The 57438-nt window shown below is 73.0% G+C and carries 49 protein-coding genes and 1 tRNA gene (1 of these 50 only partly in view); 35 read left to right on the forward strand and 15 right to left on the reverse strand.

The features are described from left to right. From ACZ4NB_RS14265 to ACZ4NB_RS14315, 11 genes are all read left to right on the forward strand, one after another. A partial coding sequence (locus ACZ4NB_RS14265) for an ABC transporter ATP-binding protein (RefSeq protein WP_467661285.1) occupies window positions 1-336 on the forward strand: 336 nt, incomplete at its 5' end. A gap of 449 nt (window positions 337-785) precedes the next feature. Next, window positions 786-1688, forward strand: a complete 903-nt coding sequence (gene hpnC, locus ACZ4NB_RS14270; protein WP_467661716.1) for a squalene synthase HpnC — start codon at window positions 786-788, stop codon at window positions 1686-1688. Then, the gene (gene hpnD / locus ACZ4NB_RS14275; protein WP_467661287.1) at window positions 1685-2638 is read left to right on the forward strand and encodes a presqualene diphosphate synthase HpnD; all 954 of its coding nucleotides are present in this window, start codon (window positions 1685-1687) and stop codon (window positions 2636-2638) included. The genes hpnC and hpnD overlap by 4 nt, the downstream gene beginning before the upstream one ends. Before the next feature lie 100 nt (window positions 2639-2738). Beyond that, on the forward strand, window positions 2739-4166 hold the full coding sequence (gene hpnE / locus ACZ4NB_RS14280; RefSeq protein ID WP_467661288.1) for a hydroxysqualene dehydroxylase HpnE: 1428 nt from the start codon (window positions 2739-2741) through the stop codon (window positions 4164-4166). A 53-nt stretch (window positions 4167-4219) separates the two neighbouring features. Continuing rightward, window positions 4220-5284, forward strand: coding sequence for a polyprenyl synthetase family protein (locus tag ACZ4NB_RS14285; RefSeq protein WP_467661290.1), 1065 nt, complete (start codon window positions 4220-4222; stop codon window positions 5282-5284). Between the two features lie 107 nt (window positions 5285-5391). Further along, a complete protein-coding gene (shc, locus tag ACZ4NB_RS14290; RefSeq protein ID WP_467661292.1) occupies window positions 5392-7410 on the forward strand; it encodes a squalene--hopene cyclase in 2019 nt (672 codons plus the stop codon). Continuing rightward, window positions 7410-8075: a phosphorylase family protein gene (locus tag ACZ4NB_RS14295; RefSeq protein WP_467661294.1), complete on the forward strand. Its 666-nt coding sequence runs from the start codon at window positions 7410-7412 to the stop codon at window positions 8073-8075. Before shc ends, ACZ4NB_RS14295 begins: the two co-directional genes overlap by 1 nt. A gap of 5 nt (window positions 8076-8080) precedes the next feature. Further along, window positions 8081-9106, forward strand: a complete 1026-nt coding sequence (hpnH, locus tag ACZ4NB_RS14300) for an adenosyl-hopene transferase HpnH (protein ID WP_467661296.1) — start codon at window positions 8081-8083, stop codon at window positions 9104-9106. Window positions 9107-9181: 75 nt separating this feature from the next. Next, window positions 9182-11062: a 1-deoxy-D-xylulose-5-phosphate synthase gene (gene dxs / locus ACZ4NB_RS14305; RefSeq protein ID WP_467661297.1), complete on the forward strand. Its 1881-nt coding sequence runs from the start codon at window positions 9182-9184 to the stop codon at window positions 11060-11062. After that, a complete protein-coding gene (locus ACZ4NB_RS14310; protein ID WP_467661299.1) occupies window positions 11059-12441 on the forward strand; it encodes an aspartate aminotransferase family protein in 1383 nt (460 codons plus the stop codon). Before dxs ends, ACZ4NB_RS14310 begins: the two co-directional genes overlap by 4 nt. Before the next feature lie 19 nt (window positions 12442-12460). Further along, complete coding sequence (locus ACZ4NB_RS14315) at window positions 12461-13627, forward strand: serpin family protein (protein WP_467661301.1); 1167 nt, start codon at window positions 12461-12463, stop codon at window positions 13625-13627. A gap of 87 nt (window positions 13628-13714) precedes the next feature. Here the strand turns inward: ACZ4NB_RS14315 and ACZ4NB_RS14320 are convergent, their stop codons facing one another. Further along, on the reverse strand, window positions 13715-14521 hold the full coding sequence (locus tag ACZ4NB_RS14320; RefSeq protein WP_467661303.1) for a tyrosine-protein phosphatase: 807 nt from the start codon (window positions 14519-14521) through the stop codon (window positions 13715-13717). A 250-nt stretch (window positions 14522-14771) separates the two neighbouring features. Between ACZ4NB_RS14320 and ACZ4NB_RS14325 the strand changes: the two genes are divergently transcribed. Further along, complete coding sequence (locus tag ACZ4NB_RS14325; RefSeq protein ID WP_467661305.1) at window positions 14772-15614, forward strand: SGNH/GDSL hydrolase family protein; 843 nt, start codon at window positions 14772-14774, stop codon at window positions 15612-15614. Between the two features lie 70 nt (window positions 15615-15684). On the opposite strand, the gene ACZ4NB_RS14330 is transcribed toward ACZ4NB_RS14325, so the two are convergent. Then, window positions 15685-16179, reverse strand: a complete 495-nt coding sequence (locus tag ACZ4NB_RS14330) for an ATP-binding protein (protein WP_467661307.1) — start codon at window positions 16177-16179, stop codon at window positions 15685-15687. A gap of 110 nt (window positions 16180-16289) precedes the next feature. Between ACZ4NB_RS14330 and ACZ4NB_RS14335 the strand changes: the two genes are divergently transcribed. Genes ACZ4NB_RS14335 through ACZ4NB_RS14345 form a run of 3 tightly spaced genes read left to right on the forward strand, consistent with a single transcriptional unit; the run spans window position 16290 to window position 18344 of the window. Then, on the forward strand, window positions 16290-17156 hold the full coding sequence (locus tag ACZ4NB_RS14335) for a helix-turn-helix domain-containing protein (RefSeq protein WP_467661309.1): 867 nt from the start codon (window positions 16290-16292) through the stop codon (window positions 17154-17156). Between the two features lie 7 nt (window positions 17157-17163). Then, window positions 17164-17442 carry a DUF397 domain-containing protein gene (locus ACZ4NB_RS14340; protein ID WP_393500283.1) on the forward strand — a complete coding sequence of 93 codons (279 nt, stop codon included), beginning with the start codon at window positions 17164-17166 and terminating at the stop codon, window positions 17440-17442. Beyond that, a complete protein-coding gene (locus tag ACZ4NB_RS14345) occupies window positions 17439-18344 on the forward strand; it encodes an SAM-dependent methyltransferase (protein ID WP_467661311.1) in 906 nt (301 codons plus the stop codon). The genes ACZ4NB_RS14340 and ACZ4NB_RS14345 overlap by 4 nt, the downstream gene beginning before the upstream one ends. Window positions 18345-18392: 48 nt before the next feature. On the opposite strand, the gene ACZ4NB_RS14350 is transcribed toward ACZ4NB_RS14345, so the two are convergent. Next, on the reverse strand, window positions 18393-19412 hold the full coding sequence (locus ACZ4NB_RS14350; protein WP_467661313.1) for a carbohydrate kinase family protein: 1020 nt from the start codon (window positions 19410-19412) through the stop codon (window positions 18393-18395). Window positions 19413-19619: 207 nt separating this feature from the next. Here ACZ4NB_RS14350 and ACZ4NB_RS14355 point away from each other — a divergent pair, with 207 nt between their 5' ends. From ACZ4NB_RS14355 to ACZ4NB_RS14390, 8 genes are all read left to right on the forward strand, one after another. Further along, entirely contained in the window at window positions 19620-21026 is a 1407-nt protein-coding gene (locus ACZ4NB_RS14355; RefSeq protein ID WP_467661315.1) for an NAD(P)/FAD-dependent oxidoreductase, read from the forward strand. A gap of 64 nt (window positions 21027-21090) precedes the next feature. Then, window positions 21091-21936 (forward strand): GNAT family N-acetyltransferase, encoded by an 846-nt coding sequence (locus ACZ4NB_RS14360; protein ID WP_467661317.1) that lies wholly within the window; start codon window positions 21091-21093, stop codon window positions 21934-21936. 307 nt (window positions 21937-22243) lie between these two features. Then, window positions 22244-23482: an MBL fold metallo-hydrolase gene (locus ACZ4NB_RS14365; RefSeq protein WP_467661319.1), complete on the forward strand. Its 1239-nt coding sequence runs from the start codon at window positions 22244-22246 to the stop codon at window positions 23480-23482. Window positions 23483-23638: 156 nt separating this feature from the next. Further along, window positions 23639-25681, forward strand: coding sequence for a sensor histidine kinase (locus ACZ4NB_RS14370; protein ID WP_467661321.1), 2043 nt, complete (start codon window positions 23639-23641; stop codon window positions 25679-25681). Then, the gene (locus tag ACZ4NB_RS14375; RefSeq protein WP_467661323.1) at window positions 25671-26114 is read left to right on the forward strand and encodes a roadblock/LC7 domain-containing protein; all 444 of its coding nucleotides are present in this window, start codon (window positions 25671-25673) and stop codon (window positions 26112-26114) included. Before ACZ4NB_RS14370 ends, ACZ4NB_RS14375 begins: the two co-directional genes overlap by 11 nt. Next, on the forward strand, window positions 26111-26512 hold the full coding sequence (locus tag ACZ4NB_RS14380; protein ID WP_467661325.1) for a DUF742 domain-containing protein: 402 nt from the start codon (window positions 26111-26113) through the stop codon (window positions 26510-26512). Before ACZ4NB_RS14375 ends, ACZ4NB_RS14380 begins: the two co-directional genes overlap by 4 nt. Next, entirely contained in the window at window positions 26490-27107 is a 618-nt protein-coding gene (locus ACZ4NB_RS14385; protein ID WP_467661327.1) for a GTP-binding protein, read from the forward strand. The genes ACZ4NB_RS14380 and ACZ4NB_RS14385 overlap by 23 nt, the downstream gene beginning before the upstream one ends. Next, window positions 27104-27709, forward strand: a complete 606-nt coding sequence (locus tag ACZ4NB_RS14390; RefSeq protein WP_467661329.1) for a GAF domain-containing protein — start codon at window positions 27104-27106, stop codon at window positions 27707-27709. The genes ACZ4NB_RS14385 and ACZ4NB_RS14390 overlap by 4 nt, the downstream gene beginning before the upstream one ends. 63 nt (window positions 27710-27772) lie before the next feature. Here the strand turns inward: ACZ4NB_RS14390 and ACZ4NB_RS14395 are convergent, their stop codons facing one another. Beyond that, window positions 27773-29092, reverse strand: a complete 1320-nt coding sequence (locus ACZ4NB_RS14395; RefSeq protein WP_467661331.1) for an acyl-CoA dehydrogenase family protein — start codon at window positions 29090-29092, stop codon at window positions 27773-27775. A gap of 289 nt (window positions 29093-29381) precedes the next feature. After that, window positions 29382-32615 (reverse strand): amidohydrolase family protein, encoded by a 3234-nt coding sequence (locus ACZ4NB_RS14400; RefSeq protein WP_467661333.1) that lies wholly within the window; start codon window positions 32613-32615, stop codon window positions 29382-29384. A 179-nt stretch (window positions 32616-32794) separates the two neighbouring features. Here ACZ4NB_RS14400 and ACZ4NB_RS14405 point away from each other — a divergent pair, with 179 nt between their 5' ends. Further along, window positions 32795-33709, forward strand: a complete 915-nt coding sequence (locus ACZ4NB_RS14405; protein ID WP_467661335.1) for an alpha/beta fold hydrolase — start codon at window positions 32795-32797, stop codon at window positions 33707-33709. A 58-nt stretch (window positions 33710-33767) separates the two neighbouring features. Here ACZ4NB_RS14405 and ACZ4NB_RS14410 read toward each other — a convergent pair whose 3' ends face one another. The 3 genes from ACZ4NB_RS14410 to ACZ4NB_RS14420 all read right to left on the reverse strand — a co-directional run bounded on the left by ACZ4NB_RS14410 (window position 33768) and on the right by ACZ4NB_RS14420 (window position 35848). Continuing rightward, window positions 33768-34667: a transketolase family protein gene (locus tag ACZ4NB_RS14410; RefSeq protein ID WP_467661337.1), complete on the reverse strand. Its 900-nt coding sequence runs from the start codon at window positions 34665-34667 to the stop codon at window positions 33768-33770. A gap of 80 nt (window positions 34668-34747) precedes the next feature. Continuing rightward, window positions 34748-35470 carry a transketolase gene (locus ACZ4NB_RS14415; RefSeq protein WP_467661339.1) on the reverse strand — a complete coding sequence of 241 codons (723 nt, stop codon included), beginning with the start codon at window positions 35468-35470 and terminating at the stop codon, window positions 34748-34750. 84 nt (window positions 35471-35554) lie between these two features. Further along, window positions 35555-35848, reverse strand: coding sequence for a YiaA/YiaB family inner membrane protein (locus ACZ4NB_RS14420; RefSeq protein ID WP_393500240.1), 294 nt, complete (start codon window positions 35846-35848; stop codon window positions 35555-35557). A gap of 165 nt (window positions 35849-36013) precedes the next feature. Here ACZ4NB_RS14420 and ACZ4NB_RS14425 point away from each other — a divergent pair. From ACZ4NB_RS14425 to ACZ4NB_RS14450, 6 genes are all read left to right on the forward strand, one after another. Then, window positions 36014-36090, forward strand: a tRNA-Pro gene (locus ACZ4NB_RS14425). Between the two features lie 334 nt (window positions 36091-36424). Further along, window positions 36425-36913, forward strand: coding sequence for a helix-turn-helix domain-containing protein (locus ACZ4NB_RS14430; RefSeq protein ID WP_384429594.1), 489 nt, complete (start codon window positions 36425-36427; stop codon window positions 36911-36913). A 79-nt stretch (window positions 36914-36992) separates the two neighbouring features. Next, a complete protein-coding gene (locus ACZ4NB_RS14435) occupies window positions 36993-37604 on the forward strand; it encodes a hypothetical protein (protein ID WP_467661718.1) in 612 nt (203 codons plus the stop codon). After that, entirely contained in the window at window positions 37597-38817 is a 1221-nt protein-coding gene (locus ACZ4NB_RS14440) for an MAB_1171c family putative transporter (protein ID WP_467661340.1), read from the forward strand. The genes ACZ4NB_RS14435 and ACZ4NB_RS14440 overlap by 8 nt, the downstream gene beginning before the upstream one ends. 188 nt (window positions 38818-39005) lie before the next feature. After that, complete coding sequence (locus ACZ4NB_RS14445) at window positions 39006-40232, forward strand: cytochrome P450 family protein (RefSeq protein ID WP_467661342.1); 1227 nt, start codon at window positions 39006-39008, stop codon at window positions 40230-40232. A gap of 208 nt (window positions 40233-40440) precedes the next feature. After that, a complete protein-coding gene (locus ACZ4NB_RS14450; protein ID WP_467661344.1) occupies window positions 40441-41565 on the forward strand; it encodes a D-alanyl-D-alanine carboxypeptidase family protein in 1125 nt (374 codons plus the stop codon). Between the two features lie 36 nt (window positions 41566-41601). On the opposite strand, the gene ACZ4NB_RS14455 is transcribed toward ACZ4NB_RS14450, so the two are convergent. The 5 genes from ACZ4NB_RS14455 to ACZ4NB_RS14475 all read right to left on the reverse strand — a co-directional run bounded on the left by ACZ4NB_RS14455 (window position 41602) and on the right by ACZ4NB_RS14475 (window position 46108). Next, window positions 41602-42144, reverse strand: a complete 543-nt coding sequence (locus tag ACZ4NB_RS14455; protein ID WP_467661345.1) for a DUF309 domain-containing protein — start codon at window positions 42142-42144, stop codon at window positions 41602-41604. A gap of 62 nt (window positions 42145-42206) precedes the next feature. Then, complete coding sequence (locus tag ACZ4NB_RS14460) at window positions 42207-43274, reverse strand: TolB family protein (RefSeq protein ID WP_467661347.1); 1068 nt, start codon at window positions 43272-43274, stop codon at window positions 42207-42209. Next, window positions 43271-44611 carry an MFS transporter gene (locus ACZ4NB_RS14465; RefSeq protein WP_467661348.1) on the reverse strand — a complete coding sequence of 447 codons (1341 nt, stop codon included), beginning with the start codon at window positions 44609-44611 and terminating at the stop codon, window positions 43271-43273. Before ACZ4NB_RS14465 ends, ACZ4NB_RS14460 begins: the two co-directional genes overlap by 4 nt. Window positions 44612-44643: 32 nt before the next feature. After that, window positions 44644-45627: a metallophosphoesterase family protein gene (locus ACZ4NB_RS14470; RefSeq protein WP_467661350.1), complete on the reverse strand. Its 984-nt coding sequence runs from the start codon at window positions 45625-45627 to the stop codon at window positions 44644-44646. Between the two features lie 148 nt (window positions 45628-45775). After that, entirely contained in the window at window positions 45776-46108 is a 333-nt protein-coding gene (locus tag ACZ4NB_RS14475) for a DUF427 domain-containing protein (protein ID WP_467661351.1), read from the reverse strand. A gap of 217 nt (window positions 46109-46325) precedes the next feature. Here ACZ4NB_RS14475 and ACZ4NB_RS14480 point away from each other — a divergent pair, with 217 nt between their 5' ends. The 4 genes from ACZ4NB_RS14480 to ACZ4NB_RS14495 all read left to right on the forward strand — a co-directional run bounded on the left by ACZ4NB_RS14480 (window position 46326) and on the right by ACZ4NB_RS14495 (window position 52382). Further along, window positions 46326-48389, forward strand: coding sequence for a SpoIIE family protein phosphatase (locus ACZ4NB_RS14480; RefSeq protein WP_467661352.1), 2064 nt, complete (start codon window positions 46326-46328; stop codon window positions 48387-48389). Between the two features lie 81 nt (window positions 48390-48470). Then, complete coding sequence (locus ACZ4NB_RS14485; protein WP_467661354.1) at window positions 48471-49871, forward strand: glutamine synthetase family protein; 1401 nt, start codon at window positions 48471-48473, stop codon at window positions 49869-49871. Beyond that, window positions 49871-51019, forward strand: a complete 1149-nt coding sequence (locus ACZ4NB_RS14490; protein WP_467661355.1) for an amidohydrolase family protein — start codon at window positions 49871-49873, stop codon at window positions 51017-51019. Before ACZ4NB_RS14485 ends, ACZ4NB_RS14490 begins: the two co-directional genes overlap by 1 nt. 73 nt (window positions 51020-51092) lie before the next feature. After that, window positions 51093-52382, forward strand: a complete 1290-nt coding sequence (locus ACZ4NB_RS14495; RefSeq protein ID WP_467661357.1) for an MFS transporter — start codon at window positions 51093-51095, stop codon at window positions 52380-52382. Between the two features lie 447 nt (window positions 52383-52829). Here the strand turns inward: ACZ4NB_RS14495 and ACZ4NB_RS14500 are convergent, their stop codons facing one another. Together ACZ4NB_RS14500 and ACZ4NB_RS14505 are read right to left on the reverse strand one after the other, a co-directional pair. Beyond that, a complete protein-coding gene (locus ACZ4NB_RS14500) occupies window positions 52830-54371 on the reverse strand; it encodes a M81 family metallopeptidase (RefSeq protein ID WP_467661358.1) in 1542 nt (513 codons plus the stop codon). Window positions 54372-54496: 125 nt separating this feature from the next. Further along, complete coding sequence (locus ACZ4NB_RS14505) at window positions 54497-55645, reverse strand: ROK family protein (RefSeq protein WP_467661360.1); 1149 nt, start codon at window positions 55643-55645, stop codon at window positions 54497-54499. Window positions 55646-55890: 245 nt separating this feature from the next. Here ACZ4NB_RS14505 and ACZ4NB_RS14510 point away from each other — a divergent pair, with 245 nt between their 5' ends. Then, on the forward strand, window positions 55891-57438 hold the 5' portion of the coding sequence (locus tag ACZ4NB_RS14510) for a peptide ABC transporter substrate-binding protein (protein WP_467661361.1). 207 nt of this gene lie beyond the right edge of the window; the window shows 1548 of its 1755 coding nt (coding positions 1-1548); it begins with the start codon at window positions 55891-55893; its stop codon lies off the right edge, out of view.

A 57438-nucleotide genomic window follows, 5' to 3' on the forward strand; every position in this document is an offset into this window, starting at 1 on the left:
ATCAACGAGAAGGGCGACTTCATCTCGCTGCCGATGCGCACCTACTCCTCCGGTATGGCCGCCCGGCTGCGGTTCTCCATCGCCGCCGCCAAGGACCACGACGTGCTGATGATCGACGAGGCCCTGGCCACCGGCGACCGCGCCTTCCAAAAGCGCTCCGAGGCCCGCATCCGCGAGCTGCGCAAGGAAGCCGGCACGGTCTTCCTGGTCAGCCACAACAACAAGTCCATCCGCGACACCTGCGACCGGGTCCTGTGGCTGGAACGCGGCGAACTGCTGATGGACGGCCCCACCGACGAGGTCATCAAGGCGTACGAGAAGGAAACGGGCAAGTAGCCCCACTCGCACCGGAAGGCCCCCGCGCGTCCGCCTCGCGGGGGCCTTCGGCGTGAGGTGAGGGCCAACTCGTGCTGCGCCGGGGTGAGTTCGGGCAAAGTGGAGGCCGGCCGGATCGCCATCCAAGGGCTCGGTACCCGCGCGGACCTGTACGAGAGGCACGGCGTAAGCTGTACGGGTACCGAACAGCACAAGTGGTATAGGTCGGGCGATGCTCACCTAAAAGGGTGACGATGGCTCGATCAGGGCGCGTCGCGGGGTGCGGCGTGTCCGAAATGGGATGTTTTAGCTTGGCGGTGTAGAACGGGAGACGTGACGGCAATGGCTACTGGTTCGCTCCGGCACCGAAATGCGCCGGGCAGCCCCCGGTGAGCCGAGACAACGAGCGGGCGCGTCGCGCCTTCGTCGGAAGGGTGGCGACGGGTGACGGGCGGGACCAGACGCGCACCGTGCTCGATCAGGCCGCACACGAGAACTTCCCGGTCGCGCCGTTCTTCCTGCCCCGCGTCTGGCGGGCCGATCTGATGGCCGTCTACGGCTTCGCGCGGCTCGTCGACGACATCGGCGACGGCGATCTCGCGCCCGGCGGCGGCGACGCCGTACTCCTCGGCCTCGACCGCGCCCAGGCCGGGGGCACCTCCCGCTCCGGCGAAGCCGAGAGTGGCGGAGACCGGCACGCGCTGCTGGACGCCCTGGAGGCGGATCTGCACCGCGTCTTCAGCGACCGCGCGCCCGGCCCCAAGCACCCGCTGATGCGCCGCCTGGGCCCGACCGTCCGCCGCTGCGAGCTGACCCCCGAGCCCTTCCTCGACCTGATCGAGGCCAACCGCCAGGACCAGCGGGTGAGCCGCTACGCCACCTACGACGACCTGGTGGCCTACTGCGAGCTGTCGGCCAACCCCGTCGGCCGGCTCGTCCTCGGCATCACCGGTACGTCCAGCCCCGAGCGGATCCGCCGTTCCGACGCGGTCTGCACCGCCCTGCAGATCGTCGAGCACGTCCAGGACGTGGCCGAGGACCTCGGGCGCGACCGCGTCTACCTCCCCGCCGAGGACATGAAACGCTTCGGCGTCACCGAGGCCGATCTGGCCGCCCCGAGCGGGGGCGCATCGGTGCGCGCACTGATCGCGTTCGAAGCCGAACGCGCCCGTGACCTGCTGAATGAAGGCACCGCGCTGGTGGGTAGCGTCCACGGCAGACTCAAGCTGCTGCTGGCCGGATTCGTGGCCGGCGGACGCGCCGCACTCCAGGCGGTGGCGGCCGCCGAACACGACGTACTCCCTGGACCGCCCAAGCCGACCAAGCTCAGCCTGATGCGCGAGCTTGCGGCCGTACTGCGAAGAGAGGGGTGAGCCGGACCGTGGAGGCAACCGCACACGCGTCCGCGCCGGTGCTCGCTGCGTACCGCTACTGCGAGGCCGTCACCGGTCAGCAGGCGCGCAACTTCGCCTACGGCATCCGGCTGCTGCCGACCGACCGGCGGCAGGCCATGTCGGCGCTCTACGCCTTCTCCCGCCGGGTCGACGACATCGGCGACGGCAATCTGGAGACCACCGCCAAGCAGCAACGCCTGGAGGACACCCGGGCGCTGCTGGCCCGCATCAAGAACGGCCTGGTCGACGAGGACGACACCGATCCGGTGGCCGTCGCGCTCGCCGACGCCGCCGCGCGCTTCCCCATCCCGCTCGACGCGCTGGACGAGCTGATCGACGGTGTGCTGGCGGATGTGCGCGGCGAGACCTACGAGACCTGGGAGGACCTCCGGGTCTACTGCCGCTGTGTCGCCGGAGCCATCGGCCGGCTCTCGCTCGGCGTGTTCGGCACGGTGCCGGGTGCGCCGGACGCCGAGCGCGCCCCCGAGTACGCCGACACGCTCGGTCTCGCCCTCCAACTGACCAACATTCTCAGGGACGTTCGCGAGGACGCCGGCAACGGCCGTACGTACCTGCCCGCCGAGGACCTCGCCAAGTTCGGCTGCTCGGCCGGGTTCGCCGGTCCCGTCCCGCCGCCCGGCTCCGACTTCGCCGGCCTGGTGCACTTCGAGGTGAAGCGGGCCCGCGCGCTGTTCGCCGAGGGCTTCCGGCTGCTGCCGATGCTCGACCGGCGCAGCGGCGCCTGTGTGGCCGCGATGGCCGGCATCTACCACCGCCTGCTCACCCGGATCGCGTCGGACCCCGAAGCGGTGCTGCGCGGCCGGGTGTCGCTGCCCGGCCGGGAGAAGGCGTTCGTCGCGGTGCGCGGGCTGTCCGGGCTCGACGCGCGGGCGATCGGGCGCCGGCAGGCCGTCCGGAGGCGTGGATGATGCGCCGGGCCGCGAACGACAGCGGTGACCCCGCGCCAGCGCGGCGGGCAACCCTCCCCGAGGCGACTGCGTCCATGACACACGTACGGGGGGAGGCCACATGACATCGCACGCCACCGCCGCGGTCGTCATCGGGGGCGGCCTCGCGGGCACGACCGCGGCGCTCGCGCTGGCCGACGCGGGGCTGCGGGTCACCCTCGTCGAGGGCCGGCCCCGCCTGGGCGGCCTGGTCTTCTCCTTCCGGCGCGACGGCGCCGCCGGCGAGCTGAGCGTCGACAACGGCCAGCATGTCTATCTGCGCTGCTGCACCGCCTACAGCGGGCTGCTGGAGCGGATCGGGGCCACGCATCTGGTGCCCCTGCAGGACCGGATGGACGTACCGGTCCTGGACGCCGACCGGATGCGGCTCGGCCGGCTGCGCCGCACCGCCCTGCCGGTCCCGCTGCACCTCGCCAAGAGCCTCGCGGGCTATCCGCACCTGTCCCCGGTGGAGCGGGCCGGCGTCGTCCGCGCCACCCTCGCGCTCAAGGGCCTCGACCCCGCCGACCCGGCGCTGGACGGCGTCGACTTCGGCAGCTGGCTGCGCCGTTACGGCCAGTCGCCGCGCGCCGTCGAGGCGCTGTGGGACCTGGTCGGGATCGCCACCCTCAACGCCCGCGCCGCCGACGCCTCGATGGGCCTGGCCGCGAAGGTCTTCAAGACCGGGCTGCTGTCCGCCCCGGGCGCCGCCGACATCGGCTGGTCCCGCGTCCCGCTCGGCGACGTCCACGACGGCCTCGCCCGTACGGCCCTGGAGAAGGCCGGGGTGCGCCTCGCCCTGCGCACCCGCGCCGGGGCCCTGACGCGCACGGACGACGGCTGGCGGGTCTCGGTGGACAACGGCCCGCACGGCAGCGAGCAGCTCACCGCCGGCACCGTCGTCCTCGCCGTACCGCAGCGCGAGACCCACGCCCTGCTGCCCGACGGAGCACTGGCCGGCAAGGACCGCCTGCTGGACATCGGCACCGCCCCGATCCTCAACGTCCATGTGGTCTACGACCGCAAGGTGCTGCGCCGCCCCTTCTTCGCCGCGGTCGGCTCCCCGGTCCAGTGGGTCTTCGACCGTACAGAGGCATCCGGGCTGGCCGGCCCCTCCGAAGGGTCCGGGCAGCCCGACGGGGCCGGCTGCCAGTACCTGGCCCTCTCGCAGTCCGCCGCGCAGGAGGAGATCGACCAGCCGGTCGCCAAGCTCCGCGCCCGCTACCTGCCCGAACTGGAGCGGCTGCTGCCCGCCGCCCGCGGCGCCAGGATCCGCGACTTCTTCGTCACCCGCGAGCGCACCGCGACCTTCGCGCCCGCCCCGGGCGTCGGCAGGCTCCGCCCCGCCGCCCGCACCCAAGCCCCCGGCCTGTTCCTGGCCGGTGCGTGGACCGCCACCGGGTGGCCCGCGACCATGGAAAGCGCTGTCCGCAGCGGCACCGCCGCCGCCCGCGAAGCACTCACCGAACTCGGCTTCCCCCAGGGCCAGTTGCCTCAGGAGGCGGCATGACCACGAGTACCAGCGCTCCCACGAGCACGAGCATCGGAAACAGAGGAGAAACCGTGAATCCGGCTTCCCCAGCTATCGACACCGAGAGCGTCACCGCGCTGCTGGAGCGCGGACGGACGCTCGCCACTCCCGTGCTGCGTGCCGCCGTGGACCGGCTCGCTCCTCCCATGGACACCGTCGCCGCCTACCACTTCGGCTGGATCGACGCCGCGGGCAACCCCAGCTCGGGGGACAGCGGCAAGGCGGTGCGTCCCGCGCTGGCCCTGCTCTCGGCCGAGGCCGCCGGCGCGGCCCCCGAGGTCGGCATCCCCGGCGCGGTCGCCGTCGAGCTGGTGCACAACTTCTCGCTGCTGCACGACGACCTCATGGACGGCGACGAGCAGCGCCGGCACCGCGACACGGTGTGGAAGGTGCACGGCCCCGCGCAGGCCATCCTCGTCGGCGACGCGCTGTTCGCCCTCGCCAACGAAATACTGCTGGAGCTCGGCACGGTCGACGCCGGCCGCGCCACCCGGCGGCTCACCCTGGCCACCCGCAAGCTGATCGACGGCCAGGCGCAGGACATCTCCTACGAGCACCGCGAGCGGGTCACCGTCGAGGAGTGCCTGGAGATGGAGGGCAACAAGACCGGCGCGCTGCTGGCCTGCGCCGTCTCCATCGGTGCGGTCCTGGGCGGCGCCGACGACCACACCGCGGACACCCTGGAGAAGTACGGCTACCACCTCGGCCTCGCCTTCCAGGCCGTCGACGACGTACTCGGCATCTGGGGCGACCCGGAGGCCACCGGCAAGCGACCCTGGAGCGATCTGCGCCAGCGCAAGAAGTCGCTGCCGGTCGTCGCCGCGCTCGCCGCCGGGGGCCCGGCCTCCGAACGGCTGGCCCGGATCCTGGCGGCCGACGCCAAGAAGAGCGAGACCGAGATCGCCGACTTCACCGAGGAGGAGTTCGCCTCCCGCGCGGCCCTCATCGAGGAGGCCGGCGGCCGCGAGTGGACCTCCCAGGAGGCCCGCCGCCAGCACGCCACCGCGATCGCCGCGCTGGACGAGATCGAGATGCCGGAAAAGATCCGCGCACAGCTCGTCGCACTCGCCGACTTCGTCGTTGTACGAGAGAGATGATCACGCTTCGACACCGAATAGATCGCAGTCGCCGGCCGGTGCCATCCGGGCGCCGGCCGACGGAATCCCTGAGCACGCTTTGACAGTTCACTGCCGAAGGGGAAGCCATGACAGCGACGACCGACGGAAGCACCGGGGCGCTGCCGCCCCGGGGCCCCTCGGCCAGCGACACCACCGCTGAGACAACCGAACCGACCCACCGCACGGATACCGCCGTACTCCAGGACACGGCGGAGGCGGCCCGGCGCGCGACCGCCCGCGCCACCGACTACCTGCTGTCCGTCCAGGACCCCGCCGGATGGTGGAAGGGCGACCTCCAGACCAACGTCACGATGGACGCCGAGGACCTGATGCTCCGCCAGTTCCTGGGCATCCAGGACCCGAAGCTCACCGAGGCCGGGGCCCGCTACATCCGCGGTGAGCAGGGCGAGGACGGGACCTGGGCCACGTTCTACGGCGGGCCCGGCGAGCTCTCCGCCACCATCGAAGCCTATGTCGCCCTCCGGCTCGCCGGGGACGAGCCCGACGCGCCCCACATGGCCAGGGCCGCGGCCTGGATCCGCGCGCAGGGCGGTATCGCCGCCGCCCGGGTCTTCACCCGTATCTGGCTGGCGCTCTTCGGCTGGTGGAAGTGGGAGGACCTGCCCGAACTCCCGCCGGAACTCCTCTACTTCCCCAAGTGGTTCCCGCTCAACATCTATGACTTCGGGTGCTGGGCGCGGCAGACCATCGTGCCGCTGACCATCGTCTCGGCCAAGCGCCCGGTCCGCCCGGCGCCGTTCGCCCTCGACGAGCTGCACACCGACCCCGGCAACCCGAACCCGCCCCGGCCGCTCGCCCCCGCCACCAGCTGGGACGGCGTCTTCCAGCGCCTGGACAAGGCGCTGCACCTCTACCACAAGGTCGCCCCGCGCAAGCTGCGCGGCGCCGCGATGCGCTCCGCGGCCCGCTGGATCATCGAACGGCAGGAGAACGACGGCTGCTGGGGCGGCATCCAGCCCCCGGCCGTCTACTCGATCATCGCCCTGCACCTCCTCGGCTACGACCTCGACCACCCCGTGCTGCGCTCCGGCCTCGCGTCGCTGGACCGGTTCGCGGTCTGGCGCGAGGACGGCGCCCGGATGATCGAGGCATGCCAGTCCCCGGTCTGGGACACCTGCCTGGCCGCCATCGCTCTGGCCGACGCCGGACTGCCCGCCGACCACCCGCAGTTGGTCGCGGCCGCCGACTGGATGCTCGCCGAGCAGCTCGACCGGCCCGGCGACTGGAGCGTACGGCGGCCCCAACTCCCGTCCGGCGGCTGGGCGTTCGAGTTCGACAACGACAACTATCCGGACATCGACGACACCGCCGAGGTGGTGCTCGCGCTGCGCCGTATCGACCACCCCGACCCGCAGCGGGTCCAGGGCGCGGTGCGCCGCGCGGTGCGGTGGAACCTCGGCATGCAGTCCAGGAACGGGGGCTGGGGAGCGTTCGACGTCGACAACACCAGCCCGCTGCCCGACCGCCTGCCGTTCTGCGACTTCGGCGAGGTCATCGACCCGCCGTCGGCCGATGTCACCGCCCATGTCGTGGAGATGCTCGCCGACGTCGGCCGTACGCACGACCCGCGCACCCGCCGCGGGATCGCCTGGCTGCTGGCCGAGCAGGAGCCCAGCGGCGCCTGGTTCGGCCGCTGGGGCACCAACTACGTCTACGGCACCGGCTCGGTGCTCCCCGCGCTCGCCGCGGCCGGCATTCCCGCCGCGCACCCGGCGGTCCGCCGCGCCGTGCGCTGGCTGGAGCGGGTGCAGAACGACGACGGGGGCTGGGGCGAGGACCAGCGCTCGTACCAGGACAAGGAGCGGTGGGCCGGGCGCGGCGCCTCGACCGCCTCGCAGACCGCCTGGGCGCTGATGGCGCTGCTCGCGGCCGGCGAACGGGAGAGCGAGGCGGTCCGGCGCGGTGTGCGTTGGCTGATCGGCACCCAGCGCGAGGACGGCTCCTGGGACGAGCCGTACTTCACCGGCACCGGCTTCCCCTGGGACTTCTCCATCAACTACCACCTCTACCGCCAGGTCTTCCCGCTGACGGCTCTGGGCCGCTACCTCCACGGGGGACCGGCCGCCGCAGCAGTGGAGGTCTGATGCCGAGACGGCCCCCCGCGGACGCGGACCCGCCGCTGCTGATCGCCTGTGCGCTCGGCATCGAGAGGTTCGCGCTGCGCGGGGGAGCGGGCCGGCCGGCGGGGGAGGAGGCGCCGCGGCCGGTCGTGCTCCGTACGGGCATGGGCCCCCAGGCGGCCGAACGCGCCATCGCCGAGGCGCTGGGTGCGGACCCGGTGACCGCGCGTTCCCCCGTCGTCGCCAGCGGCTTCTGCGCCGGCCTCGCCCCCGGGATGCGCCCCGGGGACGTGGTCGTCGCCGAGGCCACCCGCGACCACCGGCCCGGCGCGCCGGACCTGCCCTGCCGCGACAACGGCCCGCTGTTGCGCGCGCTGCGGCAGCGCGGCCTGACCGTGCACAGCGGACTGCTGTGCGGCTCCGACCACGTCGTGCGCGGCGCGGAGCGGGCCGCGCTGCACGCCTCCGGGGCGCTCGCGGTGGACATGGAATCCGCCGCCACGCTCCGCGCGGCACAGCGAGCCGGCGGTCGTCCGGTTGCGGCCGTCCGGGTGGTCGTGGACGCTCCAGAACATGAACTCGTACGCATCGGCACCGTGCGCGGTGGAATATCAGCCTTCCGGGTGCTGCGCTCGGTACTTCCTGTTTTCTATGAATGGCACCGTTCTTTGCCGCTCCCCTGGAGGTGAGCCAGATGGCCATGCCGCTCCGACAGTCCATCAGGGTCGGGACCTATCTCTTTGAACAGAAGATGATTCGCCGGCGCGAGAAGTTCCCGCTGATCGTCGAACTCGAACCGCTCTTCGCGTGCAACCTCAAATGCGAGGGCTGCGGGAAGATCCAGCACCCCGCGGGGGTGCTCAAGCAGCGGATGCCGGTGGCGCAGGCGGTGGGCGCGGTACTGGAGTCCGGTGCGCCGATGGTCTCCATCGCCGGCGGCGAGCCGCTGATGCACCCGCAGATCGACGAGATCGTACGGCAGTTGGTGGCTCGCCGGAAGTATGTCTTCCTGTGCACCAACGCGATGCTGCTGCGCAAGAAGATGGACGAGTTCACCCCCTCGCCCTATTTCGCGTTCGCGGTGCACATCGACGGAATGCGTGAGCGGCACGACGAATCCGTCGCGAAGGAAGGCGTATTCGACGAGGCGGTGGCGGCCATCAAGGAGGCCAAGCGGCGCGGCTTCCGGGTCACCACCAATTCCACCTTCTTCAACACCGACACCCCGCAGACCATCATCGAGGTCCTCAACTTCCTCAATGATGACCTGAAGGTCGACGAGATGATGCTGTCGCCCGCCTACGCCTATGAAAAGGCCCCCGACCAGGAGCACTTCCTGGGCGTCGAGCAGACCCGGGAGCTGTTCAAGAAAGCCTTCGCCGGCGGCAACCGGCGCCGCTGGCGGCTCAACCACAGCCCGCTCTTCCTGGACTTCCTGGAGGGCAAGGCGGACTTCCCGTGCACGGCCTGGGCGATCCCCAACTACTCGCTGTTCGGCTGGCAGCGCCCGTGCTACCTGATGAGCGACGGCTACGTCCCGACGTACCGGGAGCTCATCGAGGAGACCGACTGGGAGAAGTACGGCCGCGGCAAGGACCCGCGCTGCGCCAACTGCATGGCGCACTGCGGCTACGAGCCGACGGCCGTCCTGGCCACCATGGGCTCCCTCAAGGAATCCCTCCGGGCGGCCAAGGAGACCGTCGCGGGCAACCGCGGATGACCCCATGAGCGGGGGAGCCCACGTCCTGGGGCTCCCCGCCACCACGGCCGGCCGAACGAGCAGAGGGGGACCCCTGTGACGATGCTGGAACACATCCGGGAACCGCGTGACCTCAAGGCGCTCCCCGAGGCGCGCCTGCCCGAACTCGCCGAGGAGATCCGGCACTTCCTCGTGCACGCCGTCGCCCGCACCGGCGGCCATCTGGGCCCCAACCTCGGGGTCGTCGAGCTGACCATCGCCCTCCACCGGGTCTTCGACTCGCCCGCCGACCGCATCCTGTGGGACACCGGCCACCAGTCCTACGTCCACAAGCTGCTCACCGGCCGTCAGGACTTCTCCAAACTGCGCGCCAAGGGCGGGCTCTCCGGCTACCCCTCCCGGGCCGAGTCCGACCACGACGTGATCGAGAACTCCCACGCCTCCACCGTCCTGGGATGGGCCGACGGCCTGGCCAAGGCCAACCAGGTGTGCGGCAGGGACGACCACGTGGTCGCCGTCATCGGTGACGGCGCGCTGACCGGCGGTATGGCTTGGGAGGCGCTCAACAACATCGCCGCGGCCAAGGACCGCCCGCTGATCATCGTCGTCAACGACAACGAGCGCTCCTACGCGCCGACCATCGGCGGCCTGGCCGACCATCTGGCCGCGCTGCGCACCACCGACGGCTACGAGAAGGTCCTGGCCTGGGGCAAGGACGTCCTCCAGCGCACCCCCGTCGTCGGGCAGCCGCTCTACGGGTCCCTGCACGGTGCCAAGAAGGGCTTCAAGGACGCCTTCGCACCCCAGGGCATGTTCGAGGACCTGGGCCTGAAGTACGTCGGACCGATCGACGGCCACGACATGGAGGCCCTGGAGTCCGCGCTGCAGCGCGCCAAGCGCTTCGGCGGCCCGGTCATCGTGCACTGCCTCACCGAGAAGGGCCGCGGCTACCAGCCGGCCCTGGAGGACGAGGCGGACCACTTCCACACCGTCGGCATGATGGACCCGCTGACCTGCGCGCCGGTCGCCCCGCCCGGCGCGCCCTCCTGGACGTCCGTCTTCGCCGACGAGATGCTCCGCATCGGCGCCGAGCGCGAGGACGTCGTGGCCGTCACGGCGGCCATGCTGCAGCCGGTGGGCCTGGGCAAGTTCGCCGAGGCGTTCCCGGACCGGGTCTGGGACGTGGGGATCGCCGAACAGCACGCCGCGGTCTCGGCCGCCGGGCTGGCCACCGGCGGACTGCATCCCGTCGTCGCGGTGTACGCCACCTTCCTCAACCGCGCCTTCGACCAGGTCCTCATGGACGTCGCCCTGCACAGGTGCGGGGTCACCTTCGTCCTGGACCGGGCCGGTGTCACCGGCACCGACGGCGCCTCGCACAACGGCATGTGGGACCTGTCGGTGCTGGGCGTCGTCCCGGGGCTGCGGATCGCCGCGCCGCGCGACGCCGACCAGCTCCGCGCCCAGCTGCGCGAGGCGCTGGAGGTGGACGACGCACCGACCGTGATCCGCTTCCCCAAGGAGGCGGTGGACGATCCGATCCCGGCCGTGGACCGGGTCGGCGGTGTCGACGTGCTGTACCGCACACCGCATCCGGACGTGCTGCTGGTCGCGGTCGGCGTGATGGCCCCGGTCTGTCTGCGGGTGGCCGAACTGCTCGCCGCGCGCGGCGTGGACGCGACCGTCGTCGACCCGCGCTGGGTCAAGCCGGTCGACGACGCCCTCCCCCGGCTCGCCGCGCGGCACGCGATGGTGGCGGTCGTCGAGGACAACAGCCGCACCGGCGGGGTCGGCTGGGCCGTCGGCCAGGCTCTGCGGGACGCCGACGTCGATGTGCCGCTGCGCACCTTCGGCCTGCCCGAGCAGTTCCTGCCGCACGCCCGGCGCGGGGAGCTGCTGGCCGACCTCGGCCTCACCCCGGCCGAGATCGCCGGCCGGATCAGCGCCGCGCTGGCCCGTAAGGAGAGCACCCCGTGACCGGTTTCGATCTGACCCGGCTGCTCGCCGAGCGCGGCGCCGAACGCTACGACCTGCACACCCGCCACCTCAACCACCAGCTCCCGCGGATGCTGCGCACCATCGGCTTCGACAAGGTCTACGAGCGAGCGCAGGGCGCGTACTTCTGGGACGCCGACGGCCAGGACTACCTGGACATGCTGGCCGGCTTCGGGGTGATGGGCCTGGGACGGCACCACCCCGTCGTCCGGCAGGCGCTGCACGACGTCCTGGACGCCCAGCTCCCCGACCTCACCCGCTTCGACTGCGCACCGCTGCCCGGACTGCTCGCCGAGAAGCTGCTGGCCCACGCGCCCCACCTGGACCGGGTCTTCTTCGGCAACAGCGGCACCGAAGCCGTCGAGACCGCCCTGAAGTTCGCCCGCTACGCCACCGGCAGACCGCGCGTCCTGTACTGCACCCACGCCTTCCACGGCCTGACCACCGGCGCGCTCTCCGTCAACGGCGAGGACGCCTTCCGCGACGGCTTCGCCCCGCTGCTGCCGGACACCGCCGTCGAGATGGGCGATCTGGCCGCGCTGGAACGCGAACTCAAGCGCGGTGACGTGGCCGGCTTCGTCGTCGAGCCCCTCCAGGGCAAGGGCGTCCACCCCGCCCCGCCCGGCTTCCTGCGCGCCGCACAGGAGCTGCTGCACCGCTACAAGGCGCTGCTGATCGCCGACGAGGTGCAGACCGGCCTGGGCCGCACCGGCGACTTCTTCGCCTACCAGCACGAGGACGGCGTCGAACCGGACCTGGTGTGCGTGGCCAAGGCGCTCTCCGGCGGCTATGTCCCGGTCGGTGCGACCCTCGGCAAGGACTGGATCTTCAAGAAGGTCTACTCGTCCATGGACCGGGTGCTGGTGCACTCCGCCAGCTTCGGCGCCAACGCCCAGGCGATGGCGGCGGGCCTGGCGGTGCTCACGGTGCTGGAGGACGAACAGCTCGTCGCCCACGCCCGGCACACCGGTGAGCTGCTGCGCTCCCGGCTCGCCGCGCTGGTCGGCGAGTACGAGCTGCTGCACGACGTACGCGGGCGCGGCCTGATGATCGGCATCGAGTTCGGCCGCCCCAGCTCGCTGGGCCTGCGCAGCCGCTGGACGATGCTGCAGGCGGCCCGCAAGGGCCTGTTCGCGCAGATGGTGGTGGTCCCGCTGCTGCAGCGGCACCGCATCCTGACCCAGGTCTCCGGCGACCATCTGGAGGTCATTAAGCTGATCCCGCCGCTGATCATCGGCGAGCCGGAAGTGGACCGCTTCGTCGAGGCGTTCCGGGCCGTTATGGACGACGCCCATGGCGGCGGCGGCCTGCTGTGGGACTTCGGGCGGACGCTGGTCAAACAGGCGGTCGCCCACCGCTGACGACGCTGGTGGGGGTGCGATGGTCGCCGGGACGACGGTGCGGTCGGTCAACACGATGACGGCGCGCTGGGCGCGGGAGGCGGTGGGGAAGCAGAGCACGGTGCTGACCGCGGCCGGTGTCTGGCCGCTGCTGGCCCTGCTCGCCGGCCCGGCTTCCGGCCCGGCGGGTACGGAGCTGGCCGAGGCGCTCGGCACCGATCCGGAGCAGGCGGTCCGCGAGGGCGCCGCACTGCTCGCCGCGCTGGACGCCGCGGACGGCGTCGACGCGGCGGTGGGCCTGTGGGCCCGCCGCACCCTGGCGCTGCGCCCCGCGTGGCTGGGCGGTCTGCCGCCCGGCGTGCACGGCGAGCTCACCGACGACCCGGACGCGGACCAGGCGGCGCTGGACGACTGGGCGCGCCGGCACACCGACGGCCTGATCGAGCGGATGCCGGTGCAGGTCACCCCCGACATGCTGCTGCTCCTGGCCAGTGCGCTACTGGTGCGCACCACCTGGGTGCGGCCGTTCGACGCGTTCCCGGGCCGGGTGGGCGAAGGGCCCTGGGCGGGGCGGGAGCTGACCTCGCTCAGCCGCTCCGGGCCCGACGTGGACCAGGTGCGGGTGCACACCACACCGGCCGGTCCGCTCACCGACGTCACGGTCGAGGGCGACAACGGCCTGGACGTGCATCTGCTGCTCGGCGGGCCCACGATGCCGGGCGCCGAGGTGCTGGACCATGGCGTCGCGGCGCTGGGCGGCAGCTACCCTGCGGTCTCCGGCGCGGCGCTGGGCGCCGGGGCGGGCCCCGGGCTGACGGTGACGACGGTGCCCAGTGACGACCCCGCCCCGCGGTTCCAGCTCACCACCGCGGCCTTCACCGTCGACGCCGACCACGATCTGCTGAAGCGGCCGGACCTCTTCGGTCTCGCCAGCGCCTGTGACACCTCCCGTGGGCACTTCCCCGGGATCAGCGACACTCCGCTCGCGGTCGCGGCCGCCCGCCAGACGGCGACCGCGACCTTCGGCCCGCTGGGCTTCCGGGCGGCGGCCGTCACGGTCCTGCCGGCTGCCGCGGGCGCCGCACCGCCGCCCCCGCGCCACCAGGCGCTGCGGATCGCGGCCCGCTACGACCGGCCCTTCGGCTTCCTCGCCGTGCACCGGGCGTCGGGAACGGTGCTGGTCGCGGGCTGGGTCGCCGAGCCGTGAGCGCGGGGGCCGGCCGGGCCGGATTGCTGGAGAACTCGTAGGCGTCGATCGTGACCCGGAGTCCGCCACACGGCCGTCCGCGGCGGGTCAGCCCTCCAGCAGCCGGTCGCGCAGCCGCTCGCGGGTGGCGGGCGCCAGCTTCAGGCCGTCGGTGAGGTAGCTCTCCGTGGAGCCCCAGGTCTCCTCGATCGCGGCGTAGGCCGCGGTGAGGTAGTCGGCGTGCGCCCCGAACAGCGGCGAGAGCAGCTCCAGTACCTCCGGGGACATCCCGACCGCGGAGTTGTCCGAACGGCGGATCTTGTAGCGGCGGTGCGGCTCGTTGGACTTGAGGTAGTCCTCCTGGATGGCGTCCCGCTCCACGCCGACCGCCAGCAGGGTCACCGCGACGGACAGGCCGGCGCGGTCCTTGCCGGCCGCGCAGTGCATCAGCGCCGGGACGCTGTCCTCGGCGAGCGCGTGCAGCACCCGGCTGTGGTCTTCGGTGCGGGTGGTGATGATGTGCCGGTAGGTCGCCGTCATACGGGCCGCGGCCTTGCCGTCGCCGAGCAGGGAGCGCAGCTGCCCCAGCTCACCGTCGCGCACCATCGTCCAGAACTCCGCGCCGTCGGCCGGGTCGGTGAGCGGGATGTTCACGTTGCGCACGCCGGGCAGCGCGACATCGGGGCCCTCCAGCTTGATGTCCGAGGCATTGCGGAAATCGAAGATGGTGTGCAGCCCGAGGCCGGCCAGAAACGCCGCGTCCTGTTCCGTGGCGTGGGCGAGGTGCCCGCTGCGGAACAGCCTGCCCTCCCGTACGCGACGCCCGTCCACGGTCGGCAGCCCGCCCACATCGCGGAAGTTGCGGACCTCCGCGAGCTCGGGCTGTGCCTGGGGGACCTGCGGCGTCTGCGTCACGGGCGCTCCTTGAAGTCGGCCGGCGACGCTGCTTGTCGACGGCGCGGGCACAACCGACGATACGACACTGGTGCAATAGTCAATCAAGCCGCGATGGTGGTGTGTGGAAGCGCGGGACGGCGCTCGGCGCGGCGAGTGATCGATCATTATTCCAACTTGAGAAGAATTTGACCTGGTGGCATTAATCACCTCCCGTCAACCCCTGGTTACGGTGGCGTAGGTCACTTCTGAAGGTGAAGTATGTCCTGACGTGGCAGACGATTCGAAGAACATCAGCAGCGGCGCCAGGAGCGCTGCAGATGAGTCGCAAGACTTCATCACCGGCGCCCACGGCGCCATCGGGTCGTACGCAGCCGTCGGGGACAGCTTCACAGAGGGGGTCGGGGATCCCGGCCCTGACGGGGTGTACATCGGTTGGGCGGACCGCCTCGCGGTCCTGCTCTCGGACAAGCAGGCGGAGGGGGACTTCCGCTATGCCAACCTCGCCGTCAGGGGGCGGCTGCTGGACCAGATCGTCGAGGAGCAGGTGCCGCGGGCGAAGGAGCTCGCCCCGGCTCTGGTGACGTTCTGTGCCGGCGGCAACGACATCCTGCGGCCCGGCTCGGACCCGGACGCGGTCGCCGAGCGCTACGAGGCGGCGGTGGCCGATCTGCGGCAGACCGTCGGCACGGTCCTGCTCTGCACCGGCTTCGACACCCGCGGTGTCCCGGTGCTCAAGCATCTGCGCGGCAAGATCGCGACGTATACGGCGCATGTGCGGGCCATCGCGGACCGGCATGACTGCCCGGTGCTGGACCTGTGGTCGCTGAAGTCGGTGCAGGACCGGCGGGCCTGGAGCGAGGACCGGCTGCATCTGTCGGCCGACGGCCACACCCGGGTGGCGCTGCGCGCGGCCCAGGTGCTCGGTCTGCGGGTGCCGGCCGACCCGGACCAGCCGTGGCCCCCGGAGGCGGAGCGGTCGGCCGCCGAGGCGCGGCGGGACAACATCCACTGGGCGCGGGAGCACCTCGTGCCGTGGATCGGCCGCCGGCTGCGCGGCGAGTCCTCCGGCGACCATGTCGAGCCCAAGCGGCCGGACTTGCTTCCGCTGTAATGCGGCCGCGGCCCGACGGCGGGCCCGCGGCATGACCGAGGCCCCGCTTCCGCAGGTGCGGAAGGGGGCCTCAGTTGTGTGCCGCGGTGCCCTTGTACGGCAGGTCCGCCCAGACGACCCGGCCCGCACCGCTGTCGGCGGGCCGCGATCCCCAGCCGTCGGACAGGGCCCCGACGAGGAACAGGCCCCGTCCGCACTCCTTGTCCACGCTGCCGGGCTGGACATGCGGCGCCGAAAGCCCCGGCCCGCCCTGGTCCGTGATCTCTATGCGTATGTGCGTCCCGACGAGGGACAGCTCGCAGCCGACCTTCTCGCTGTCGGTGTGCCGTACCGCGTTGGTGAACAGCTCGGAGACCACCAACTCCACGTCGTCGCGGACCTGTTGATCCGCGCCCCACTCGCACAGCAGCGCACTGGCGCGTCTGCGCGCCTCGGGAACGGACGTGCGTCGCGCCGGCAAGTGGAACGCGTCCTGCGGGTACTGGGCGACGAAGCCGCCACAGCGCCCTAACGAAGAAGCGTTGTTGGAGGAAGCCACGTCGTAACTATGTGCGATGTTGGTCACCGATGGCAAGGATCACTCTGTAATTTGCAGAATCGTAAATGCAGTCTGTTCGTTAATAGTGACGGCATGACACACTGCTGATCACTGACATCAGTTGGAGGCGATCGGACGTGGCGGACCCACGGTCGGCAGGCGCACCGACCGTCCTGCGGGTGGTGCTCGGCAAGCGGCTGCAGGACCTGCGCGAAAAGGCGGGACTCTCCTTCGAGCAGGCCGCCGCGGCGCTCGATGTGACCCACGCCACGATAAGGCGCATGGAGAAGGCCGAGGTCGGCCTCAAACTCCCCTACGTCGAGAAGCTGCTGGCGACCTACGGCGTCAGTGACGGCGACGAGATCGAGGGCTTCCTGTCGCTGGCCCGCGAGGCCAACAAGCCGGGCTGGTGGCACCGCTTCCGCGATGTACTGCCCGAGTGGTTCAGCGCGTTCGTCAGCCTGGAGGGCGAGGCCAACCTCATCCGCGCCTACCAGCCGCACTACGTCCCCGGGCTGCTGCAGACCGAGGACTACGCCACCGCCGTCCTGCGCGCCGGTATGCCGCACGCCTCCGCGGCCGACATCGACCGCATCGTCGCGCTGCGCATGGAACGGCAGGCCCTGCTGACCCGCGAGAACGCGCCGATGCTGTGGGTGGTCATGGACGAGACCGTCCTGCGGCGGCCGATCGGCGGACCCAAGGTGATGCGCGACCAGATCAGCCGGCTCATGGAGGCCACCGCACTGCCGAACGTGCGCCTGCAGCTCATGCCCTTCGCCGCGGGCCCGCACCCCGCGATGTACGGGCCCTTTCACATCTTCCGCTTCCCGATCCCGGAACTCCCGGACATCGCATACGCGGAAAGCCTCGTCGGAGCCGTGTACTTCGACCAGCGCAACGACGTCTCGCAGTTCCTGGAGGCCCTGGACCGGATGTGCGCGCAGGCCGCGCCGGCACACACCACAGAGGCCATTCTGGGTGGCTTTCGCAAGGAGATCTGAACCCCCCATGGATCGCATACGCATCTACAACGGCATGCCCGCCAAAGAACTGGGCACAGAGGGCTGGCACAAACCATGGAGCGGTGGGAACGGCGGCGAGTGCGTCGAGGCGATGCGGCTGGGGGACGGCCGCATCGCGCTGCGCCAGTCGACCGATCCGGACGGCCCGGCCCTGATCTACACACACCGTGAAATGGTGAGTTTCATCGAGGGCGCGAAGGCCGGCCACGCCGACTTCCTGCTCTCCGCCGCACCGGGCCGGTGCACCGAACGGAGGTCGGCATGAGCGAGCAGAACACCTCCCCGGCGGCCCCGGACCCGGAGGCCCCGCAGATCGGCCCGTACGCCCCGGGGCCGGCGCACTCCGGCTTCGCGGCCGAGGAGATCGACACCAGCCGTCCGCACCCGGCGCGGATGTACGACTACTACCTCGGCGGCTGGGACAACTACGAGGTCGACCGGGTGGCCGCCGAGCGGGTCATCGAGGTCCACCCCCAGGTGCGGCTCAGCGCCCGCGCCAACCGCGCGTTCCTTCGCCGGGCGGTGCGCGAACTGGTCGCCGGCGGCATCCGCCAGATCATCGACATCGGCACCGGCATCCCCACCTCGCCCAACACCCACGAGGTGGCCCGCGAGATCGCCCCCGACACCCGCGTCGTCTACGCCGACAACGACCCGATCGTCGCCACCCACGCCGGGGCCCGGCTGACCAACACCGCGCACACCGGATTCGTGCTCGGCGACGTCCGCGACCCCGAGGCGGTCCTGGCGCACCCCACCGTCCGCGAACTGATCGACTTCGACCGGCCGGTGGCGCTGCTGCTCGTCGCCGTGCTGCACTTCGTCCGGGACGACGAGGACCCGGCCGGCATCATCGCCACCCTCGCCGAGGCGCTCCCCGCGGGCAGCCACCTCGTCCTGTCGCACGCCACCGACGAGCCCTACGAGGCGTACGAGGGCGGCCGCACGGACGAGGTGGCGCGGGCCGGTGTGCAGGACGTCTACAAGAGCGCCACCGCCACCCTCAACCTGCGGTCGAAGGCCGGCATCGAGCGGCTCTTCGGACCGTTCGCCCTGCTGCCGCCCGGCGTCGTACGGGTGCCGCTGTGGCGGCCGGACGGCGCGGTGCCCGGCGCCGAGGAGCTCAACAACACCATTTTCTACGGCGCGGTGGGCCGCAAGGGCTGAACACCGGCCACCGGCGGGGGCGGCAGGCCGCGGGCGGCGCCCGGCGGCCTACGCCCCCGCCGGGGAGACCTGGGCCTCCGGCGGTTCCGGGAGCCCCGGCGGCTCCACCACACGTGCCGTCAGGGTCGGGGCGACCGCCGGGGGGTCGGCGACCGCGCCGCGCAGATCGTCCGGTCCGACGAGGGCGGTGTGCGTCCCCGGCGCGGTGCACGCATGCGCTCCCGCGACGGCGCCCATCCGCGCGCACTCCTCCAGCGGCCGACCCGCCAGCCGGCCGTAGAGGAAACCGCAGGTGAAGGCGTCGCCGGCGCCGTTGCTGTCCACGACGGGGCCGGGCGGGGCCACGGCCGGCACGAGCCGCGGGGTGCGGTCGTCGGGCGTGAGGAGGTACGCGCCGCCCGCGCCGGCCGTCGCGATCACCGCCTCGGCGCGCCCCTGGCGGAGGATGTCGCGCATGACGGACCCGATCCGTTCGCCCGCCCCGGCCGTACTGAGGAACACCAGGTCCGAGCGGAGCGCGAACTCCCGGTGATGTTCCGTCAGACCGTCCCAGTCGTGCAGATCGGTGGAGACGGGGAGGCCGAGCGCCTCGATGTCGTCGTAGACGAAGCGCGCGAAGTGCGTGATCGACAGATGGACGTGCCGGGCCCGGCGCAGCGCGGGGAGGTAGTGCTCGGCCGGCATCCGCAGCTCGCGCGGGTCGCGGGCGTCGTGGAAGGACATCCGGCGGCCGTCGGGGGAGACGAGGTTGACCGCGCGCCGGGTGCCGTGCGGGGAGAGCAGCGGACGGAAGTCGACGCCGGTGCCGGCCAGCCGCTCGCGGACCAGGCTGCCGGGATGGTCGTCGCCGATGAAGTCCAGGAGCCCGGTGGCCAGCCCGAGCGCCGCGCAGCCCAGCGCGACGCCGGTGCCGGTGTGTCCCGCCCACTCGCGGATGGGCGCCACCGGGTGGGAATCGGCGAGCGGCACGGGCAGCGCGCCGACCGGCACGACGGTGTCCACGCCCGTCCCGCCGAAGACGAGTACGTCGTATGCGTCATACGGCTCAGAATCCTGCTGGAATGTCACAAGCGTCCTTGAATCTCTTGCTGGTGAGGCGAATCCCTTGCTGGTGAGACCGTTTGCGGACCGGGTGCGTCCACTGCCGGGGAGTCTAGACGCAGGGGCGCCGCAAATCGGGATGTCAGGGACTGGGGTGGCACGAGGGAGGAAAGGATTCGCAAGAAGTCGTGCGGATCGGTGGCCGGGCGGGCCCGGCAGGGGAGCGAGGCGGGGATGGCAGAGCACTCCAATGGCGGGCGCACCGCGATCGTGATCGGGGGCGGGCTCGCCGGAATGCTGGCCGTCACCGCCCTGGCGGGACACATCGAGGCGATCACGGTCGTCGAACGCGACCGCTATCCGCAGGGCCATGCCTTCCGTAAAGGCGTTCCGCAGGCCCGCCATCTGCACCTCCTCCTCAGCGGCGGTCAGCGGGCGCTGGAGGAGCTGCTGCCCGGCACGGTCGCCGCGCTCACCGAGGCGGGGGCGCGCAGTCTGTACCTGCCGCGCGACATCCTCACCCGCACGCCCACCGGTTGGCAGCGCCGCTTCGATGAGCGTCGCCATCGCATGCTGAGCATCACCCGGCCGGTGCTGGACGCGGTCGTACGCGAGCGGGCGCTGCGGGCGGCCGCCGGCTCGACCACCCGGGTGAAGGTCCTGGAGGCGACCGAGGCGATCGGGCTGACCGGGGACGCCGGCCGGGTGAGCGGGGTGCGGGTCCGGTCACGGGACGCCGGGCCGGGCGAGCCCGCCGAACGGACGCTGCCCGCCGCGCTCGTCGTGGACGCCTCGGGCCGGGCCTCCCGCGCGCCCCAGTGGTACGCCGAACTGGGCCGGACCTCGCCGCACGAGGAGTCCGTGGACGCGGGGCTCGCCTACGCCACCCGGATGTACCGGCCCAAGGACCCGGACACCGCCCCCGACGCGGGCGTCAACGTCCCCGGCTGGCCGGAGTGCCCCCGCGGCGCCGCGTACATCCCGGTCGAGGACGGCAACTGGCTGCTGACGCTGTCGGGGGTGCGCGGGCACCATCCGCCCACGGAGGAGGCCGAGTTCACCGCGTTCAGCGCCACGATCGGCGACCCGTACATCCACGAACTGCTCGCACAGGCCGAGCCGCGCTCGCCGGTGCACGGCTTCCGCGACACCCGCAACCGGCGCCGGCACTTCGAGCGCCCCGGTGCCCTGCCCGAGGGGTTCCTCGTCCTGGGGGACGCCGCCTGCACCTTCAACCCCATATACGGGCAGGGCATGTCGGTCGCCGCACTGGGCGCGCTGGCGGTGCGCGACACCCTGGCGGGCGGTGGCGGCCTGCGCCCCGGTGCCACCGCCGCGGCGCAGCGGGCGGTGGCCCGCGCCGTGGAGCCCGCCTGGCTCGCCGCAGTCGGCGCGGACCGCCCCTACGCCGATGGCCAGGACGCCGGGGCGGGCCTCGGCGAGCGGCTGAGCACGTGGTACCTCGACCGACTGTTCGCCCGCGCCGCCGTCGACCGCGTCGTCGGCGACGCCTTCCGGGACGTCTTCTGCCTCACCGCCCCGCCCACCCGGCTCGTCGCCCCCCGGATCCTGCTCCGCACCCTCCTGCTGCCCCGCCGCCCCGGACTCCCCGCCCCGCCCACGGCCGTCGAGGGGGCCTGAGCGCGGCCGGAGCCGGCCCGGAAAACCGGCTGCGTCCGCCCGCGGACCTGCGGGAGGGTGAGACATGGCATGGACGACGACCCGTGACCCTGGTGCGTTCGAGGCCGCCGCGGGCGAGTTCCTGCGCGGGCGGCCGGCCGAGCACACGGTGCTGCTGACGGTGGTGTCCGCCCTGCGGGAACTGGGCCGGGACAGGTACGGGGACGACGCACCGTCGTTCGGATGGTGGCGGCGCGGCGGGGGCGCGGTCGGCGCCGCGTTCGTCTGGACCCCGCCGCGTACGGTGCTGCTCTCGCCGATGCCGGACGGTGCCGCGGCCGAGCTGGCGCGGGCGCTGGCGCAGGAGTCGGGCGGTATCCCGGGGGTGAACGGCGCGCGGGCGGCGGCCGAGGTCTTCGCCGCGGCCTGGCAGGAGCGGCGCGGGGGAGCGGTGCGCCTCGCCAAGCGCCACCGCCGCTACCGGCTGGGCGCGCTGACGCCGCCGGACCCCGCACCGCCCGGTGCGGCCCGCCCCGCCACGCCCGCCGACCGGGAACTCGTGCTCGCCTGGTCCACCGCCTTCGCCGCCGAGACCGGCGGCCCGCCGCCCCGCGACTCCCGTGCGGTCGACGACCGCATCGCCGGCGGCCGCTGCATGCTGTGGGAGACCGGCGGACGGCCCGTCGCCATGGCCGGGGTCACCGCCACGCTCTGCGGCATGGCCCGGGTCGCCCCCGTCTACACCCCGCCCGAGCTGCGCGGACGCGGCTTCGCCGGGGCCGTGACCGCCGCTGTCTCGGGCGCCGCCCGGGCCGCCGGTGCCCACGAGGTGCTGCTCTTCGCCGACCTCGCCAACCCCACCAGCAACGCCCTCTACCAGCGGCTCGGCTACCGCCCCGCCGAGGAGCATGTCGCACTTGAGTTCGAGTAGGGGGTTTGTGGATGCTCTGCTCCCTGGGGGCGCCGGGGCCCGCCTGCCCTGCCCACCAGCCCGGAAGACGCCCGGCAAGACCTCCGGGAGGACCTCCGAGAAGGCAGCTGAGAGGACACCCGGGAAGACCTCACGGCCCTGCCTGGAATGCCGCGGCCGGTCGCGCGGTTCTCCTCTGCGGGTGATGGTGTTGAGTCCGGGTGTCGCGGTGCGGAGAGCGTACGGCGGCGCCCCGTGGCGCGGTGTGCCGGAACCCGCCGCTCGCGCGGCCCGTTCACTTCGCGACTGCCCCGACCATGGAGGTGCCGTGACCGGTTCCCGACCCCGCCGCACTCGACTTTCCGCCCTGCGCCCCGCAAGCTTCGGCGCCGAGCCCACGGGAGAGCGGCTGGCCAGGATGCGCAGATCACCGCAGTTCGTGGACGGACAGTTCCGCAATCCGGCGCCCACCAGGCAGCTGCTCCACGGCTCCGCGCTGCCGATGGCGCGTACCCAGATGAGCCGCGAGGGGCGGCTGCGCCGGGCGCCGGTCGGCCGGATCCCGGTGCACCGCCCGACCGCCGAGGACTGGGGCCGGCCGCCCGCCTCCGGGCTGCGGCTCACCTGGATGGGCCATTCGAGCGTGCTGGCCGAGATAGACGGGCGGCGGGTGCTCTTCGACCCGGTCTGGGGAGAGCGCTGCTCGCCCTTCACCTGGGCCGGACCCAAGCGGATGCACCCGGTGCCCGTCGAGCTGGACGCGCTCGACCCGGTCGACGTCGTGGTGATCTCGCACGACCACTACGACCATCTCGACATGCCCACGATCCAGGGCCTGATCCGCACCGGCGCGGCCTTCGTCGTCCCGCTCGGGATCGGCGCCGACCTGGAGTTCTGGGGCGTCCCTGAGGAGCGCATCACCGAGCTGGACTGGCACGAGGCCACCCGCATCGGCGGTCTGACCCTCACCGCCACCCCCGCCCAGCACTTCTGCGGCCGCGGCCTGCGCGGCCCGCAGCACACCCTGTGGGCCTCCTGGGTGGTCGCCAGCCCCCAGCACCGGATCTACCACAGCGGCGACACCGGCTACTTCTCCGGCTTCGCCGAGATCGGCGCGGCACACGGCCCGTTCGACGCGACGATGATCCAGATCGGTGCGTACAGCGATTTCTGGCCGGACATCCATATGACTCCGGAGGAGGGGCTGCGGGCGCACGCCGACCTGTCCGGCGGCAGCCCGGAAGGGGTGCTGCTGCCGATCCACTGGGGCACGTTCAACCTCGCGCCCCATCCGTGGTCCGAGCCCGTGGAGCGCACGGTCGCGGCGGCGCGGCGGCACGGCGCGAAGGTGGCCGCACCGCCACCGGGCAAGCCGTTCGAGCCCGCCGACGAGCCGGTCGTGGAACCCTGGTGGCGGGCCGTGGCCGTGCCGCCGGTGCAGGGCTGGCCGAGTTGGCCCCCGGCGCGCGTCGCACCGGCGAGCGCCGTCCGCGAGCCGTCGGAACTGTCGCGACCGTCCGGACCGCCGGAAGAAGCGTCCACGGAGGCGTCAACTCCCTCTTTGTGAACGGGGGTTCGGATCGGCTCGTACGGGCGTGCGTGCCCCGTCCACCCAGGGAGGTGGCGCGGGGTAGCGAAACGCCGAAGTAGGTCCGAACCCCACCCCCGCAACAACTAGCGTGCGTGCTCCGTGAACCGCCGACGGCCGATCCGGAGGGCGTCCATGCCTACCGCATTCCCCCAGGGGCCCCAGACGTCCCAGGAGGCTCCAAGGTCCCCGGAGATCCAGGATTCCCCGGGGGCAGCCCCCGTTCCCGCTGTCAGGCGGCGGGAACGGGAGGGTGGACGACACGGCCGCGCCTCCTTCCCCGAGTCGGCCGCCGACTCGGCGATACGGTCCCGTCTGGTCCGGCTCACCGCCGTCCCCTGCCTGCTGACCGCGGTCGTCTGCACCGCCGTCGCCGCCTTCGTCGTCCAGGCCGGCGGCGCCCGGATCACCAGCCGGGAATGGGTGGTGCTGTCCGGCGGGCTGGCCATCGTCTGCGTCATCGTGCTCACCGCGAGCGCGGCCGCCAACTCCGAGGCCCGCGCCACGGTCACCCGCTACGTCCGACTGCGCCAGGTCTGCGCCCGCAGCCAGTCCGACCTGTACGACCTGCTGGACCGGGTGCGCCAGGGCGAATGGCTCCAGCGCCGCGACCCCGAGGCGCCCCTGGCACCCACCGGCGACACCCTCGACCTGCTCGCCCACGAAGTGGCCGCCGCGGGCCGGGCCGCCGAGTCCGCCGTCATCGACGCGGTCGCCATCGCCCGCAGCAACGCCAGCGGCAGCGAGCAGAAGGTCGAGGTCTTCGTGAACCTCGCCCGCCGGCTGCAGTCCCTGGTGCACCGTGAGATCGAGCTGCTGGACGAGCTGGAGAACCAGGTCGAGGACCCGGATCTGCTCAAGGGCCTGTTCCACGTCGACCACCTGGCCACCCGCATCCGCCGGCACGCCGAGAACCTCGCCGTCCTCGGCGGCGCCATCTCGCGGCGCCAGTGGAGCCGCCCGGTCTCCATGACCGAGGTACTGCGCTCCTCGATCGCCGAGGTCGAGCAGTACCCGAGGATCAAGCTGGTGCCGCCGATCGAGGGCACCCTGCGCGGGCACGCCGTCGCCGACGTCATCCACCTGCTCGCCGAACTCGTCGAGAACGCCACGATCTACTCCGCCCCGCAGACCCCCGTCCTGCTGCGCGCCCAGCTCGTCACGGCCGGCCTCGCGGTCGAGGTCGAGGACCGCGGCCTGGGGATGTCGGCGGACGAGCAGACGCGGATGAACGCGCTGCTCGCCGACCCCGACCACGTCGACGTCGACGAGCTGCTGAGCGACGGCCGGATCGGGCTCTTCGTGGTCTCCTCGCTCGCCCGCCGGCACGGCATCGTCGTCCGGCTGCAGAGCAACATCTACGGCGGTGTGCAGGCCGTGCTGATCCTGCCGCAGGGACTGCTCGGCGCGGACTTCGCCGACGGCGAGGCGGGCGGTGCCGGCGCGCCGCGCATCGGTTCACCGGACACCGACCCGGCCCGCGAGCACGGCGGGTACGACGGCGGCCACGACCCCGAGGACGACGCCGGCCACGACCGCCAAGCACCCCACGACCGCGGCGGCGACGGCCCCCGGACCGCGGCGATCCCCGCACCCGCCCCCGCCCCCGACGACGCGCTCGGCACCCCGCAGCGCGGCTACGGCGACCTTGCGGCGCCGGTTCCCGCCCAGGTCTCCGCGGACACCGACACCGGCTCCGGCGCGCTCCGCCACCGGTTGGTCCACGCGGCGGGCACCCACCGTCCCGAAGCCGCCCTGCCCGACGCACCCACCCCCGACCCGCACCGCCCCGAAGCCGCCCACGGCGCCCCCGCCGGCCCCGGCCCGGTCGTGCTGCCGCCCGCGCCGCCCGCCGTCGACAACAGCGCCCGCCCTCGGCTGCCGAGGCGGCGCAAGCAGACGCACCTCGTCCCCGAGCTGCGCGGCGAGCCGATCCTGCCGTCCGCGGCGCGCCGTACGGGCCCCGAGCCCGAGCACGACCCCGGCCTGATGGCCGCCTTCCGGCGCGGCTTCAGCCTCGCCGACGACAGCCACGCCGGCCCCGCCGGCGACGACGGCACCACCCCGGCCCACGGCGGCGACCCAAGCGGCCCGGCCGGCGGTGACCCGCTCCACAACCCTGACCACGAGGCCCCCACGGCCCGCCCCCGAGGAGACGACCGCAACCATGGTGAGTGATGTGCGTGCACAGACGCAGCTGCAGAGCAGTCAGCACACCGACCTGTCCTGGCTGCTGACCGGGCTCGTCCAGCGCGTGCCGCACGCCCGCAGCGCCCTCCTGCTGTCCTCGGACGGCCTGGTCAAGGCCGCCCACGGCTTCGACCCCGACAGCGCCGACCACATGGCGGCCCTCTCCTGCGGCCTGTACTCCCTCGCCCGCAGCGCCGGCGCCCGCTTCGGCGAGGGCGACGACGTCCTGCAGGTCGTCGTCGAGCTGGAGTCGTCGTTCCTGTTCGTCTCCACCGCCGGATCGGGCGCCTGCCTGGCGGTGCTCGCCGGGCGCGAGGCCGATGTGGCGGTGCTGGGCTACGAGATGTCGATGCTGGTCAAGAGCGTCCGGCCGTACCTCGCCACCCCCGCGCGCCACCAGGCGTCCGCGGGCGGCCGTTGACCGCGGCCGCGCGCCGGGGGCAGCGGGGCGGGGAGGCGTGGTACGACGACGCCGCGGGCCGGCTGGTCCGCCCGTACACCATCAGCAACGGCCGGACCCGTCCGACGGCGCACTTCGACCTGCTGACCATGGTGATGGCCACCGGCCGCCGGCCCGTCGCCGGGCAGGGCCCCGAACACGCCCAGGTGCTGGGGCTGTGCGGCGGGCCGGTGTCGGTCGCCGAGATCGCCGCCCACATACGGCTGCCCGCCGTGGTCACCAAAGTGCTCCTCGCCGACCTCGTCGACTGCGGGGCGCTCACCGCGCGGGCCCCCGCGGCCGTTTCGGCCGGGCCCGCGTCCCGTACCGACCGAGCCCTGCTGGAGGCGGTGCTGAATGGACTTCGCAAACGACTGTGACACCCGGCAGGCGGACGCCCCGGCCGATCTCTTCCCCACGGCCCTGAAGATCCTGGTCGCGGGCGGCTTCGGGGTCGGCAAGACGACGTTCGTCGGAGCGGCCAGCGAGATCGAGCCGCTCAGCACGGAGGAGCTGCTCACCCAGATCAGCGTCGGCACCGACGATCTGGCGGGCGTCGAGGAGAAGCAGACCACGACCGTCGCCATGGACTTCGGCCGGATCACGCTCGGTCCCCGGCACATCCTCTACCTCTTCGGGACGCCGGGGCAGCAGCGCTTCTGGTTCATGTGGGACGAGTTGTCCAGCGGTGTGCTCGGCGCGGTCATCCTCGCCGACACCCGCCGCCTGGACCAGTGCTTCGCCGCCGTCGACTTCTTCGAGCGGCGCGGCATCCAGTTCATCGTCGCCGTCAACGAGTTCGACGGCTCCTACCGCTACGAGCCGGAAGAGATCCGCAACGCCATGGACCTCGCCCCGGAGACCCCCGTCGTGCTCTGCGACGCCCGCCAGTGCAGCTCGGCCACCCACGTCCTGGTCTCGCTCGTCCAGCATCTGCTCACGCCCGTCCTCGCCGCGACCCCGGAGCCGCCATGAACCACCCCGCCTCCCGCGTCCCGTACGTCTCCTACGACCCGACGCGCCATCTGCTGCTCACCCCTCAGGACGACGAGGCTCCGGCGCGGGTGGCCCGGCTGCGCGCCCTGGGCATCGGCGACACTCCGCTGCCCGCGTTCGACGACTTCGCGCGCAGGCTCGCCCGGACCACCCGGGCGCCGTACGCGATGGTCAACTTCATCGACGAGCACCGGCAGTACTTCGCCGGCCTCTACACGCCGGCCCAGGACCAGGCCGTCGAGCTGGGGCCGGCGCCCGCCAGCGCCCAGCCCGGCCGGGAGATGGACCGCGACCACGGCTACTGCCCGCATGTCATCGTCCGCCGCAAGGCGCTGGTGCTGGAGGACGTCTGCGACTATCCGCGGTTCGCCGGCAACCCCGTCGTCGACGAGATCGGCATCCGCTCCTATCTGGGCGCGCCACTGATCGACCGCACGGGCATGGCGCTGGGCACCGTGTGTGTCGTGGACCTCGAACCGCGCCCCTGGGGGCGGGAGGGGCTGGCGACCATCAAGGCGAGGGCCGCCGAACTCGTCGAGCAGATCCACCGCATGGAGCAGCGGCAGAGCGGTACCGGCTGATCCGCCGCGGTGGCCCGGGCGGTGGCCGGTCCGGGGCCGCGGCCCCGGGGCAGGGCCGGCCGCTCACCTCAGGCGGGCGCACCACGAACGCCGCCGGGCCGGTCCGGTGCGCTGTTCCGGCACCGTGGCCTGGACGTCCTCGACCGGGGCCGGGTCCGCGGGGGCATCGGCGGTGTCCTCCTCCGGCCACTGCGACGGCTCCAGCCGCAGCAGCTCCGCGAGCCGGGCGGACCACTCGCCCTTCGTCTGGCCCAGCGCGATCTCGCCCAGGCGCAGCAGCTGGACGTCGGAGGTGCCGGCCGGCGCGAAGATGTGGTGGGCGTCGCGCAGGAAGCGCTCGACGGGCCGGTTGGTGAACAGCCCGCACGCGGCATGGATGTCCATCGCGTCGCGCGCCGACTCCAGCGCCGACTCCACATTGACCAGCTTGGCGTTCATCAGCTCCGCATCGCACGGCAGCCCCCGGTCCAGCAGGTGCACCGCGTGGTACGCGGACAGCCGGGCCAGCAGCAGCCGCGACTGGATCCGTCCGAGCTTGAGCTTGATGTTGCCGAGGTCGGCCAGCGGTCTGCCATAGCGCTCGCGCTGCGCGCAGAACGTCGCCGTCTCGTCCAGCACGGCCTGATGGATGCCCAGCGAGACGGCGGTCAGATTGGGCCGTCCGTACAGCACGCTGGAGGAGTACGCGACGGAGAGCCCGTCGCCCTCGCGGCCCAGCAGATTCGCCGCCGGGACCCGGCAGTCGTCGAAGCACAGCTCGCCGAAGCTGAAGCCGTGCAGGCCCATCGCGGGCTGCTGCGGTGCGACCCGGAGACCGGGGCTGCCGGACTCGACGAGGAACGCCGACAGCCCCTTGGAGCCCTCGCCGGTGCGCACGACGACACCGTGCAGATCGCCGACATGGCTGTTGCCGACGTAGCACTTGCGGCCGTTGAGGAGGTAGTCGTCGCCGTCGCGGACCGCGGTGCTCTCCATGCCCAGGACGTGGCCGCCGGACTGCGGTTCGGTGACGGCGATGGTCGGCAGGCAGTCCCCGGAGGCGACGGCCGGCAGCCAGGACTTCTTCTGCTCCTCGCTGCCGAAGTGGACGATCTTGGCGACGCCCAGCTGGGACGCCTGCACCATCGCGCCCATCGCGGCGCTGACCCGTGAGAGCTCCTCGATGATGAGGGTCTTGGCGACATGCCCGGCGCCCATTCCGCCGTACGCGCGGTGCACCGTCGCGCCGACCCAGCCCTGACGGGCGATCAGCCGCGAGAGGTCACGGCAGACGGCACGGCTCGCCTCCATCTCCGCGATCCGGGGGCGGACCTCCCTCTCGGCGAAGTCACGCACCTTCTGCCGGAGTCCCTCATGCCGCTGGTCGGTGAAGTAGCGATGCAAGACGAGCCCTCCTCCGCGATCTTCCCCGTGCTGGTCGCACCCCGCCCGGGACCGCCCTGGCGGTGCCGTACGCGGTGAACGTTCCGGAACGTGATCTATCGCTTACCGGGTGCAATACCCGTTGGCATACCTGTTGCGGACCGCGCAAAACATCAACCGGGGGCATCGGCGGCAGGAGTGGGAGCGCGAAGCGCGGGCGCACCACCCCGGCCCGATGAATGGGGTGGCGCGGTTCCCGGAGCCCAGGAACCGCGCCACCCCACACCACCCGACCGCCGGGCGACGGGCGTCAGTGCCCGTGGTCGCAGCAGGACTCACGGCGCTGCTGCCGGCCCACCTCCAGCCAGTCCGCCACGGACGACCGCAGCGCGCGGGCGGCGGGCGCGGGGAAGGAACCGACCAGCTCCCGCTGCTCGAACAGCCGACCGCCGCGCAGCACCCCCGAGGTCCGCACCAGCGAGTCGAAGTCGCTGAACGGATCGCCGTCCACCAGCGTCATATCGGCCAGCTTGCCGACCTCCAGCGTGCCCAGATCCCGCTCGGCGCCGAACACCCGGGCGGGCAGCGCGGTCGCGGTGCGCAGCGTCTGACTCACGCTCAGACCGCCTCGGTGCAGCGCCCGCAGGCACAGGTGCAGGCCCAGTCCCACCGGCGTCAGCGGCTGGTCGGTACCCAGCGCGACCAATCCGCCGCCGCTCAGCACCCGCCGGTAGACGCCGACCTCGGTCTCGATGTCGGTCAGCTGCGCCGCGGTGGGGCGCTGCCCGGCGTTCTCCCGTACGAGCGCGGAGTCCCAGGGCGGCATCAGCCGCCCCACCCGCACATCGTCGGCCAGCGCCGGATCGTCACCGAGCAGCGCCTCCGCCGAGAACGGGGTCGCGAGAAGGTGGAAGTCGCCCTTGGCGTAGACCTCCTCGACGTCCTGGTAGGCGTGCCCCGCACGGGACACCGCATGCCCGAACTCCAGGCGCTGGGTGGCCTGCAGATGGGTGGTCAGGTCCTGGCCCAGGTGGACGCCCGGGGTGAGCAGATGGCTTCCGGAGCGGACCCCGAGCCGGTCGTGGGCGAAGCGTGCCGCCTCCTCCATCACCCAGCCCGGCGCCCGTACGTAGGTCTTGACGAAGTCCCAGTCCAGCGCGGCGCCGCGGGCCAGCGACCGGTGCAGGCCCGCCCGGGTGCGGTGCGCCCGCCCCATGCTGTAGGCGACCCGTCCGCCGTCCAGCAGCTCCCCGCAGGTCAGCAGCCGCGGCCCGGCGAGCGCACCGGCGGCCACCGCCTCCCGGATGCGGACCTGTTCATAGGAGAAGCCGCCGCAGGAGACCGCGGTGGTGATGCCGTACGCCAGCTGCAGCGCGGTCTGCCGGCCGCCGTACGTCGTCTGCCAGGGGTGGGTGTGCGCGTCCCACAGGCCGGGCAGCACGGTCCGCGCGGAGGCGTCCACCCGGCGGGCCGCGCCGGACCGCCGCGGGCGGTGCGGTTCCACGGAGGTGATCCGCCCGTCCCGCACCACCACATCGACGTCCTCGCGCACGGTGTCGCCGGTGCCGTCCCAGAACCGGCCCGCGTGGACGACGGTGTCCCGGGCGCGCGACGGCCGGTGGGCGAGGGTGAGCGGGACGCTCCGGGCCGGGCCGCCGGTCACCGGGATCAGCCGCAGCCCGCCCGGCGAGAGGTAGAGCAGGGTGCCGGAGTCGCCGGACCACGACGGATGGTCGGCGCTCTCGTCGGTCAGTCGCCGCGGCGCCCCGTCCGGCGCACCGTCGGGCCGCACCGGCAGCACCCACAGCGCGGACTCGGCGATCAGCGCCATCCAGCGGCCGTCGGGCGACCACACGGGCCCGGAGTCGTAGCGGTCGGAGATCGAGACATGCTCGGCGAGCGCGAACAGCCGGTCCTCGCCGGTCTCGGTGTCCACGACCCGGATGACGTTGTAGCCCTCGCGGAAGCGGCGGTTGAGGCGGTTGCGGTCGCAGTAGGCCAGATAGCGGCCGTCCGGCGACCAGCTGGGCCGGCCGGGCAGCCCGCCGGCGCCCATCGGCGCGGCCAGCACCCGCTCCCCGCCGTCGGACAGCGTGCGTAGGACGAGATTTCCGCTCATGTCGAGCGCGGCCAGCCGCCCGCCGTCCGGGGACAGCGCCGGCTGCACCCGGCCCCCGGTGGCCAGCACCGTCTCCTCGCCGGAGGCCAGGTCCCGGCGGCGCACCGCGAACAGCCCGTCCCGGTCGTCGGCGTACAGCAGCGCCCGCCCGTCGCGGGACCAGCTCGGCGCCAGGACGTAGCGGGTGGCGTCGGCGCGGACGATCCGGCGTGGCGCACCGCCGCCCGAAGTGGGCGCCACCCACAGCGAGTTGAGGGCGGCGAAGGCGACCCTGCGGCCGTCGGGGGAGAGCGCCGGCAGATGCACCCCGCGCACCGGGCCGGAAGCCGTCCGCTCGAAGCCGTAGTCCTTGACGCGGTAGCCGGGGCGGTCCAGGGGCATCCGGGCGGTGAACGGGATGGTCTCGGCCCGCCGCGGGGCATCGGGCCGGACGATCCGGAACTGCCCGCCGACGGTCAGCAGCAGCTCATCGCGCGAGACCCAGCGCGGCGGCACCGGCTCCACATCGCCGTCGACCGCCACCGGCGCACCGTCCACCACCAGCGCGCAGGTCGGCCCCGGATAGTCCGTGGTCCGCAGATAGGCGAGCCGTCCGGCGGGGGACAGCGCCGGCACCATCACCTGGGCGGCCGAGGCATCGGTGTGCTCGGTGCGCACCGGGCCGCGGCCGTCGGCGGGCACCGAGACGACCGTATGGCAGGCCAGCGTCGCGCCCGCCGCCTGACCGCGTACGAAGAAGATCCGTGAGCCGTCCGGCGACCAGCACGGGTCGAAGTCCTCCCAGGCGCCGCCTTGATGCGGGCCGTCCTGGCCGGGCAGTCCGGTCACCCGGGTCAGCCGCCCGGTCTTCACCTCCAGCACCCACAGGCGGTAGGCACTGCCCGCCACCGCGTCGCCGCCCCGCTCCGAGGCGAAGGCGATCCGGGTCCCGTCCGGGGACCAGGCGGGACCGCGGTCGTCCCACGGGCCGTCGGTCAGCTGCCGGAGCCCGGAGCCGTCGGTGGCGAGCGTCCACAGATGGAAGTTGCCGCCCTTGTAGGCGCACAGGGCGATCCGGTGGCCGTCGGGGGAGTGCACCGGACGGGTGGGCTCCAGGTCGGGCGGGGTCAGCGCCACCGCGTCGCCGCCGGCCCGCGGCAGCGACCACAGCACGTTCTGAATCTCGGCGATCAGCCGGTCGCCGGCCGGTGCGAGGGAGGCCGCGCCGTTGGTGGCGGCCGTGAAGGACAGTACGGCGCCTGGGGCTCCGGCGCCGCTCGCCGCGGCGCTGGGCGCGGCGACACCGGCCAGGCCCGCCGCGGCGGCCGCCGAGGCGGTGCCCTGGAGGAATCTGCGCCGGGAGAGCGGCCAGGGGCGAGGGGGCTCGGCCGGAAGAGGGGTGCCGGGCGGTTCGGGGGAGTTCTCGCAACGGTCCGCGGTGTCCAACGGTCCTCCTGTGTCAGGCGGTTGTGTCACTGGTGCCAGGAAAGAACCGGCTGATCGTGTCACGCCGCGCGGCCCAGTGGTCAACTCCGTTACGCGCGCCCCATGGCGCACCGCCGCCCGGAGCGCAAGAGTGGGCGCCGACGACTCGTCAGCCACCGCCCCGGCAGTCAGGAGAGGCCATGCAGCAGGACTTCCACCAGGCGACGGACGGTGCGCGGATCGCCACCTACACCTGGCTCCCGGAGTCCGGGCATCCGCGCGCCCTCGTCCAGATCGCCCACGGTGCGGCGGAACACGGCCGGCGCTATGACCGCTTCGCCCGCTTCCTGGCCGGTCTCGGCTATGGCGTCATCGCCTCCGACCACCGTGGCCACGGTGCCACCGCCGCCTCCACCGGGGGCCGCGGTGTGGTCGGTGCGGACGCCTGGCGCGCCATCGTCGCCGATCTGAAGGGCATCGGCGACCACGCGGCCGCCGCCCACCCCGGCACCCCGCTGGTCCTGCTCGGCCACAGCATGGGCGCGATGCTGGCCCGCGACTACGCCCAGGAGTACGGCGCCGACCTCGCCGGCCTGATCCTCACCGGCACCTTCCGCACCCTGCCCGGCCTGGACCTCGTCGGCGCCGGCACCGAGCTGGAGGCGGAGGTCGCCGCCCGCGGCCGCGCCGCCCTCTCCGACTTCATCCCGCGCAACTTCAGCTCCTTCAACGACGCCTTCCCCCACCGCACCGGCTTCGAGTGGCTCTCCCGCGACCCGGCCGAGGTGGACGCCTACGCCGCCGACGAGGACTGCGGCTTCCCGTTCTGCGCCGGCCTCGCCCTGGACTGGGTACGCGCCATCCGCAAGGTCAACGACCCGGCCAACCTCGCCCGCATCCCGCGGGGCCTGCCCGTCCACGTCGCCGTCGGCGACCTCGACCCCTGCCATCAGGGCATGACCCTGGTCCACGAACTCCTGGAGGACTTCCGCTACCTGGGCACCCGCGATCTGACCTGGAAGGCGTACCCCGGCGCCCGCCACGAGATCCTGAACGAGACCAACCGCGACGAGGTGCACGACGACCTGGCGGCCTGGCTCGGCAAGCACATCTGAACCGGCCGCGGAGCGCCGCGGGGCCCGCTGTCGGCGCCCCGCGGCACGGCCGGGAACCTCACCGCAGGAACCCGGCGATCCGCTCGCGCAGGCCGTGCGGGTCCAGTCCGTGCGCCGCCAGATGCTCGTCGAGCTGCCCGTAGCGGCGCAGCTCCCGGCGGCCGACGCCGAGGCCCAGCACCCGGTGCGCCCGGTCCTGCAACGCGTCATTGGCGAAGCGCGTCGAGGTCCCCGCCAGATACGGCTCCACGACCACCACGTCCGAGGCGTCGGCCGCCCCGGTCGCGGCGCGCAGCGACGCGGTGTCGAAGGGCCGCACGGTCGTCGCGTACAGCACGGTCACATCCAGCCCCTCGGTCGCCGCGAGCACGTTGTCCAGCATCGGGCCGACGGCGACCACCACCCCGCGGCGCCCCTGACGAACGGTGTGGAACCCGATCCCGTCCACAGGCCGCGGCGCGTCGTTGACCTGCAGGGACAGTCGTACGTAGACCTTGTCGTCACCGGCCGCCGCGGCGTGCCGCAGCAGCGTCTCGGCCTCGTCCGGATGCCCGGGCACATGCACCGTCCAGCCGTCGAGCGTGTCGAGCAGCGCCACATCGCCGGGCGCCATATGGGTGAAGCCGCCGCTCGGCCAGTCGTAGGAGGCACCGGCGCTCACCAGTACGCCGCCCACGCCCTGGTGGCCGAAGTCCAGCTTGACCTGCTCGAAGGGGCGCTCCACCAGGAAGCTGGCGAAGGTGTGCATGATCGGGCGCAGCCCGGTGAGGGCCAGCCCGCCGCCCACCCCGACCAGCAACTGCTCCCGGATGCCGACGTTCACCACCCGGTCCGGATGCCGCCCGGCCGCCCCGGCGAAGCCGTCCACGCCGATGTCGGCGAGTACGACCGCCAGCCGGGGATCCTCGTCCAGCAGCCGCGAGGTGACCGAGGCGAAACGCTCACGCATGGTGTCCATCACTGAATTCCTCTCGAAGTCCTGATCGATCGAAGTCCCGATCGGTGTCCTGGCGCCCGGGCGCGGAGCCGGGCGGGCGGTCAGGCGCCCTTGGGCTCCACCCGGGCGACCACCGCGTGCGGACGGTCCGGGTGCGGCGCGCTGAAGGCGGTGTGGAGCGCCTCGTGGTCGCGGCCGTCGACGGTGGCCGCGGACCAGCCGGCGGCCTCGAAGCGGGAGGCGATCCCGCCGCGCCACCCGTGCGTGGCGGAGGAGTTGTCGATGACCAGCGTGTGCAGCCGGTCCAGACCCGCGGCGCCCGCGTAGGCCACCGCCTCGTGGTTGCTGCCCTCGTCCAGTTCGGCGTCGCCGATCAGCACCCATACGGCCGGCTCGGTCAGGCCCTGCGCCCGCAGCCCGAGCGCGGTGCCGACGGCCAGCGGAAGCCCGTGCCCCAGCGATCCGCTGCCGATCTCGGCCCCGGGCACCAGCAGCCGGTCGGGGTGGTGGCCGAGCGGGGAGTCGTAGGAGCCGAAGCCCGGCAGCAGGTCGACGGGGAAGAAGCCCTTGGCGGCCAGGACCGCGTAGTAGGCCATCGGCCCGTGGCCCTTCGAGAGCAGAAAGCGGTCCCGCTCGGGGTCCGCGGCGGTGGCGGGGGAGACCCGCAGGACGCGGTCGTAGAGGACCCAGAGGGCGTCGAGGGTGGAGGTGGCCGCCGGGCCGTGCTTCTCATCGCCCGTCATCAGGCTCATCAGGCGGGGCAGTTCGTCGAAGCCGATCTGCGGTGCCGGTGCGGCCGGCGCATGCGTCGTCGTGTTCGTCATGTCGTCGAGCGTGCAACCTCAAGTGCGCTTGAGGTCAAGCGCCGGACCGCCGGCCCTCGGGCCCGCGGTCCGGTGCGGCCGGAATCAGACCTGTCCCGGCTTGAAGACGTCCTGCTCGATCAGGAGCTTGTCGATCCGGGCCTTGTCCACCCGGTTCGTCACCTCCTCCACCTCCTGGCGGTCGCGTACGCACTTGGCCAGCGTGAAGGCCGAGGACACCACGAAGACCAGGCCGATGGCGAGGAACCCGCGCTCCCACGGTCCCACCGGCAGCTTGATGATCCCGATCACCAGCGCCGCCAGCGACAGCCCGAAGGAGATCGCGGCCTGCACGAAGAAGGCCGTCGTCGTCGGCCGCTGAATCGATGGAGTAGTCATGCGCGTAGCGTGGCGGCGCGGTGACACGGACGCATGAGTACGGGTACTCATCCTGTCCGCCGGGCCGCCCGCGCCACGGGGCCGGAATATGGCAGCACCCACCCTCTGACATGCGGTATTGTTCTCGTGCGCGGTCAGCCGGGACATCCCGGCCGGAACGGGCATCGGGACGTGGCGCAGCTTGGTAGCGCACTTGACTGGGGGTCAAGGGGTCGCAGGTTCAAATCCTGTCGTCCCGACCAGCGACTTTTCGCAGGTCGGAAGCCGTCTTCTCGGAAACGAGGAGGCGGCTTCTTCGTGTTCTCGCCGCGCTCCTCGGTCTCCTCGACCTCCTGGTTCTCCGCGCTCTCTGTGCCGTCTTCGCTCTCCTGGTTCTCCTTGCTCTCTCCGGCTGTGCGCGTCCGGCGCGGGTCCGCCGCCGCATGCTTGCGCGCTCACTCAACTCCCCGTTAAGCCCGCTGAGCCTCACTGTCCGTAAGTGGACTGGTGCGGCGCGTTCGTTGCATGACAGGATGCGCAACACAACGGGGGCGGCCTTAACTGTTCGTTGGGCCCGGTCGATTGGGGACGGTCAGCATGGGCGTGGGGGGCGAGGGCCGGTCCGACGGGGCGGGCGGTGCGCTCGCGGAGCGGCTCAACCACCTCTTCGCGAACATGCACCCGCCGGGGGCCCCGTACACCAACGCCTTCGTGGCCGACGAGATCAGCGGCGGGGTGGAGGAGTACGGCGGGGTCACGGTCACCGAGCAGTATCTGTCGATGCTGCGCAACGGCCGGCGGGCCAATCCCAGCCCGGAGCTGCTGCGGGCGCTGGCCAAGTTCTTTGCCGTGCCGGTCGGTTATCTGCTGGGAGACCTCTCGCAGCCGCAGGCCGCGCGGGTGGAGGAGGAGGTCCGCTTCCTCGCCGCGATGCGGGACCGGCGGGTGCGGGCCATCGCGCTGCGCTCCGTCGGGCTGCCTCCGGAGGTGCAGGACAGCCTGACGACGATCATCTCCCAGTTCCGGCAGCAGATGAATCTGCCGGCCGACCCGCCGGAGCAGGGTGGTGACCGGCGCGGTGAGTGACGCGATACGGACCGCGGAACGCGACCAGGTCTTCTCGTCTTGGGAGCGGACCGGAGACGAGGACGGGACGAGCATGCGAGTGGGCCAGATACGCAGGCGGTGCAAGCGGCTCATCAAGGAGCTGGCGCTGCCCGCCGCGACCGATCTGCGGGGGATGTGCGACCTGGTCGCCGCGCGGGTGGAGCGGCCCGTCCATCTGGTGCCGATGAGCCTGGGCGGTGTGGTCTCGGGCATGACGGCCGTCACCGACGACGGCTACTGGATCTTCTACGAGCTGCAGACCTCGCCCTGGCACCAGGCCCACATCGTGCTGCACGAGCTGGGCCACCTCCTGCTGGGGCACGCCCAGGACCCGGTCGTCACCGAGGACGCGCTGAAGGTGTGGACGCCGTCCGTCGATGTCACCACCGCCCTCCGGCGAATGGGGCTGACGACGGGCCTCGCCCGGCACCACGGCTATGACAACCTCGCCGAGCGCGAGACGGAGGTGCTCGGCACGCTCCTCATGGAGCGGGTGGCGCCGTCCGCGGCCGACCAGGAACTCCCCTTGGAGGGACCGGCTGCCGAGCTGGCGGCGGCGCTCGGACCGGCCCTGCAGCACATCCGGCGGGAACAGGACGCACCCGCGGGCGGCGCGGACACCGCCGGCGCCGGCGCGGGCGCGCCCAAGGACGGGGGCCGACGTGTTTGACGTCATCTATCTGTCGTTCGGGCTGGCCGCCTGGGCGATCGTCGGATACAAGTCCGTCGCCTGGTTCCGCGACCGCAGTAACGCGGACCTGGGGCTGGCCTGTGTGATGACCGGAGGTGTGGCGACGGTCTTCCTCTTCTCCGCGCCGAGCCTCTACCGCGCCTTCGACCGGATGGTCGGCGTGGCCAACCTCGCGATGGTCTTCCTCTACTCCTCCGTCGTGGTCTTCGCCGCGGGCGCGTTGGTGCTGCTGCTGCGCTGGACGGCGGGCGAGGGGACCCAGGCCCGCGCCCGCGCCCGGGTCAGGGCGCGCGCCACCGTCGGCGGTGTGGCCGCGCTGTGGGCGGTGGCCGTCACCGGCTTCGCCGTCGGCCGGCCGGACGCCGTCGAGCACCCCCGCGACTTCAGCACCGCCTACACCGACTCCCCCGGGGTCATGCTGTTCCTGGTGCTCTATCTGGCCATCTTCGGATCGAGCCTGGCGGGCCTGGGGACGCTCTGCCCCCGCTACGCCGCCCGGCTCGGCGGTACGCATCTGGCGCGCGGCCTGCGGGTGCTGGCCGCGGGCTGCTGGCTGGGCCTGGTCTACTGTGCCTGCAAGGTCGTCGGCTTCGTCCTGTCCTGGACGGGCCACCCCGCGCTCTGGCTCTCCAACGGGGTGGCGCCGCTGAGCGCGTCGGTCGCGGCGATTCTGGTGCTGGCCGGCTTCGCGCTGCCGGCCGCCGGTCCGCGGGTCGCCGCCTGGCGCCGGCTGCGCCGCCTCGCGCCGCTCTGGCGGACCGTCACCGCCCAGACGCCGGAGGTCACGATGGAACCCCGGGCGTGGTCGGTGCGCTGGCCGTTCGCCGACCTGGAGTGGCGGGCCAACCGGCAGATGGCCGAGATACGGGACGTCCAGCGCGGAATCCGCCGCCATGTGGAGTCCGACGCCGTCGACATCGCCCGCGAACGGGCCCGTGCGGTCGCCCTGGACGACCGGCAACTGGCGGCCGTCGCCGAGGCCGCCGCGCTCCGCCGCGGCCTGGAGAACCGCGCGGTCGGCCACGTCCCCGCCCACGGCGCCGACAGCGTGGTGGTCGCCACCGCCTCCGCGCAGGCCGAACTGGCCGCCGAATACGAGCACTTGGCGCTGGTCGCGGACGTCTACCACTCGCCGCTGATCGAGACCGTGCTGACCGAGTTGCGGCAGCGAAGCGCGATGGCGCGCGGCTGACGCCGCCACAGACGGGGTGGCCCGGCACGGGGGTCCGGGCCGCCCGGCACGACGGAGGCGGCACCGGTCCGCGAGGACCGGTGTCGCCCCCTACGTCGCCTGTTGGCGCCAAGCACCCGGGCCCCGCCGTAGGGGGGCCCAAGGGCTGTCCCGCCAGGGGTTACGGGGCAGCCCTTAGAGTCGGGCGCATGCAGAAATCCGCCGAGACCGGCCCCGACGCTCCCCTGGACACCACGCCCCTGCTCGACGATCCGTATGCCGCCTACGCCGCGCTGCGCGAGGCCGGGCCGGTGCACCGGATCACCGGTGCGGACGGGAACCCCGCCTGGCTGGTGACCCGTTACGAGGACGTCCGCAGCGCGCTCGCCGATCCGCGGCTCTCGTTGGACAAGCGGCATGCGGCCCCCGGCGGCTTCCGCGGCTTCGCGCTGCCGCCCGCGCTGGACGCCAATCTGCTCAACATGGATCCGCCGGACCACACCCGGATCCGCCGTCTGGTGGTCAGGGCCTTCACCCCGGGCCGGGTCGAGGCGCTGCGCGAGCCCGTACGGCGGGTCGCCGAGGGGCTGTTGGACGCGATGGAGGAGCGCGGCGGTCCGGCGGATCTGATCGCCGACTACGCGGGGCCGCTGCCGATCACCGTGATCTGCGATCTGCTCGGCGTCCCGCAGCGCGATCGCCGCAACTTCCGGGCGTGGACGGACCGGCTCATCACCCCGGACCCGGCCCGACCGGAGCTGATGAAGCAGGCGATCGGGGCGATGCTGGAGTTCTACACCGGACTGATCGCGGCGAAGCGTGCGGAGCCGGGCGACGATTTGCTCTCGGATCTGATCGCGGTGCGCGATGAGACGGACGGGGAGCGGGGCGGCGACCGGCTCACCGAGGACGAACTGACCTCGCTCGCCTTCCTCATCCTCTTCGGCGGATACGAGAACACCGTCCACCTCATCGGCAATGCCGTGCTCACCCTGCTCGACCACCCCGAACAGCTCCGTATGTTGCAGCGAAATCCAGCCGAACTACCCGCCGCGGTCGAGGAGTTCCTGCGCTACGACGGTCCCGCTCCGCTGGCGATCCGGCGCTTCCCCAAGGAGGACGTGGAAATCGGGGGCGTACGGATCCCGGCGGGGGAGAGCGTGCTGCTGGCGATCGCGTCCGCGAACCGCGACCCCGCCCGTTTCCCCGACGCCGACGCCTTCGACCGCGGCCGGGACCTCTCCGGGCACCTCGCGCTGGGCCACGGCATCCACTACTGCCTCGGCGCCCCGCTGGCCCGCCTGGAGGCCGTCACCGCTCTGGAGGCGCTGCTCACCCGCTTCCCGGGGCTGCGACTCGCCGTTCCGCGGGGTGATGTGCGGCACCGTCGAGCACTTCGTGCGCGTGGCCTGATTTCGCTGCCTGTCGCCTGGTAATCGGCAAACGAACACGCTTTTGAAGCGCAGCCGTTCGTCGATGCGGTAGAAATGTTCCTGAGACCCGCCCGGTGTGCATCCCCCGTCGCACCGGGCGGGTCCTTCTTTGCAGGTGTTGCAGATGCGACACGCCCGGCGCCCGGGGATCCATTGGCCCGTCTGGCTCACCCGCTGTGCGAACGGGGCGCTCCCTACTTAGCGTTACCGCATGGCAAGTGACGCGCGTGTGTCCAAGAAGGCGGCCGCAATGGCCCTCGTGGCCGTCGTGGGGGTGTCCCTGACGTCCATACCGGCTGCCGCCGCCGGGCCGACGGCCCGTCAACCCGCGAAGACCACCGACGGGGTGCAGGCGGTCGCCGCCCCCGGTGCACCGAGCCTGCCCAGCGGGCTGAGCGCACTGTCCTGGATGGTGGCCGACGCGGAGACCGGCAATGTGCTGGCCACCAAGAGCCCGCACCGCAGGCTCGCCCCGGCGAGCACCCTCAAGACGCTGTTCGCGGTGACCGTCCTGCCGAAGTTCTCGGCGGACACCGTCCGCCAGGTCAGCTCGGCGGACCTCGCGGGCCTCGGGGCCGGCAGCAGCGTCGTCGGCGTCCAGCACGGCCGCCGCTACACCGTCGCCGACCTGTGGCGCGGGGTCTTCCTGCGCTCCGGCAACGACGCCGTGCACGTGCTGGCCGCGATGAACGGAGGCTGGCAGGCCACCGCCCGCGAGATGCAGCAGACCGCCCACGAACTCGGCGCGCGCGACACCACGGTGAAGTCCCCCGACGGCTATGACGCCCCCGGCCAGGTGTCCTCCGCGCACGACCTGACCGTCTTCGCCCGTGCCGGGCTCGCCCAGGAGGACTTCGCGCGCTACTGCTCCACCGTCCGCGCCCCGTTCCCCGGCCCCGGCGGCACCACCCAGATCGAGAACACCAACCGCATGCTGGTGGGCTCGCACGGGCTGCCGCGCTACCCGGGCATCATCGGCGTGAAGAACGGCTACACCTCCAAGGCCGGCAACACGCTGATCGCCGCCGCCCGCCGGAACGGCCGCACGCTGCTGGTGACCGTGATGAACCCGCAGTCACAGGTGGCCAACGGCGTCTACAAGGAAGCCGGCGCCCTGCTGGACTGGGGCTTCCGTACGGCCGGCAACGCGGAACCGGTGGGCACGCTGCACGCCGTGAGCGCCGCGTACGACACCGGCGCCCCCAGCGCCCGCGGCGCCGCACCCTGGCGTCCCGCCCTCGTCCTCGGGGCGGGCGCCGCCGGGATCGTGGTCATGGGGCTGGGAGCCATGCTCGCCCGGTGGCGGGATCCGCGCGGCCGCGGCCGCGCGGGGTAGGCCGGACGGCTCCGCGCGTCCCGGCGGAGCCCGAGGTCATGCCTCGCCGGCCGGGCAGTTCCCGGCCGCGCCCTCGGCGGTCCGCAGCCGGGGCGCGGCCCCGGCCGCCGACACGGCGGCGCCCGGAGCGGTCAGACGACCCGTCAACTCCCCGGCCCAGGACAGCAGTCCCCCGATATCGATCCCGTAGGGGGCGGTGTCCGCGTACGGTCCGATGGCCGCCGTCCCCCGGTCGAGCAGCGCGGTGGCCCCTACGGCATTGCCCCGGGCGGCATGCGTGAGTCCCACCGCGAGTTGGGCGAGTCCCCGCCACAGTTCGCGCTCCGCCTCGGGCGCCGCCTTCCAGGCGTCCTCCAGCACCTCATGGGCGTGAAACGGCATCCCGGCGTCGAGCAGCCGCTGCGCCTCGGCCAGTGACTGCGGGGGCGTACGGACCACCCCCTCGGGCTGCCGGGCCACGCCGGGGGCGCCGTAGGGCAGCGGGCGGCCGAGACCGTCGCGCGGCCGGGCGTTACGGGCCCGGCCCTGCTCGTCACGGTCCCGGCGGGGTTCGTGCCGGGGCTCCTGGGTGTCGTTCACCCCTCAATTGTGCGCCCCGGGCGGCGCCGCGGTCGCCCGCGCGCGGCTGTGCGGGGCAGTCCCTAAGGGACCCGTACGGGTGACGAGGCGTCCGGCACGGTGAGCGAGGGGCTGCCGCCGCCGTCCGCCGGTACGGTCCAGACGTCGAAGGGGCGGCCCTCGCGACCCGGCAGGGCGTAGGCGAGGGTGCGGTCGTCCAGCCAGGCGGCCTGGTCGTCGACGCTGCGGGACTCGGCGAGCGGGTGCTCGCGCAGGGTGCGCAGGTCCAGGACGTACAGCCGCCAGGGATCGCCGGCGCCCGGGCGGACCCGCTTTTTGAACGCGAGGCGGGTGTTGTCCGGCGAGAGCGAGGGGCACTCCACGTTCTCGCGGATCGTCCGCGCCGTCCATCTGCGCATATCGCCCTGGACGAGGTAGGTCCTGCCCTTGGTCGAGACGGTGGCGTAGAAGCGGTTGTCGTCGCGGGCGAAGGTGACACCCCAGTAGTTGACGTCGGGGGAGTGGTAGCGGCGGCCGTCCAGGGTGAGCGGGATCTCCTCCATGTTCTTGATCAGGTAGCCGGTGCGGGTGTCCAGGATCGAGGTGCGGGTGGAGAACGCGGTGGTGGCGTAGGAGTCGCCGGTGGCGAACATCGTCCACGACAGCATCCGCCCGGAGGCCGACACGCGGGCCCGGTTGGGGATACCGGTGAGCGCGATCCGCCGCTTCTCGCGCAGCCGCCGGTCCAGCACGACGGCGTACGACCGGGGCGGGATACCGGGGCGGCGCTGCAGGCACAGCCCCGTCCCGGCCGCCGCGTGGAAGCGCTCGCAGGCCGGCCCGCCGGTGGTGCGGTGGCCGGACCGGGGCGCCGAGGCCGAGGAGGCCGCGCCGGTGCGGCCGTCCGGCGCGGGGAGCCGTGCCACCCGGCCGGCTCCGGCGCCGGTGCTGCGGAAGTACAGCCGTCCGTGGTCGAGGCCGAAGGCGGAGGCGGGGTCGGCGGGTTGGGCGCGCCGGGCGGCGCCGATCGTGTAGACGACGGCGACGGTGGCGAGGACCGCGGTGGCGGCCACTACGGCGACGATCCGGGCCCGGAGGGAGACCGCGGCGAGCCGGGCGGGCGGGGAGGGAGCGGGGCGGGACGGGGTCATGCGCGCGGCTGCCTTTCCGGGCGGTCCGGTGGGTTCGACCCGGCCGGGCGGTCCCGGCGGGGGAGCAGGACGGCGGCCGCCACCAGCGCCGCGGCCAGTGCGAACACGGCGAGGAGCAGCGCGGGACGGGTGCCCCACAGCGTCCAGGCGGCGCCGAACCCGGCGGCCGCCAGCAGCCGGCACAGCGCCTGGCCGGTCTGCAGCAGGGCCATCCCGCTCGCCCGCCGTGCGGCCGGCAGCACCGGGCCGGCGAGCGCCATCAGCACACCGTCCGTGGCGGCGTAGAAGACGCCGAGCAGCAGCAGGACACCCACCAGCAGCACCGGCCCGGCGTCGGTCGTCAGCAGCAGGGCATAGCCGGCGAGCAGCGCCGCGTGCCCGCACAGGAACGGCACCCGGCGGCCGATCCGGTCGCCGAGCCGCCCGGCCGGCACCGCGAGCAGCAGATACACCGCGGCCGCCCCCAGCGGCAGCAGCGGGAACCAGCTCACCGCGAAGTCCAGCCGCCGCTGGAGCAGCAGGTACAGGAACGAGTCGCCGATGGTCGCCGCGCCGAGCAGCGCCGCCGCCGTGAAGATCCGCCGGAACGCGGGGTCGCGCAGCGGCGCCAGGAGCCGGGGGCGGGGCGCGGCGGCGGGCGCCTGGTGGTGGCCGGGCGCGGCGGCCGCTGCCCGGGTGTGCGGCCCGGCGCCCGGCGCCCCGTGGCCGGCGGCCACGGCGGCTCTACCGGGCACGAACGCGATCAGCAGCAGCACCCCCACCACCCCGACGCAGAAGCTCACGACGAACACCGCGTCGTAGGCGTCGGCCGTGGCCCACAGCAGGGCGAACGCCGCGAGCGGGCCCAGCAGCGCGCCGGTGGTGTCCATCGCGCGATGCACGCCGAAGGCCCGGCCGAGCGCGTCCGGCGGGGCCTGCAGCGAGATCAGCGCATCGCGCGGGGCGGTGCGCACGCCCTTGCCGATGCGGTCCGCGGCGAGCGCGGCGCCGATGCCGAGGGTGCCGCCGCCGGCGAGCAGCAGTCCGAGCCGGGACAGCGCCGAGAGCGCATAGCCGGCCCCGGCGACGAGCTTGTGCCGTCCGCCGCGGTCCGCCGCGTGCCCGCCCAGCAGCCGCACCAGCGCGGTGACGCCGTTGTAGAGGCCGTCGAGGAAGCCGAACTGGAGGGGAGAGAGCCCCAGTTGGAGGACGAAGTAGAGCGGCAGCACGGCGGTGACCATCTCGGAGGAGATGTCGGTGACGAGGCTGACCGCGCCGAGAGCCAGCACCGGCCCCCCGACGCGGCCGCGCCTCACCTGTGTCGCCGTCGCGGCCGCGTCCGTGGTCGCGAGATACATCGGTCAGACCGCCCGTGGGTCCCGTCGGCCGGTCAGTGGCACTGGTAGGCGGGGCTGCGGTCCTTCGTCTTCCCGTCCGTGCCCACCAGCTCCCAGGAGAAGCCGGTGTCGGTGAAGTTCAGCTTCACCACGCCGAAGGTGTCGGTGAGCCGCTTCTCGCTGTTCGGCTGGACCTCCTCGATCTTGTACGGGTTGGCTCCGCCCATCCCGGCGAGGAGCTCGACGATTCCGTTCTCGTCGGCCTTGCCGTTTGCGTCCTGCGGTGCGAAGCGCTCGTAGTGGTGATCGTGGCCGTTGAGGACCAGCTCGGCCTTGGCATCCTGGAGCAGCTTCCAGACCGGGCGGCTGACCGGGTCGTTGCCGTGCTCGCCGGAGGAAAAGAGCGGGTGGTGCCAGTAAGCGGCCACGCACTTCTTGGAGTTGGCGGCGAGGTCCGCCTTGAGCCAGTCGGTCTGCGCTCCGTCCAGGCTGTTGGAGTCGAGCGCGATGAAGTGCCAGTTGTCCTGGTCGAAGCTGTAGTAGCTCTTGCCCTTGGGGTAGGCGACCGAGCCGAAGTAGGACTGGTAGCCGGCCAGTTCGCCCTCGGGGTCGTACGTCTCGTGGTTTCCGGGGGCGGGGTGGGTCTTGCTCTTGAAGGCGCCCCAGCTCGTGTCGTAGTAGCGCTTGAAGTCCTTGAGCCGGGCGTCGTCGTACTGGTTGTCGCCCATGGTCAGCACGAACGCCGGGTCGATCTGCTTGACCAGCGCCGCGGTCTTGGGGTGTTCGCAGTCGCTGTCGCTCGCCGTGCACCGCTCGGCGATATCGCCGGCCGCGACGGCGGTGAACCCGGCGGCGTGCGCGCCCGCCGCCCGGTCGGGCGCGGCATCGGCGCGCCCGGCGTTCGACCACAGGGCCACCCCGCCGACGAGCGCGAGCGCCGCGCCCGCGGCGGCGGGGATGCCCCATCGGCGGCCGCCGGTCGGGGTCTTGCGCCGCTGCGGCGGCTGTACGGGCTTCTCGGCGCGGGGGGAGGTCATATCCGTCTCCTGGGTCGGCGTGGGGGAGCCGTTCCCGGAAATCCTGACGTTCGACCATGTACGCGTCAAGGGATGCTGGGCTTAATCGTTAGGAAACTTTCCTACCGTCCGGCCCGACGCAGACCCGCTGGACGCGGCCGCAGCCGGCTCACCCCAACTCGACCTCGAAGAAGCAGAGATGGTCCTTGATCTGCGCGACCTCGGGATGCGGCTCAGGGTAGGCCCAGGCGATGTCCTGCGGGCCACCGGGAAGTGACCAGTAGGAGGCGGTGCCCTTGAACGGGCAGACGGTGTGGGTGTCGGACGGGGTCAGAAGATCGGTGCGCACGTCCTCCGGTGGGAGGTAGTAGCGCACCGGACAGCCGGTCTCGGAGAGCAGCAGCGGGCGGCGGCTGTCGGCCAGCAGCTGCCCGCCGACCCTGACCCGGACGTGGTCGGTGCCCTGGTCGATCTCGATGCGGTGGCCTCGGACGGTGCTCATGGTCGTGTCCCTTCGCTCGCGGAGGAGCCGCTCCCGGCCCCTCCTGCCGTTGCGACCTCCAGCGTAGGAGTGCCCACCGACAATCCGCCCGCACGGCCGGGCCGCCCCGGGATACGCCGCCCCCTCGCCCGCCGGATGCGGTCGGTGACCTCCCCTGCGCCGTCGGTGACCCCGGTTGGACCCTCCGCAATCCGGGTGAATGTGGCAAAGTGACGGCATGGCTGACCGGGCAGTGAAGCAGCCCACCGTGTCGGTACCGGACGACTGGCCGGCCCACCCGGACCTGACACTTGCCCTCAACGGCATGGGCGGCTTCGACTGGGACCTCGACAGCGGGCTGATGCACATGGACCCGCCCGCCCTCGACGTCTTCGACCTGCGCCCGTCCGAATACGACGACCGCCCCGAGAGCCTCGGCTCCCGCGTCCCGGCCCATGAGTCCGCCCGGCTCGACGCCCTGGTCGCCAGGGCCCTGAAGGACGGCAGCGACTCCTACGGCGCCTACTTCCGGGTGCGGCTGCGCGACGGGCGGCTGCGCTGGACCCACGCCCAGGGCAGCATCCGCCGCGACGCCACCGGCCGGCCCCGCCGGATCATCGGAGTGGTCCGCGACGCCAGCCACGAATACACCCACGCGGCCGAGCGGCTCGCGGTCGATGAGGAGCGCCGCCGGCACACCAGCGTCGTCGAGCGCACCACCGCCGCCCTCGCCCACGCCAGAACCGTCGGCGAAGTGATCGCCGTGCTCGCCGGCGAACAGGGCCTGAGCCGGCTGGGCGCCGAGAACGTCATCCTCGGGCTGGTCGAGGCAGGACGCATCCGGCTGGTCTCCGAAGGCAAGGCGGGCAGCTACGTTCCCGATCTTGAGTACACGCGGGTCGGCGACGAGTTCCCGATGAGCGAGGTGGTGCGCACGCTCACCCCCCGCTACGTGCACAGCCGCGACGAGTTCAAATACGGCTACCCCCGGCTGTGGCCCGCCATCGAGCCGCTGAACGTCAACTCCGCCGCGTATCTGCCGCTGATCGCCCAGGGCCGCCCGATCGGTGTGATCGGCCTGTTCTTCGAGCGCGAGAGCGACTTCCGCGACCAGGAGCGCAACGTCCTGGTGGCGCTCGGCAGCAGCATCGCGCAGAGCCTGGCGCGGGCCATGCTCTACGACCAGGAGCACGAGATCGCCGCCGGCCTCCAGCAGGCCATGCTGCCGCGCCGGATACCCGGTATCCCCGGCGCCCAGGTCGCGGTCCGCTACCGCTCCGCCCGTATGGGCCGGCACATAGGCGGCGACTGGTACGACGTGATACCGCTGCCCAACGGCCGGGTCGGGGCCGTGATCGGCGACGTCCAGGGCCATGACACCCAGGCGGCGGCGCTGATGGGACAGCTGCGGATCGTCCTGCGCGCCTACGCCGCCGAGGGGCACTCGCCCGCCACCGTCATGGGCCGCGCCTCCGCCTTCCTCAACGAGCTGGACACCGACCGCTTCGCCACCTGCACCTACGTCGACGCCGACCTGAGCACCGGCGCGGCCCGGATCGTGCGGGCCGGCCATATCGACCCGCTGCTGCGGCACGCCGAGGGCATCTGCCGCCGGCTGCCGGTGGCCGGCGGGCTGCCACTGGGCATCTCCTCCGAGTTCCGGCGGCTCGACTACCCCGTCACCACCGTCCAGCTCGCCCCCGGCGACACCCTGCTGCTGTGCACCGACGGCATCGTCGAACAGCCCGGCACCGACCTCGACGAGGGCATGCGGGAACTGGCCCGAGAGGTCCGCGACGGCCCCCAGGACGTCCAGCAACTCGCCGACCGGCTCTGCGACTCGGCCGGCACCCGGACCGGCGAGGACGATATGGCGCTGCTGCTGCTGAGGCGGCTCGGAGCACCCGAGCACGACACCGTCGGACGCTTCCGCCAGCACATCGCCCCCGCCGACCCCGAAGGACTCTCCGCCGCCCGGCACATGATCCGGGCCGCGGTACGCGCCTGGGGCGCGGCCGACCGCTCGGAGGAGATCGAGCTGGTCGCCGACGAACTGATCACCAACGCGCTGCTGCACACCGACGGCGAGGCCGTGGTCAACATCCGGATGCCGCACAGCGTCGAGCGGTGCCTGCGGCTGGAGGTCGAGGACCACTCCAGCAGCCTGCCGCGCCGCCGCGAACCGGGCGAGGCCGGAGTCTCCGGCCGGGGCCTGCTCCTCGTCGACCGGCTGGCGGATGTCTGGGGTGTGGAGCCGCGCGGTGGCGGAAAGTGCGTATGGTGCGAGTTCAACTGCCCCTGACCGGGATGGCGTCGAGCCAGCCGGGCGAGCAGCGGGGGAACGGGCGCCGAGGCATCGGCACGGTCGAGTGAGGACGGCATTATGGCAACGCGGGCCGCGGAACAGCGCGAGGAAGCCCGCCGGGTGGCGGCGCGGCTGGAGGCGGAAGCCGTCCGCAACGTGGCGTTGACCTGGGTGGACAACGCGGGCATCGCCCGCGTCAAGACCATTCCGGTGGCGCGGCTGGCGGATGCCGCCGAGCGCGGCGTCGGAATGTCGCCCGTCTTCGACGTCTTCACCTCCGACGACGCCATCACCGAATCCGACCACCTCGGCGGGCCCGACGGGGACCTGCGGCTCTTCCCCGACCTGGACCGCGTCACCACCCTCGCCGCCCAGCCCGGCTGGGCCTGGGCACCGGTCGACCGCTACGACCAGCTCGGTGCGCCGCACCCCGCCTGCCAGCGGCTGTTCGCCCGGCGGATGGCCGAACAGGCCACCGAGGCCGGCCTCGACGTGCGGATGGGCTTCGAAACCGAGTGGGTGGTCACCCGCGCCCCCGACAAGCACGGCCCGGCGGCCGCCGGCGTCGACGAAGTGCTCGACTACCCCTGCGCGGGCCCCGCCTACGGCATGACCCGGCTCGTCGAACTCTCCGACTACCTCCGCGATGTCACCGAGGCGCTGACCCTCCAGGGCATCGACGTGCTCCAGCTCCACCCCGAGTACGCGCCGGGCCAGTTCGAGGTCACCACCGCCCCGGCCGACCCGGTACGCGCCGCCGACGACGTGGTGCTGGTCCGCGAGACCATCCGCGCGGTCTCCGCCCGCCACGGGCTGCGGGCCTCCTTCGCCCCCTCGGTCGTCGCCGGGCAGGTCGGCAACGGCTGCCACCTCCACCTCGGCCTGTACCGCGACGGCCGGAGCCTGCATCGCGACCCCGACGCCGCATGGGGCCTGGCACCGGACGCGGTGGCCTTCCTCGGCGGCGTCCTCCAGGCCCTGCCCGCCCTGCTCGCCATCGGCTGCCCGTCACCGGCCAGCTATCTGCGACTCCAGCCCTCCCGCTGGGCCGGCGTCTACCAGTGCTGGGGCGTGGAGAACCGCGAGGCGGCGCTGCGCCTGATCACCGGCGCCCCCGACGACCCGGACGGCGGCCACGCCGAGGTCAAGACGTTCGACGCGGCGGCCAACCCCTACCTCGCCGTCGGGGCGGTGCTCGCCGCCGGACTGCACGGCATCACGTCCCGGACCGGGATGCCAGCGCCGCAGACCGGGGACCCGGGCACGCTCGGCGTCCGCGAGCGCGCCCGGCGCGGCATCGTACGGCTGCCCGCCACACTGACCGAGGCCGCCGACCGGCTGGAGAAGTCGGCGCCGCTCCACGAGGCGATGGGCAAGGTGCTGCACGGCGCGGTGCTCGCGGTCCGGCGGGCCGAGGAGGAGCACTTCGCCGAGAGCGAGCCCGAGGAGATCGCCGCCGCCACCCGCTGGCGCTGGTGATGCCCGCGGACGCCCCGGGGCCCGGCCCCCGCTTCGACGACGGCCTGCCGCCGCTGGTGGACCACCACTGCCACGGCGTGCTCCGGCACGAACCGGACCCCCGGGCGTTCGCCGGTTACCTCACCGAATCGGACCGGCCGCCCGCGGCGGGCACCACCTTCTTCGACACCCAGGCCGGCTTCGCCGTGCGCCGCTGGTGCCCGCCGCTGCTCGACCTGCCCGCGCACTGCCCACCCGAGAGCTACCTCGCCCGCCGCCGCGAGCTGGGCCCCGACGAGACCCGGCGCCGCCTGCTGCGCGCCACCGGAATCGGCGCCTACCTCCTGGACACCGGCCTGCCGGGCGACCTGACCGGCCCGGCCGAGACGGCCGAGGCGGGCGGCGCCACCGGGCACCCGGTCGTCCGCCTGGAGGCGCTGGCCGAACGGGTCGCGGCCGCCGCGCACGACACCGAGGAGTTCACCGACGTCCTCGCCGGCGCGGTCCAGGCGGCCGCCCGCACCGCCGTCGCCTTCAAGAGCGTCGCCGCCTACCGCCATGGGCTGGCCCTCGATCCCGGGCCACCGGCCCCCGACGCCGTACGCGCCGCCGCCCGCTCCTGGCTCGCCGCCGGCGCACCCCGCCTCACCGACCCGGTGCTGCTCCGCCACCTGATCTGGCTGGCCGTCGCCACCGGCCGCCCCCTCCAGCTCCACACCGGCTTCGGCGACCCCGACCTGCGGCTCGACCACGCCGACCCGGCCCTGCTGACCGACCTGGTCCGGGCCACCGCCGACACCGGCACGGACCTGGTGCTGCTGCACTGCTACCCCTACCACCGCCAGGCCGCCTACCTGGCGAGCGTCTTCCCGCACGTCTACGCCGACGTCGGACTGACCCTCACCCACACCGGCCCGAGGGCCACCGCCGTACTCGCCGAGTTCCTGGAGCTCGCCCCCTTCGGCAAACTGCTCTTCTCCACCGACGCCTACGGCCTCCCCGAGCTGTACGTCGTCGGCAGCGCGCTCTTCCGGACGGCGCTGTCGGGCGTGCTGGGGGAGTGGACGGCCGCCGGGGCGTGGTCCCCGGAAGACGCCCGACGCGTGGGCGCCATGATCGCCGCCGACAACGCACGCAGGGTGTACGGCCTCCCGCCTACCGCCCCGTAAGGGGCACCGGCCGCGCGCGCCCATTCCCGCCCTGCCGTCGGTCGTTCCGCCGCCGCGTGCTTTACTGCGCCGCGTGGCCCTTACATCTACCAACGACGACACCGGCCCCGACAAGGGCGAACCCCCCCTGCGCTCCCGCGTATTCGCCGATCTGACCCCGCTGCGCACCTCCCCGGACTACCGTCGCCTGTGGTGCGGCAACACCATCTCCTGGATGGGCCAGCAGATGACCGCCCTCGCGGTCTCGCTGCAGGTCTACGCCATCACCGGCTCCACCTTCTCGGTCGGCCTGGTCGGCCTGTGCTCGCTGGTCCCGCTGGTCGTCTTCGGGCTGTACGGCGGCGCCGTCGCCGACACCGTCGACCGCCGCAAACTGGGCCTCTACAGCGCCGCGGGCGCGACCGCGATGTCCATCACGCTGGCCACCGCGGCGCTGGCCGGCTACCACCGGGTGTGGCTGCTCTACACCGTGGTCGCCCTCCAGGCCGTCTGCTTCGCGATGAACTCCCCGGCCCGCACCTCGATGATCCCGCGGCTGCTGCCCACCGAGCAGCTGCCCGCCGCCAACGCCCTCAACTCCCTGACCAGCAACCTCGGTCTGATGGGCGGACCGATGCTGGGCGGTGTCATCGTCGGCCTGTGGGGCTACCAGGCGGCGTACCTGATCGACGCGGTGGCCTTCACCGGGGCGCTGTACGCGATGTGGCGGCTGCCGTCGATGCTGCCCGACCACGGGGACGGCCCGCGGCGCCGGGCCTCCGTACTGGACGGACTGCGCTTTCTCGCCACCCGCCCGAACCTGCGGATGACGTTCTTCGCCGACATGGCGGCCATGGTGCTCGCCCAGCCGCGTGCCCTGTTCCCCGCGGTCGCGGTGCTCTGGTTCGGCGGGGACGCCAAGACCGTCGGCCTGCTGGTCGCCGCGCCCGCGGTGGGCGCCGTACTGGGCGGGCTGTTCTCCGGCTGGCTCGGCGGGATCCGCCGGCACGGCCTGGCCATCCTGATCTCGGTGGCCGCCTGGGGCGCCGCCATCGCCTGCTTCGGGCTCTCCCGGCACCTGTGGCTCGGGCTGTTCTTCCTGGCGGTGGCCGGCTGCGCGGACACCATCTCGATGGTCTTCCGCAGCACCATGCTCCAGGCCGCGACCCCGGACGAGATGCGCGGCCGCCTCCAAGGCGTCTTCATCGTCGTCGTCGCGGGCGGCCCCCGCCTGGGCGACTTCCTCGCCGGCTCGACCGCCGACCTGACCTCCCCGGCCACCGCGGTCATCGGCGGCGGCCTGGCATGCGTCCTGGCGGTCACGGCACTGGGGCTGGGCCGACGCGCGTTCGCACGGTATGACGCGCGGGACCCGCGGCCGTAGCGATTGGTTGTGCCCACGTTTTCGGCTTTCCCGCCGTGGGGGTTTCTCTGGGTTCGCCTGCGGCGGGCGGGGTCCGCTGCGCGGGGCTGTTCGGCTGCCGGTGACGGTCCTCCGGGGCAGGGGTTCCGGACTGCTTCGCTTTACGTCCGGAACCCCTACCCCTCCGGCCCGCCCCCTCCCGTTGAGGGTGGGAAAAACCGTGGGGGTGAACGTCATCCCGTATGCGCAGGCAGTGGACGGATTCGGCCCGCCCCCACCGGACCGTCTTCCCACCCACCCACGGGAGGGGACAGACCGTAGGACGGAGTCCGTAGGGCTGTCACCGCACCCGACACACAAACGCCCGCCGCAGGCGAAACGGCGAGAAGCACACACGGCGCCGCAGCCGACAACGTGGGAAGCAGGCCAAGCGCAGCGAAACGTGGGAAGCAGCCCAAGCGCCTAGCGTCAGAGCAGTGACGCAGCCAGCTCCGGTTCCTCGAAGCCTGTGTCGTCGAAGGGGTAGAGCGGGCGTCGTACCTTGTGGTGGCCCAGGCGGAGAAGGTCCTGGTCGACGCCGCCGGGGGTGAGGGCGAGCAGCCAATCGGCGGCCATGGCGTGGAGTTCGGGTTCCAGGTAGCCGATCTTGACGACCAGCAGGTCGTAGGCGAGCGGGTCCAGGGGGCCGAAGTCGGCCCGGGTGTGGAACGGTTTGCGGCGTTCGGTCAGGACCACCGTCACCCCGCCGCGGGTGACGGCCGCGGACCGGCCGCCGCCGTCGTAGGCCGGATTGCCGCGCGGTGTGCCGGAGTCCGGACCGGGCGGGTCGTCGAGGGCGGTGACCGTACCGGTCAGCTCGTACGGTTCCGCGTGCGGGCCGGTGCCCGCGCTGAACCGGCCGCCCACGCCGATCGTGACCTCGGCGCCCACCCCCGCGTCGAAGCAGACGGCGACGGCCTTCGGGTCGGTGATGCCGGGGTGGAGGGCGGTGACCCGGCCGCTCGCCAACTCCTCGTGGGCCAGGAGCCGGCCGAGCATATAGGCGAGGTCGCCCGCGCCGCCCGCGGTGGGGTTGTCGCCGGAGTCGCTGATGACGAAGGGGCGGGCGGGGGAGGCGACGGCGCGGGCGATGCAGGCGTCGGCGTCGCCGGTCGGTCCGACGAACGTGAAGTCGCGGCGTACGGACCAGAATTGGCGGGCCAGCGACTCGGCCTGGGCGGTGGCGAGCCGGGGATCGTCCGCGGTGACCACCACCGCGGCTCGACAGCGCTCCTCGTCGGCCCAGGCGTACCCCACCCAGATCGCCGCGTCGACGACCCCGTCGAGCGCCTCGACCGAGGCCAGTTGCCCGTAGAGGGACCTGGCCGGTTCGAGACGGGTGCTGGTCTTCTCGCCGGGGAGGAGGACGGGGATCTGCACCCAGGCGCGGTACGGGCGCCCCTTCCCGGCGGCCAGCCGTCCGACGAGCTTGCGGGCGGCCCGCTCCCGGGTGTCCCAGGCGTCCTCGTGCGGCGCCATACGGTGCGCGGTGAGCAGATCGAGGCGCTCGGCGAAGCGGCGCGAGACATTGCCGTGCAGATCCATGGCGGCCGAGATGAGGGTGCCGGGGCCGGTGGCGGCGCGTACCGCGTCGGTGAGGTCGGCCTCCGCGTCGTCGAGCCCGACCACGCTCATCGCCCCGTGGATGTCGTAGACCAGGCCGTCGAGCGGTCCCGACGCCCGGATCCGGTCGACCAGTTCGCCCTTGATGCGGTCGTACGTGGCGCGCTCCACCGGGCCGCCGGGCACCGCGACGGCGTGCACCAGTGGCACCCACTCGACCAGCTCGGCCAGTTCGTCGTCCGGACGGGTCCAGGTGTAGCGGTCGAGCAGCGCGCCCTCCCGGGTGACGCGGAAGTCGTCGTACGTCGAGCGATGCGGGCAGAACTGGCTGGATTCGATGGCCATGCCGCCGATGCCGATGCGCAGTCGGTGCCGCGAGCCGGGACGAGGGCCGGTGGGTGAGGGCACGGTGCCTCGCTTTCCGTCGGAGGGGCGTGCGGGCGGGTTTCTGGGGGACGGCGGGCTAGGGCCTGTCCGATGGGTCAGGGCCGTGCCAGGCGTCGCGAGCCCGGCCCTGACCCATCGGACAGGCCCTAGGTGAGGGAGGCCGTGCGGCGCAGTACGGACTGCCCCGCGCCCAGCAGCCCCGCGTCGGGGCCGCAGGCGGCGGCGTCGATGGTGAGTTCGCTGGTGGCCATCGGCAGACAGCGCTCGTAGAGCGTCCCGCGTACGGCCGCGACCAGCGGCTGCGCGCCGGCCAGCGCACCGCCGAGGACCACCGCCTCGGGGTTGAAGAAGTTCACGACGACGGCGAGCACCGCGCCGATGTCGCGGCCGGCCTGCCGTACGAGGGTGGTGGCATGCGGTTCGCCGTTCTCGACCAGGCGCAGGATCTCGGCCGCGGAGTCGACGGCGAGGCCCTTGCCGCGCAGCGCCGCGGCGATCGCGGCACCGCTCGCCACCGTCTCCAGGCAGCCGATGTTGCCGCAGGAGCATGGCAGATGGGCGGAATCGTCCACCCGGACATGGCTGATGTCGCCGGCCGATCCCCGGGCCCCGCGGTGCAGCCGGCCGTCGCTGATGACACCGGAGCCGATACCGCGGCCCGCCTTGACCACGACCAGATGGCGCCGTGCCGGGTGGGCGGCGCGGTGTTCGCCGAGCGCCATCATGTTGGCGTCGTTGTCGAGCAGCACCGGCAGGCCGAGGCGGTCCGCCAGCCGGTCGCGCAGCGGGAACAGATGCCAGCCGGGCATCCGGGACGGTGCGATGATCCGCGCGCCGTCCGCGTCGACCGGGCCGGGGAAGCCGACCCCGACGCCCCGGACCGTACGGCCGGCCGCGCGCTGCCGCTCGGCGAGCAGATCCAGCCGCTCGGCGAGCGCTTCCAGGGCGGGTTCGGGCCCCGCGGTCAGATCGAAGGGGTGGTCGTCGGTGTCGAAGCAGTCGCCGGTCAGACCGACCGCGCCGGTACGGATGTGCCGGCTGCCCAGGTCGGCGGCGAGGGCGACCGCGCCCCGGTCGGCGATCCGCAGCAGCCGCGGACGGCGGCCGCCGCGCGAGGCGCCCTCGCCGGATTCGGTCAGCAGCCCGGCCTCGACGAGTTCCTGGACGCGGGTGGAGACGGTGGACGCGGCGAGCCCCAGCTCGCGTACGAGGTCCGCGCGGGAGGCGGCGGAGCCGTTCGCGACGAGTTCGAGGACGTGCGCGGCGGAGCCGGGCGGCTCGTCGGAGGCGGTCATCGGGCGCCTTTCGCCGGGAGGGAGGGGAGGAGAAAGGGGAGGGGCTGGGGCGAGTTCGTTTGGTCGTCGTAGGAAGGTGGGAGGTCAACTCGGTGACAGTAGAGCGCGGTTGGTGGGCTTTCGCCAAGGTCTTGACTTCTTTTCGCGGCCCTCCGTACTTTGCTCGCACTCTTCGACCGGCCGACCACCTCGGAGGCAGCATGGGTCTGCGCAGCACCCGAATTCGCGGGCCCGTGGGGCGGGTTGTGGCCGTTGTCCTGCTGGTCGCCCTTGCGCTCGTCGGCTGCGGGCCGGCTGGCAACGTTGTCACCGATATGGGCGCCACCGGGGGCACGCCCGTCAAGGGAGGGACCGCCACCATGGCCCTGCCGCCCGCCTCCACCCCCAACTGGATCTTCCCCATCGGTGCGCCCGGCTATCTGGCCTCGTACAACAGCGCCATCCAGGACCTGCTCTTCCTGCGGCTGTACCTGCCCGAACCGAAGGGCGACGCACTGACCCTGGACTCACCGCGCAGCCTCGCGCAGACGCCCCGCTACAGCGACGGGAACAAGACCGTCACCATCACCCTGAAGAAGGGCTACCGCTGGTCCGACGGGGCACCCGTCACCACCCGCGATGTGGAGTTCTGGTTCGATCTGATCCAGCACAACAAGCAGGAATGGGCCGGATATTCGCCCCAGCTCATGCCGGACGACGTCAGGGCGTTCGAGCTCGTCGACGACCGCACCTTCCGGCTCCGGCTGGATCGCGCCTACAACCCGGCGTGGTTCACCGCCAATGAACTCCAGGACTTCGTCGCCCTTCCCGTACACGCCTGGAACCCCCGCCACGAGGAGCCGAAGCGGGCCTTCGCCCGGCTGATGCGACACGCCAGGCAGTTCTCCCGGTTCGCCACCGATCCGCTGTGGAAGACGGTCGACGGGCCCTGGCGGATCGAGAAGTGGACCACCGCCGGGCAGGTCTCGCTGGTCCCCAACGCGAACTACCGCGGACCGGACCGGCCGCATCTCGACCGGGTGGTCCTCAAGCCCTTCACCACCGCGGACTCCGAATTCAACGTGCTGCGCGCCGGCGGCGTCGACTACGGCTACCTTCCGCCGTCCGTCATGGCGCAGTCGGCGCGGTTCAAGGAGATGGGCTATCGCATCGACCCGTGGGAGGGCTGGTCGATCACCTATATCGTCCTCAACTTCCACCACCCCACGGCCGGGCCGCTGCTGCGCCAGTCATACCTGCGCCAGGCGCTCCAGCACCTCATCGACCAGCGGTCGATCTCCCGGGTGATCTGGCACGGCAGCGCCGCGCCCACCCTCGGCCCGGTCCCCGCCGGCCTCCTGGAGCGCGACCCCTATCCGTACGACCCACAGCGGGCGAAGGCGCTGCTGGCCGGTCACGGCTGGGCGGCCAGGGACGGCACGCTGCGCTGCGTACGGCCGGGACGGGGCGCGCACGCCTGCGGCGCGGGCGTCGCGCGCGGCCGGGAGCTGCGGCTCTCGCTGCTCTCCCAGTCCGGCTCGACCGAGACCTCCAACACCATGCAGGCCGTCAAGTCCGAGTTCGGCAAGGCGGGTATCGCCCTCGACATCCGGCAGCAGCCGCTGAACACCGTCCTGGGCACCACCGTCCCCTGCACGGCCGACGAACCGCTCTGCGCGCAGTGGCAGCTCGGCTTCTTCGGCACCCAGGGCAGCTGGTACTTCCCGCCCGACCCCAGCGGAGAGAAGATCTTCGCTTCCCACGCGCCCTCGAACATGGGCAGTTGGTCCGACGCGGAGACCGACCGGCTGATC

The sequence above is a fragment of the Streptomyces sp. NPDC026575 genome, assembly GCF_055567415.1.

What these genes read in the sequence shown, in the direction of transcription:
- ACZ4NB_RS14345 (WP_467661311.1), top strand. Translation starts at nt 17,439, where the DNA reads ATGAGCGAGCAGAACACCTCCCCGGCGGCCCCGGACCCGGAGGCCCCG.
- ACZ4NB_RS14410 (WP_467661337.1), bottom strand. Translation starts at nt 34,667, where the DNA reads ATGGACACCATGCGTGAGCGTTTCGCCTCGGTCACCTCGCGGCTGCTG.
- hpnH (WP_467661296.1), top strand. Translation starts at nt 8,081, where the DNA reads ATGGCCATGCCGCTCCGACAGTCCATCAGGGTCGGGACCTATCTCTTT.
- ACZ4NB_RS14460 (WP_467661347.1), bottom strand. Translation starts at nt 43,274, where the DNA reads ATGACCCCGTCCCGCCCCGCTCCCTCCCCGCCCGCCCGGCTCGCCGCG.
- ACZ4NB_RS14375 (WP_467661323.1), top strand. Translation starts at nt 25,671, where the DNA reads ATGGTGAGTGATGTGCGTGCACAGACGCAGCTGCAGAGCAGTCAGCAC.
- ACZ4NB_RS14505 (WP_467661360.1), bottom strand. Translation starts at nt 55,645, where the DNA reads ATGACCGCCTCCGACGAGCCGCCCGGCTCCGCCGCGCACGTCCTCGAA.
- ACZ4NB_RS14420 (WP_393500240.1), bottom strand. Translation starts at nt 35,848, where the DNA reads ATGACTACTCCATCGATTCAGCGGCCGACGACGACGGCCTTCTTCGTG.
- ACZ4NB_RS14465 (WP_467661348.1), bottom strand. Translation starts at nt 44,611, where the DNA reads ATGTATCTCGCGACCACGGACGCGGCCGCGACGGCGACACAGGTGAGG.
- ACZ4NB_RS14450 (WP_467661344.1), top strand. Translation starts at nt 40,441, where the DNA reads ATGGCAAGTGACGCGCGTGTGTCCAAGAAGGCGGCCGCAATGGCCCTC.
- ACZ4NB_RS14415 (WP_467661339.1), bottom strand. Translation starts at nt 35,470, where the DNA reads ATGACGAACACGACGACGCATGCGCCGGCCGCACCGGCACCGCAGATC.
- ACZ4NB_RS14295 (WP_467661294.1), top strand. Translation starts at nt 7,410, where the DNA reads ATGCCGAGACGGCCCCCCGCGGACGCGGACCCGCCGCTGCTGATCGCC.
- ACZ4NB_RS14480 (WP_467661352.1), top strand. Translation starts at nt 46,326, where the DNA reads ATGGCTGACCGGGCAGTGAAGCAGCCCACCGTGTCGGTACCGGACGAC.
- ACZ4NB_RS14340 (WP_393500283.1), top strand. Translation starts at nt 17,164, where the DNA reads ATGGATCGCATACGCATCTACAACGGCATGCCCGCCAAAGAACTGGGC.
- ACZ4NB_RS14370 (WP_467661321.1), top strand. Translation starts at nt 23,639, where the DNA reads ATGCCTACCGCATTCCCCCAGGGGCCCCAGACGTCCCAGGAGGCTCCA.
- ACZ4NB_RS14360 (WP_467661317.1), top strand. Translation starts at nt 21,091, where the DNA reads ATGGCATGGACGACGACCCGTGACCCTGGTGCGTTCGAGGCCGCCGCG.
- ACZ4NB_RS14390 (WP_467661329.1), top strand. Translation starts at nt 27,104, where the DNA reads ATGAACCACCCCGCCTCCCGCGTCCCGTACGTCTCCTACGACCCGACG.
- shc (WP_467661292.1), top strand. Translation starts at nt 5,392, where the DNA reads ATGACAGCGACGACCGACGGAAGCACCGGGGCGCTGCCGCCCCGGGGC.
- ACZ4NB_RS14485 (WP_467661354.1), top strand. Translation starts at nt 48,471, where the DNA reads ATGGCAACGCGGGCCGCGGAACAGCGCGAGGAAGCCCGCCGGGTGGCG.
- hpnE (WP_467661288.1), top strand. Translation starts at nt 2,739, where the DNA reads ATGACATCGCACGCCACCGCCGCGGTCGTCATCGGGGGCGGCCTCGCG.
- ACZ4NB_RS14405 (WP_467661335.1), top strand. Translation starts at nt 32,795, where the DNA reads ATGCAGCAGGACTTCCACCAGGCGACGGACGGTGCGCGGATCGCCACC.
- ACZ4NB_RS14475 (WP_467661351.1), bottom strand. Translation starts at nt 46,108, where the DNA reads ATGAGCACCGTCCGAGGCCACCGCATCGAGATCGACCAGGGCACCGAC.
- ACZ4NB_RS14430 (WP_384429594.1), top strand. Translation starts at nt 36,425, where the DNA reads ATGGGCGTGGGGGGCGAGGGCCGGTCCGACGGGGCGGGCGGTGCGCTC.
- ACZ4NB_RS14355 (WP_467661315.1), top strand. Translation starts at nt 19,620, where the DNA reads ATGGCAGAGCACTCCAATGGCGGGCGCACCGCGATCGTGATCGGGGGC.
- ACZ4NB_RS14385 (WP_467661327.1), top strand. Translation starts at nt 26,490, where the DNA reads ATGGACTTCGCAAACGACTGTGACACCCGGCAGGCGGACGCCCCGGCC.
- ACZ4NB_RS14445 (WP_467661342.1), top strand. Translation starts at nt 39,006, where the DNA reads ATGCAGAAATCCGCCGAGACCGGCCCCGACGCTCCCCTGGACACCACG.
- ACZ4NB_RS14470 (WP_467661350.1), bottom strand. Translation starts at nt 45,627, where the DNA reads ATGACCTCCCCCCGCGCCGAGAAGCCCGTACAGCCGCCGCAGCGGCGC.
- ACZ4NB_RS14315 (WP_467661301.1), top strand. Translation starts at nt 12,461, where the DNA reads ATGGTCGCCGGGACGACGGTGCGGTCGGTCAACACGATGACGGCGCGC.
- ACZ4NB_RS14490 (WP_467661355.1), top strand. Translation starts at nt 49,871, where the DNA reads ATGCCCGCGGACGCCCCGGGGCCCGGCCCCCGCTTCGACGACGGCCTG.